This window comes from Limnobacter sp. CACIAM 66H1 (assembly GCF_001601825.1).
GTDB lineage: Bacteria > Pseudomonadota > Gammaproteobacteria > Burkholderiales > Burkholderiaceae_B > Limnobacter.
The window spans coordinates 55,926-108,255 of sequence record NZ_LUJK01000003.1; the positions used below are offsets into that span (position 1 = coordinate 55,926).

Here is a 52,330-nt window from a genome sequence, read left to right on the forward strand (position 1 = left end):
GTAAATGGTGATTCGCTCGTAGCACAAGGTCAGTGTTTGCAAGGCCACAGTGGCATTGGCTTTGGCCAGCAGCAAAGGCACGTGCTCTGGCATTTGCTCCGCCAATTCCTGTAGACACTCACGGGCAAACTCAAAATGTTGTGGGGCACTGTCGGGCTGCTTGATCAGTTTGGGTTCAAGGCAATACAAGGCGGCGACGCAACCCTGATTGTCCCTGGCGGATGCGATCGCCGCATGCCAGGGAGCATGGTCGCTCAGGCGTAGGTCTTTTTTCAGCCAAACAAGGTGCAAGTGCATGCAGCGAAATCCAGATACCACTGTTTAAGTGTACAGTGTATTTGATTTTACCGCCTTTGCCTGAATTGTTCAAACAAACACACTGCGCTGCTGCTGCCTACATTCAGGCTTTCAATGGTCTGGCTTTGTGGAATTCGAATGTGTTCGCTGGCGCGGTCCAGCCAGGCTTGACTAACGCCCTGCCCCTCGCTGCCGAATACCCACACACCCGCAGGCCTTAAATTGGCGTTGAACAGGTCAACGCTTTTGGGATGCAGGCTGGTCACGCGCACCGGTGTTTTTAGTGCGGCTGCTGAAAGTGCCTTCAGCAAGTCATCCTCAGCATACAGCTGCAAGCCGAACTGGGCACCCATGCCTGCTCGCAGCACCTTGTCACTCCATACCCACGCGCTGTGGTTGCTCAAAGCCACTTGGTGAACCCCTGCTGCTGCACAATTTCGCAACAAGGTGCCCACATTGCCTGGATCTTGAATGCCATCCAGTAAGGCGATATCCCGATTTAAGTCAATGGCAGCGCTGGCGTCCACAGGCTTAAAAAAGATCATTGGCCCGGTGGGAGTGCTCAGTTTGCTAAGCTTTGAATAAAGTGCATCGCTAAGCACCAAACAGCGCACCTCTCCGTTGTTCAGCACATCGCTCAGGGCCGACATGGTTAACCATTCAGGCTTGTTCAACAAACTTTGAGGAATCCAGACCGATTCGATGTGCACACCCGGCAGGTGCAGAAGTATTTCAGCGAGGTGTAATCCCTCGGCAGCGGCCAGGCCGCTGTTGCGTAGCGTGTGGTTTGAATTCAGCAATTTGATGGCTGTTTTTAGCCGCTCATTCTGTGCCGATTCAATGAGCATGAAGTTGCGTTCGTAACTCATGATTTTCCTTAGAACGACAAGTTCTGCTGCGTCCGCTCCAAGGCTTCTCTCACAGGACGGAACGATTTTCGGTGAACCTGGGTTGCTCCGTGTTTTGCCAGCAAAGCCATGTGGCGTGCGGTGGGGTAGCCCATGTGCACATCCAGTTCATACTGTGGGTATTGCAACGCATGGGTTTTACACCATTCGTCGCGAGCTACTTTGGCCAGAATTGAAGCGGCTGAAATGGCAGGAACTTTGGTATCCCCTTTTACTACAGCCACCGCTCGGTAGGACCATTTTGGTAATTTGTTGCCGTCCACCGCAATCAAACACTGCTCTGGCCTCAGGGCGGCTTGCTGAACTACCAAATCAACCGCTCGCCACATGGCCAACAAACTGGCTTGAAGTATATTCAACTGATCAATTTCCTCTACAGAGGCCTGAGCCACAGCGCATGCCCTGGCATGCGCGTGAATTGCGCTCGCAAGCGCGTCTCGCTTCTTGGCGGTGAGTGTTTTTGAACAGGCCAACCCTTCGATGGTATTGGGCTGCTCCAGTAATGCTGCACCGGCAACTACTGGTCCACACAATGGGCCGCGACCCGCTTCATCTACACCAATGACCAGCAAACCATGTTGTGAAGCATAGGCCTGTATTTCAAGCCAATCCTGAAATTCAACCATTCATCACCTGCTGAATAACACGGCTGGCAATTTCTCCAGAAGGTTTTAACAAACGTTGGTGTTGTTCTGCAAAGGCCGTCTGAAGCCGATCACGATTGGCGTCATTGTCGAGTTGGAACAATGCTTCATTGGCCAGCGCAGTGGGCGTCGCACGATCCTGCAGTAGTTCAGGCACCGCAAATTCATTCACCAAAATGTTGGGCAATCCGACATAAGGCTGATAACCCTTGCCTTTCATCATTTGGTAGCTTAGCCAGGGCATTTTGTAGGCAATGACCATGGGTTTGCGGTACATCATCGCTTCGAGCGTGGCGGTGCCGCTGGCCAACATCACTGCATCGGCTGCGGCCATGCATTCATGAGACTTGCCTTCGATCAATGTCCAGCGATCCAGTAGCTGTACAGGGATCATGGTTCTGAACATGTCGAGCAATTTACTGGCCGGTGGCATGGGTGTTACAAAACGCAAGTCTGGCTTTTGTTTGAGTAATTCAATGCAGGCTTGAACAAATGCGGGGCCAATGTGTTTGACTTCGGCACCACGGCTACCGGGCAACACAGCCAGTAATTGCCCCTCGCGTTGCAAACCCAGGCCAGCGCGATACGCAATCGGGTCGATTGTTTCGGGTACCAGTGCAGCCATGGGGTGGCCAATATAGGTGGCTGAAATTCCCTCCTTGGCTAAAATTTCAGGCTCAAATGGGAAAATGCACAACACATGGCTGCAGGCAGCTTTTATCTTGTGAATTCGCTCCATGCGCCACGCCCAAATAGATGGGCACACCACATGGACCGTGGGCACACCGGTCTCCCGCAAGGCCAATTCTAGGTTTAAATTGAAATCGGGAGCGTCTACACCCACAAATACCTTAGGGCGATTGGCCGTTGACCAATGCTGAATGAGATTTCTGCGCATTTTCAGTAAACGCGGCAAATGGCGCAACACCTCGACATAGCCCCGCACCGACAACTCCTCGGAACCGTGCAAGGGTTTCACACCCAAATCACGAAGCTTGGGGCCTGCAATACCTTCCATTGACAGCGTTTGGGTTTGGATCAAATGCTCAATGGCCAAGGCGCCTATCCAGTCTCCTGAGGCCTCGCCCACGGCAATCGCCAGGTCCACAGGCTGAGTGCTGTAAGGTGTACGGGTGTACGCCATGGCTTAACGAATGATGCCGCGAGTGGCTTCGTCAAGAAATGCTTTCATTTGAACAAGGTGTGGCTTTGCGTCGTCGGGTGCGGCAGTGGCCAGGGAATCAATGGCTTCTTTTGCCTCCGCGATGCTTAGCCCCTGACGATAAATCGCCTTGTAGGCACGTTTGATATTCAAAATCGCGTCCGGTGAAAAGCCTCTTCGTTTCAACCCTTCCGAATTGATTCCAGCGGGCGCAGCCGGGTAACCAGCGGCCATCACGAAGGGAGGAACGTCTTGCATCAGCTTGGTTTGAAATGCTGTCATGGCATGGTCGCCCACGCGAATGAATTGGTGTACGCCACTCATGCCACCGAGAATAACCCAGTCACCAATAATGACGTGGCCTGCCAGTTGTACGCTGTTGGCGATGATGGTGTTGCTTCCAATGTGGCAGTCGTGCGCAATGTGCACATACGCCATAATCCAGTTGTCGTTGGTCATGGTGGTTTTGCCACCATCCTGCACGGTGCCCGTATTAAAAGTGCAGTATTCCCGAACCGTATTTCGGTCGCCAATAATCAGTTCAGTGGGTTCCCCTTTGTATTTTTTGTCTTGTGGGTCTCCGCCAATGGTGGCCGAGCCATGAAATACATTGTCCTCACCAATGGTGGTGTGGCCACTGATAATCATGTGGGGCCCCACTTTGGTACGCGCACCGATTTTGACATGGGGGCCAATGACCGAAAACGGACCAACCTCCACTGTACTATCGAGCTCAGCCTTCGGATCAACTATTGCAGATGCATGTATGGGCATTTAAACGTGTTCCTTACACTTCGCGGGCCGTGCACATCAAGTCAGCAAGCGCGACCACATTGCCATCCACCAGCGCTTTCGCGGCGTACTTCCAGATACCACGCGAAACACGCTCCACCTGAACATCCAGCATCAACACATCACCAGGCACCACGGGGCGCTTGAAACGACAATTGTCGATACCCACGAAGTAATACACCAGGTTCTTGTCGGGCGCGGCTTCCATGGATTTAAACGACAGCAGCCCAGCGGCCTGCGCCAAGGCTTCCATGATCAACACGCCAGGCATGACCGGATGAATCGGAAAGTGCCCTGGAAAGAATGGCTCGTTGTAGGTCACGTTTTTCTGGGCAAGAATTCGAACATTGGGTTCAAGCTCGAGCACTCGATCCACGAGCACAAAAGGGTAACGGTGCGGCAAATTTTCCAAAATGCCTTTGATGTCCATAACTGGCGTATTCATAGCTTCTGAGTTCACACTTTTAATTTGGGTTTATTGTTATTTCAGCTTATTCTTCAATTCACGCACTTCGCCGCGCAACTTGAGTAATTGTTTGAGAGTTACCGCAGTTTTCTCCCAATCCTTGTGCTCTTGCAAGGGGAATATCCCGGTGAAAGCACCCGGTTCCTTAATACTGCTCATGACCACCGACGCCCCGGACACATGGGTTCCATCCGGAATATTGAGGTGACCGAACACCATGGCGGCACCGCCCACCGTGCAACGCGCGCCAATACTAGTACTGCCTGCAATGCCGACGCAGCCGGCCATGGCGGAGTGCTCTCCCACCGTCACATTGTGAGCGATCTGGATTTGATTATCCAGCTTCACGCCGAAACCGATTAGGGTGTCATCCAGAGCACCACGATCAATGGTGGTGTTGGCACCAATTTCCACATGGTCTGCAATCAGCACCCGACCCACCTGCGGTATTTTGACCCAGGTCCCCTTTTCATTGGCAAAGCCAAAACCGTCTGCACCGATCACCACGCCAGCATGCACGACACAATTCGATCCTATCTTGCATTCGTCGTACACCGTTGCATTGGGATAAATACGGGTGTTTGCACCCACTTCAACATGGCTGCCAAGAACAACACCCGCTTCAATCCGGCTACCCTCACCCACCCTGGTATTAGCGCCAATCACGCAATTGGCCGCAATCGTCGCACTGGATGCAATTGTGGCTGATGGATCTACAACCGCTCTCGGATGAATGCCTGGGGCAGGTTTGAACTCACTATTGGCTACCCACCACTGTTGTACCTTGGCATAGTACAAATACGGGTCATTGACCAGCCATGCCAATGTGGTGGGGACGGAACCGGTGCTGTCTTTGAGATATTGGCAAAGCGACTCAAACTGGGATTCCCGAACAAGAACCACAGCCGCTTTGCTTGAAAGCAATTGATCGCGAAATTTGGGGTTGGCCAGGAAGCCGAGGTGTGTCGCCCCTGCATTCTCCAGAGGCTGGATTCCTGCCAGGCGAATGTCGTCTGGGAGCGCTGGTTCACCACCAAACGAAGCCAGACGACCGCCAAACTGATCAAGTAGCGCACTGAGCTTCGTTTCAATAAAATTCATTGACGCAGTTTACTTCGCGTTATCCAAGCTGCTGAGAACTTGGTCTGTGATGTCGATACGCTTGTTGGCATAAACTGCTTCCTGGAAAATGATGTCGTAATTTTCCTTTTCGGCAATTTGACGAATTACGCGATTGGCGCGTTCGACCAACTCACCCACAACCTGATTCTTGCGTTGTGCCAGGTCCTCTTCAAACTCGCGGCGCTTGCGCTGAAAATCTCGATCCATTTCGGCCAGATCACGCTGACGACGTACCTTCTCTGCTTCCGGCAAAGTAATTGCATCTTTGTCCAGCTTGGTGGCCTCGGCTTTCACCTTGGTGGCCAGGTCTTCCAGTTCTTTCTGACGCTTGGAAAAATCACGTTCCAGTTTCTTTTGTGATTCAACAGCAAACTTGGAATCACGCAGAATGCGCTCTGTATTTACAAATCCAATCTTTGTTGCTGCCTGAGCGTGGGACATAGTCGGCAGTACAACCGCCAACGACAAAGCACTACCAATCAACAATTTTTTCACACTATTCAAAACCATTCTCCAATATTTGTTCGAATTTAGAAGCCAGTACCAATCGTGAACTGAACACGTTGGGTTTCGTCTTGTGGCTCCCGGTTCAGCGGCACGCCCAAACTGAACTTCAAAGGCCCAACTGGCGACAGCCAGGAAATACCCACACCGGTTGAGTAACGCAGTTCACCAAACTTGATTTTTTCATTGGTTTGGAACACGTTACCTGCATCAAAGAAGGTAAACGCCCTGAAGGTACGGTCTTTTGACATACCTGGGATCGGGAAGAAAAACTCTGCATTCGCAATAACGCGCTTGGAGCCACCAATGGGTACATTGTCAGCATCGCGTGGCCCCAGCGTGGACGAGCGATAGCCTCTGACAGTACCAATACCACCTGCATACACATTGCGGAAAATCGGGTAAGGCGAGTCGCCCAAACCAAAACCACCTGTTACCTCACCATTCAAGGCCAGGGTGTACAGCTTGCCAATCGGGAAATAAAACTGTTCCTGGTAAGTGGTGCGAATAAACTCTTGATCGCCAAGGGGGGTTGCGTATTCAGCGGTCAATCGGGTTACACGACCGCGTGTCGGGGCAATGGCCGAGTCGCGTGAGTCAAATGAGTATCCAGCGTTGAGCAAAACGGCATAACTCGAATTGCCAAAGTCGTTCACATAGCGCTGAAAGCGATCTGGGCTGAATGGGCCCACTTCAAGGTCTGTACCTTCGTAACCCGCTCCGAACGAAATACGCTCAAATTCGCTAATTGGATAACCAAAGCGCAGGCCTGCACCTGTGGTTTCAATGATGTAGTCACCCAGATTCAACTCGCTGGGGTCTGTGCGGCGGTTGTATACCTCGAAGCTGCGGGAAACCCCGTCAATCGTGAAGTATGGGTCTGTCTGGGAAAACGATATTGTGCGGTTGACCTTGCTCGTGTTTTAACTCCAGGCCGACTGTTTTACCGGTTCCAAACAGGTTTTGCTGCTGAATGGCTGCCGACAGCACCAAGCTATCGGTACTTGAGATACCTGCACCCAGCAAGAGGTTGCCAGTCGGTTTTTTCTCAACTTGCATGTTTACATCGATTTGATCCGATGTGCCAGGTACCGGTTGGGTTTCGATATCCACGTTGGAGAAATAACCCAAACGATCCACGCGCTCCTTGGACAGCTGAATTTTTCTGGAGTCGTACCAGGACGATTCGAACTGACGGAATTCACGGCGAATCACTTCATCCTTGGTGCGGGTGTTGCCGCCCACATTCATGCGGCGAACATACACCCGTTTGCCGGTGTCCACTGCCATGTTGATGTTCACTACCCGTTTTTCACGATCGATGTCGGGAATCACATTGGCATTGGCAAATGCGTAGCCATAATTACCCAAGCGGTCCTGAATGGCTTTGGAGCTGTCCGTCAACAATTCGCCATTGAAGGTCTCGCCTTTCTTCATCTTGATCAGCGAACGCAACTCATCGTCGCGCCCCAGTAATTGACCAGAGAGCTCAATGTCGCCGAAGGTGAATTTCTCGCCTTCCTTGATGGTGATGGTAATGAAGATGTCTTGCTTGTTGGGCGCAATTTGAACCTGAGTGTTCTCGATGCTGAAATCGGCATAACCGCGGTTCAAGTAAAAGGAGCGTAGCTTTTCAATGTCTCCACTCAACTTTTGCCGGGAATACTGATCATTCTTGCTGTACCACGACATCCAGCCGCCAGTGCTCAGCTCGAACTCCTCCAGCAGTTCCTCTTCCTCGAAGTCTTTTGCCCCCAGAATCTTCAACTGCTTGATTGAGGCTGATTCGCCCTCATCGATGTTAAACGTAATACCAACGCGATTACGGGCCAGTTGGTCAACACGGGTTTGGACCTGCGCGCCATATTTGCTTCGGGACAGGTATTGGCGCTTCAATTCCTGCTCCGCCTTGTCAAGAAGCGATCTGTCAAAAATCAGGGATTCACCAATACCGACGCCCTTCAGCGCCTCTTTGAGGGTTTCTTTGTCGAATTCTTTGGTCCCGTTGATTTCGACGGAGGCAATTGCCGGTCTCTCAACCACGGTAACCACCAATACGTCACCTTTGGCAGAAATTTTGACATCTTCAAAAAATCCGGTTGCAAAAAGTGAACGGATAGCCTGTAAGGCTTTTTCGTCGGTGAAGGTGTCACCCACGCGAATGGGCAGGTAACTGAATACCGTGCCCGCCTCAGTGCGGCGAAGGCCCTCAACCTCGATGTCTTTCACCACAAACTGGGTTGCCTGGGCGTGCACAACGCCCACCGACAAAGCACAGGTGGCCACGACTGGGTAAACCAAGCGCGCTGGAAACAGAGTACTTCTTATTGTCATTCAGATCGTTCCTACCAGCCCCGTAAGGCTGGAACCAATATGTGAAGGCCCTTAGAAAATTAGCCTTTGTATATCATTAAAAAAAGCAACACTGGTTAATATGCCAATCAGCAAAATACCCAGTTTTTGACCTCGAATCTGCCAAACTTCATCAACTGGCTTGCCTCTGACGATTTCGGCCAAATAATACATCAAGTGTCCGCCGTCCAAGAGAGGGATTGGCAAAAGATTCAAAATGCCTAGGCTAACAGAAACCATGGCAAGAAAACCGAAAAAAGGAAGAATCCCGAGGCTAGATGATTCACCTGCAGCCGATGCAATGGACACCGGTCCGCTCAGGTGGTTCCAGGACAAATCACCGGTCACCATTTTACCCAAGGCGGCCAGCGAAAATACGCTGACTTCAATCATTCTACCGGTGCCCTCAATGATCGATTCAATCGGATTCAGGGGATGACTCACAACCACTGACTCGCCACCAATGGACAGACCAAGCCGGCCGATGATCTCGCCGTTGTCAAGTCGAGTTCGCTCAGGCACAGCCATTAAGCTGATGTCCTGTTCATTGCGACGAATTCGCACCGTGGTCTCCAATGCTGCGCGTTCTTTGATCAAGGTGGTAAATTGGGCGGAGGTTTCAACAGGAATACCATCTACGCTTAGTATTTGATCCTTGACTAAAAAACCGGCGCCTGCTGCCGCACTACCCTCGCTCACGGCCCGGACGATTACACTTTTCTCGATTGGGGAAAAACCGAGTTCACGTGTCAACGATGGCCCTAACTCCGCTTCAATTGCCGACGATTGAATGGGTTCGAGAAATAATTCATATCCGCCGCGATTGACTTTAATCGTCACATCATCTCGGAAAAGACGAGCCTTGATCAGTGCCCACGACACCTCATTCCAATTCTTGGTCCGATCACCATTGACCTCGGTGATTTCATCACCACTCATCAAACCCGCACTTGCAGCAACCGTATTGAGGGGCGGCTGAGAGACCTGCGTGGCCAGCCCCATAGGTTGCATGTAAGCCAAAAAGCCGTAGATGAGCGCCGCAAGAATGAGGTTGGCCAAAGGGCCGGCCAGTACAATGGCGATGCGCTGACCAACGGGTTTGCGGTTGAATGATTCAGAGAGATCGATGTCATGACCCTTTAAACTATCCGGGTCACGCTCATCCAGCATTCGCACGTAGCCACCCAAAGGAATCCAGGAAACCGTCCATTCCACCTTGGTTTTCCTGTTAATCCACCGAAATATTGGCTTGCCAAAGCCCACGGAAAACCGAATGACCCTCACCCCATAGAAGCGGGCAACCGAATAGTGGCCATACTCATGGATGAAAACCAGAATACCGAGGGCAATCAGGAATGAAACAATTGAATTCAGCATTTAAATCCTGTGTTTAAAACTTTTCGGCGCGTTCGGTTGCAAATGCGCGCACCTCAACGTCCAGTGCAAAGGCATCATCGAGGTTTGTAATCGAGGTTGACGCGAAACGGGACATACACATTTGGGTCAACTTCACAATGTCCATATAAGCAATCTTTTCGTTCAAAAACAAGTCCACAGCTATTTCATTGGCTGCATTGAACACTGGCGCCATGGTGTCAGGTTTTTCCAATACATCAAACGCAAGTTTCAGCATCGGGAAGCGACTCAAATCGGGTTCTTCGAAGTCGAGTTTTCCCAAGGTGGCCAAATTCAAACGTGGTGAACCGGATTCAATTCGATCCGGCAGACCCAAAACATGGGCAATCGGCGTTCGCATGTCAGGACAACCCAATTGAGCCAGCATGCTGCCGTCGCGGTACTCCACCAATGAGTGAACGATTGATTGTGGATGAACCAACACAGAGAGTTGCCTGGCGGGCAATCCGAATAACCACAAAGCTTCGATCAACTCCAGTCCTTTGTTCGCCATGGTGGCGCTGTCCACTGAAATTTTTCTTCCCATGACCCAATTTGGATGCGCTATCGCTTGGGCAGGACTGACTTGAGAAAGTTCCGCGAGGCTTTTGCTCCTGAAAGGGCCCCCAGATGCGGTTAAGATCAACCTTTCTACACCGTATTCGGATGCCTTGCTCAAATCATAATCCGCGGGCAAACACTGATAAATCGCATTGTGTTCGGAATCGACGGGCAATATTGTCGCGCCGGAGCGCAAACAGGCTTGAATCATGAACTGCCCGGCAAGAACAAGCGACTCTTTGTTGGCCAACAGCACCCGCTTGCCGGCCTGTAGCGCGCTGAGCGTTGGTTTTAGCCCCGCAGAGCCCACGATTGCAGCCACAACAACATCAACTTGCTGGCTTTGACAAAGCGATTCCAGTTCTCCCTGACCACCGATTTCGGGAAGATAGCCGAGTTGTTCGCGAAGCTTCGCGCTGAAACCTGAGGCGTGCCACTGATCCAGTGCCGTGCTGTCGCAAATAATCAATGCTTTGGGGCGATGAGTGCAGGCCTGTGAATACAACAACTCAATGTTTTTCCCCGCAGCCAGGCCATACACTTGAAAGCGATCAGGATGCCTTGCGATCACATCAAGAGTATTGACACCAATGGTGCCTGTGGCGCCCAAAATTAGTAAATTCTGCAAATCCATTGTTCAACTCAAGCCACAATTGCACTAACCAGCAAAATTGCGAGGGGCAACACCGGCAATTGCGCATCAATCCTGTCGAGAACGCCTCCATGACCGGGCAACAGTTGACTGCTGTCCTTCAACCCTGCCCTTCGTTTGAGCATGGATTCAAACAGGTCACCCACCACACTGTACGCACTTAATACAATCAACCAGAAAGTGAACACCATGGGGTGCCACCGATCATAGGCCATGGCCTGCCAGGTGTTTTCCAACTCCGGATAAGTCGCCGACAACGAAACAATCAACCAACTCAGTGCCACAACACTGAGCGCCCCGCCAATTGCCCCCTCCCAGCTTTTTCCTGGAGAAATACGCGGTGCAAGTTTCCGTTTGCCAAAGGTTTTCCCAAAGAAATAGGCAAAGATGTCAGCAGCAAAACAAATGGCAATGGTGCTGAGCAGAAAAACAACGCCGTAGGTCTTTGTGATGACCAGTGCCAGACCGGCCGCAGCAATGAGAACAAACCCGACCAGACCGTACAAACCCTTGTGGGCCAGCAACCCAACTGATACGTTTCGAAGGCACCACGGTGCAAACGCAACCCAAAACACACTGGCCACAGCCAGTAGAGGAAAAGCCTGAGTTTGCAAGTCGAGCAAACGTTCGAGAAGAACACAGAGCAAGCCCCCCGCAACTGCATAGGCCACGGCTTGGGTGGATCCAAAAAGACCGAGGCGTGCCCATTCCCAGAATGCACCCACCAACACCGTCAATATGAACAGGTTCCAGCCGATTTCGCCGCCATACATCAGAACTACTAGCAACACGATCAGCAGGATCACAGCGGTGATCACACGCGTTCTAAGCATGATATGTCTCGATTGAGAACCGAATCACTTGGCAGATTGCCGAACATTGGCCGCAGGTGGCTGAATTTGCTCGGAGGTTCGACCAAAGCGTCGTTCTCTGTTGTTATAGGAATCGATGGCCTCAAGCAGCATCGGCTTGCCGAAATCGGGCCAAAACTTATCTGTGAAATAAAATTCAGTGTACGCCAACTGCCATAACAGGAAATTGGATACTCGTTGTTCACCACCTGTGCGTATAAAAAGGTCTGGCTCAGGGCTACCTTGAAGACACAAATGCCTGGAAAGATCTGTTTCTGAAATTTGATCCGGGTTGTTGATCAACTCGGGATTGCTTTTCAGCATGTTTTTTGTCGCCTGAAGAATATCCCAGCGACCACCATAATTGGCAGCAATATTAAGGTATAGCCGGGTATTGTTCTTGGTCAGATCCTGCGCTGAAGCAATAGCAGCCTGCAATTCGGGCTCGAAGGCGGTAGTGTCGCCAATAATTCGAAGGCAAATGTTCTCACGGTGCATGGCCTCGACATCCTTGCGCAGCACACGTATGAACAGGCGCATCAGCAGGCTGACTTCCTCGGGCGGCCGGCGCCAATTCTCGGAAGAAAAAGCAAACAGCGTGAGGTGCTCCACTCCCAATTCACAACAAGCCTGAACGGTACGTCTTACCGCATCCACCCCTCGCTTATGCCCGGCGAATCGGGGCATCAGTCGGCTTTTGGCCCAACGGCCGTTTCCATCCATCACGATTGCAACGTGCTTTGGAATGTTGGATGTGCTAGGCACATCCAGGGTCGAGCTGGTGTAGACGGTCATGAACGACTTAAACCGTCATGATTTCAGCTTCTTTGGACTGCAAAACCTGATCGACTTCAGACACAAACTTGTCGGTCAATTTTTGAATATCCGCCTGAGCGCGGCGCTCGTCGTCCTCAGAAATCTCCTTGTCGCTAACCAAGCGTTTCAGTGCTTCATTGGCGTCGCGACGGAGGTTGCGAATCGCCACCTTGGTTTGCTCGCCTTCCCCTTTGATGAATTTGGTGAGTTCCCTGCGTCGCTCTTCGGTCAGTGCGGGCATGGGAACGCGAATGGTTTCACCCATCGATGCCGGGTTCAAACCGAGATCCGATTCACGAATTGCCTTTTCGACGGCATTGGCCATATTTTTTTCCCAAGGCTGAACCACGATGGTCCTGGCATCGGCCAGGCTCAGGTTGGCAACCTGTGATATGGGCACCATGGAACCATAGTAATCAACTTGAACATGATCCAGAATACCGGTATGGGCGCGCCCAGTGCGTACTTTCTGCAAATCGGTTTTCAGGGATTCAATGGATTTCACCATTTTTTCTTCAGTCGTTTTACGAATGTTTGCAACGCTCATGATTGAATTCTCACTGCCTTAGTGGATTAATTAGAAGATTAATCAGTCGATTGAGTGGTCAGTTAGTTACATGTGCACCAAGGTGCCCTCGTTTTCACCTGCAACCGCGCGGTGCAACGCACCCGGTTTGTTGATGGAAAATACCCGAATCGGGAGTTTTTGGTCTCGACACAGGGCGAAAGCCGTTGCATCCATGACCTCGAGGTTTTTTGAAATGGCTTCATTGAACGAAATTCTTTCATACCGGGTGGCCGTTGGATCTTTGTTGGGATCCGCGGTATAGATTCCGTCCACTTTGGTGGCCTTTAGCACCACCTCTGCACCAATTTCAGAACCTCTCAATGCCGCTGCCGTGTCGGTTGTAAAAAATGGGTTTCCGGTTCCCGCTGCGAATATGACGACCTTGCCTTCTTCGAGATAGCGAATTGCCTTGGGACGAATGTAGGGTTCAACAACCTGCTCAATGTTGAGCGCTGACTGCACCCTTGCTTCAACTCCAGCACGCCGGAACGCGTCCTGCAATGCCAATGCATTCATCACGGTGGCCATCATGCCCATGTAATCCGCCGTAGCCCTGTCCATGCCCGCGGCGCCAGGGGCAATTCCTCGGAAAATATTGCCACCACCGATAACAACTGCCAATTCCACTCCTGATGCGGAGACTTCTGCAACTTCAGCAACCATTCTTTCAATGGTTTGACGGTTGATGCCGTAGGAGTCTTCGCCCATCAGGGCTTCGCCTGACAATTTGAGTAACACACGTTTGTATGCTGTCATTCAAGCCTCTTATTGGATCACTGTCAGGATTCTATAACGTAAAGTACAAAACTTCGTAGGCGTATAAATAAAAAGGGGTTTCCCGTATCGAGAAACCCCTCTTCACGCAAAGGAATTAACGGCCAGCGGCAGCGGCAGCAGCTTGTGCGGCAACTTCAGCGGCGAAATCGTTGACCTTCTTTTCAATGCCTTCACCGACGATGAACAGATCAAAGCCGTTGACTTCGCTACCCTTGCTCTTCAGCATGGCTTCAACAGTCAGCTTGTCGTCTTTCACAAAAGGCTGAGACAACAGTGCGACTTCCTTCAAGAACTTCTTGATAGAACCCTCAACCATCTTCTCGGCGATATCGGCCGGCTTGCCGGATTCTTCCGCTTTGGCCTTGGCCACAGAGCGCTCACGGTCGATGTCTTCCTGAGGTACGCCACTTTCATGCAAGGCCTTGGGCTTTGTCGCCGCAATGTGCAGGGCGACGTCTTTGCCCACGTTTTCATCGGAGCCGGTGTAATCAACCAGCACGCCAATTTTGCCGCCGTGGATGTATGAACTCAGGCTGCCTTTGGCTTCCACGCGCTTGAATCGGCGCACAGACATGTTTTCGCCGATCTTGCCGATCAAAGCGGATCGAACAGTTTCAACAGTACCGTCACCCAAAGGCAAGGCAGATAGTGCTTCAACATTGGCTGGGTTGTGGTCAGCAATCAACTTGGCTACATTGGCCACGAAGGCCAGGAAGTCATCGTTCTTGGCCACGAAGTCAGTTTCACAGTTAACTTCTACAATTGTTCCCAACTTATTGGAATCATTAATATAAATACCGATCAGGCCTTCAGCTGTTACGCGGGTGGCTGCCTTGCTGGCTTTGCTGCCCAGTTTGACGCGCAAAATTTCTTCGGCCTTGTCCATGTCGCCGGCGGCTTCAGTCAGTGCTTTCTTGCATTCCATCATGGGCGCGTCTGTTTTCTCGCGCAGTACTTTAACCATTGCTGCTGTAATTTCAGCCATTGAATTTCTCCTTAAGTCGAATTCTGAATTAGACAAAAAAAAGGGGCGATTGATCGCCCCATCGGAAGGCAAAGGCCAAATTAGCCTTCGGCTCCCTCTTCAGACACTTCAACGAAGTCGTCGCCGCCTTTAATGGCTTCAACCACATCATTTACAGCCTGGTCGCGGCCTGCCAATACGGCATCAGCTACGGAACGGGCGTACAAACGAATGGCGCGGGCAGAGTCATCGTTGCCGGGAACAATGTAGCTAACGCCTGCTGGTGAGTGGTTGGTGTCCACAACACCCACTACCGGAATGCCAAGCTTTTCGGCTTCGGTAATTGCAATCTTGTGATATCCGACGTCGCACACGAAAATTGCGTCAGGCAAAGTGGGCATGTCTTTGATGCCACCGATTGACTGGTTCAGCTTTTCGAGTTCACGGGCGAACATCAGCGCTTCTTTTTTGGACATGCGCTCTGTGCCACCGTCAGCGATAATCGCTTCCATGTCTTTCAGGCGCTTGATCGATGTTTTTACGGTTTTGAAGTTGGTCAACATACCGCCCAGCCAACGCTGGTCAACATAGGGCATGCCACAACGCTGTGCTTCTTCAGCGATGATTTCTTTGGCTTGACGCTTGGTGCATACAAACAGGATGTTGCCGCGATTGGCTGACAGGCGCTTCACGAATTTCAGCGCATCGTCGAGCATTACGACGGTTTTTTCCAGGTTGATAATGTGGATTTTGTTACGATGGCCGTAAATGTATGGGGCCATTTTTGGGTTCCAGAAGCGAGTTTGGTGGCCAAAGTGGCAACCAGCTTCCAGCATTTCGCGCATTGATGCTGCCATGAATTTCTCCAGTATAGACAGGGTTGAATGGGTTTGTACTGGGCCAGCACTGGGTTTAAAAACCAACAAAAACTAGCACCCTGTCGCACAAACCATTAAATTTACTCTTGAGCGTCAACTAACCAAGCCAGTTAGCCATAGCGCCAGAGCAGCCCGAGATTATACTCGGTTAAAATACGTTAGCTCAAGCAGGAATTAAACAAAACCATGGATATTGTGATTAAAAACGAGCACGACATTGAAAAAATGCGTGTTGCTGGCCGATTGGCCTCAGAAGTGCTGGATTTTATCGGTCCACACGTGGTGGCAGGCATTACCACCGAAGAACTCGATAGGCTTTGCCACGATTACATGGTCAATGTACAGGGGACCATACCCGCCCCGTTGAATTATGCGCCACCGGGCTATACGCCCTACCCCAAATCAATTTGTACATCGGTCAACCATCAAATTTGTCACGGAGTACCCGGCCCTAAAAAGCTGAAGAACGGCGACATTATCAATATCGATATCACAGTCATCAAAGACGGTTATCACGGTGACACCAGTCGCATGTTTATCGTGGGCGAAGGCTCGCTTGCCGCGAGAAGATTGTGTGAAATTACCTTCGAAGCCATGTGGATTGGTATTGAACAAGTGCGACCAGGCGCAACCTTGGGTGACGTTGGCGCTGCGATTCAGAAATTTGCGGAGGGCTTCGGCTACTCGGTAGTTCGGGAATTTTGTGGCCATGGCATTGGCACCAAGTTTCATGAAGAACCACAGGTGCTGCACTATGGCAAGCCTGGCACGGGAGTGAGGTTGCAAGAAGGCATGATTTTCACCATCGAACCCATGCTGAATGCGGGCCGCCGGGAGATCAAGGAAATGCCGGATGGCTGGACCATTGTGACCAAAGACCACAGTTTGTCGGCACAGTGGGAGCACACGGTGCTGGTCACAGCGGATGGCTATGAGATTCTGACTCAGTCGGCAGGCACTCCGGCAAACCCTCGTTTGAAAACACAGGCAGCTTGATTTGAGCAACAAACCAGTGATTGCGGCCAATGATTCAGCCGCGCCCGACCTCAATGCGGTACGGATCCGCATTAAAACCCAATTAAAAAGCCAGGCACATCACTGGCTTACTCCGTTTGACCAAAATACACCCGCCTCTGCTGTTGAATCAGTGCTGAAAAAACGCTGTATTTCTGTGGATGAGGCTTTGGTGTCTTTGTGGCAGTCGCTTGAAATGCCAGAGGAATACAGCTTGGTCGCTGTGGGTGGCTACGGCCGAGGTGAACTGTTTCCCTTCTCAGATGTGGACGTGTTGATCCTGATTGATCAGGAGCCCAACGAGGTGAACACGGAAAAGCTGGAGACTTTTTGTGGCTCTGGTTGGGATATTGGTCTTGAAATTGGACATAGCGTTAGAACACCCGACCAATGTATCGAAGAGGCCAGCAAGGACATTACGGTTCAAACAGCACTGGTTGAATCTCGACTGCTCGTAGGAAACAGGCAGAATTTCAAAACACTATCCGCTAGTCTTAAGAGGTTACTTGAGGTAAAAACCTTCTTCCGCAAGAAAACCCTGGAACTCAGGCAGCGCCATGCCAAATACCAGGAAACCCCCTACAGCCTGGAACCCAACTGCAAAGAAAGCCCGGGAGGCCTTCGAGACCTTCACGTCATATTGTGGGTATGTCGGGCTGCCAATCTGGGCAACAGCTGGGCTGAAATGGCCAAGAAGGGCTTGATCACTCCATTTGAAGCGGCGAAGCTGAGAAACAACGAGAGAACGCTCAAGAAAATCCGATATCAGTTACATGTCACCACTGGTCGCCGGGAAGACAGGCTTGTCTATGATGTGCAAACCCAGTTGGCCGAGTCTTTGGGTTACCGCCCTACTGCTGCGAAACGTTCAAGTGAACAACTAATGCAACAGTATTATTTGGCTGCCAAGGCAGTCATGCAACTCAACACTATATTGCTTCAAAACATCGAGTTGTCGATTTTCGGAGCCAACGCTGAGCCTGTGGTAATCGACGATGAGTTCCAGGAAACAGATTCCTTGCTGGACATCAGAAATGACGACGTGTTTGCCAATAACCCGTCGGCGATGCTTCGCGCCTTCATCGTGATGCAGCAGAACCCCCGGTTAAAGGGTATGAGTGCAAGAATGTTGCGCCAGTTGTGGCACAGCAGAGTCAAAATCAACAGCGATTTCAGAAAAAACCCGGTCAACAAAGCGTTGTTTATCGAGTTTTTCAAGCAACCACAGGGCATCGTTCACGAATTGCGGCGTATGAACGAGACCAGCGTGCTGGGTAGATATCTACCCGTGTTCCGGAAAATTGTGGGGCAAATGCAGCATGACTTGTTTCACGTCTACACGGTAGACCAGCATATTTTGACAGTCGTGCGTAATTTGCGCCGATTTACGATGGCTGAACATGCCCACGAGTACCCGTATTGCAGTCAATTGATGGCCAATTTCGATGATCATTGGCTTTTGTACATTGCTGCTTTGTTTCATGATGTGGCCAAAGGCCGGGGCGGCGATCACAGTGTTTTGGGTGAGGTGGATGCTCGCAAGTTTTGTAAAGACCATGGATTGAATCAGGAGAACACAGACCTGATTGCTTTTCTGGTGAAGCATCATTTGACGATGTCAAACACCGCCCAGAAAAAAGACCTTTCGGATGTGGAAGTACTGAAAGAGTTTGCAGCGCTGGTGAAAACTCCACGCAATTTGACGGCCCTGTACTTGCTGACAGTGGCCGATATCCGCGGCACCAGTCCAAAGGTTTGGAATGCATGGAAGGGTAAACTGCTGGAGGACCTTTACCGTCTGACATTGAAGTATTTGGGAGGTGAGGCACCCAATCATCGACAAATGCTCGCAGAACAACAGGCCGAGGCACGCCGAATCCTTCGGTTGTACGCACTCTCAGATGACGTTCAGGACAAACTGTGGGCGCAGCTCGATGTGTCGTATTTTCTTCGGCAAGGACCCAGCGACATTGCCTGGCACACAAGGCATTTGTATTGGCGAGTGGATGCAGAGCAGCCCATCGTCAAGGCTCGCCTGTCGCCTATTGGGGAAGGCTTGGAGTTGATGGTTTATACCCGGGACGAGATGGACTTGTTTGCACGCATTTGCGGATACTTTGATTCCAAAAATCTCAGTATTCTGGATGCAAAAATTCATACCACTTCTCATGGCTATGCTTTGGATTCTTTTTCGATTCAACACGACAGCCATAATGAGTTTTACCGTGAAACCCTGTCGCTGTTGGAGGCGGAACTTCAAGACAGGCTGATCAAGCGTCAACCACTTGAACCACCGGTCTTCGGAAGAATGTCCAGGCAATCCCGACATTTTCCGGTACGCCCCTCGGTGGACCTAAAGCCGGATGAAAAAGGCAATCAATATTTGTTGACAGTATCAGCCACAGACCGCACTGGCCTGCTTTACTCCATTACGCGCCTGCTGGCCCAATACAAGGTCAATGTACAAACTGCCAAAATCATGACATTGGGTGAACGGGCTGAAGATACTTTCTTGTTGTATGGGCAGTCTCTGAGTTCGGGAAAACTTCAAATTCAATTGGAAGCAGATCTCCTGGAATTACTTTCAATTTGAGACTGATGAAGGGGTAGACAGAACACCCTGCCCCTTTATTCATCGTGCAGTTGTACCATCGATTTGATGATTCCCATGACCCGGCCCATCCCCTCGTGTACCGTCTTGCTGATTTGGGCATGGGAAATCTCTTGTGCACTTTCACCTACGCCTGCAGCCTGGTTAACCACCAAAGCGAGATGTGCATAAGGTATTTCAAGTTCACGGGCCAGACTGGCCTCAGGCATGCCGGTCATGCCCACAATGTCCGCGCCATCGCGCGCCAAACGCCTTACTTCCGCTGCAGTTTCAAGGCGAGGGCCTTGGGTACAGGCGTAACAACCGCCCTGCACCACTTGCTCGCCTACAGAGTCAGCAGCAAGACACAAGGATGTTCGCAGCGCCTGATCGTACGGCCACGTGAAGTCGATGTGTTGAACAGCTTGATTGTCGCCTTCGAAAAAAGTAGAGCTACGCCCGTGCGTATAGTCGAGGATTTGATCAGGGACCACCAACTGCCCAGGTTTTAAATCTGGGCGAATACCACCCACTGAAGCCACTGACAAAATACCGTCAATATTCAACTGGGACAAAGCCCAAATATTGGCTCTGTAGTTGATTTGATGCGGAGCGATGGTGTGCCCATAACCATGGCGTGCGAGAAATACAATTTCATGACCGGCCAGAATACCGATCGTAAGCGCACCGGATGGTTCGCCATAAGGTGTGCGCTGAACCTTTCGCATGGTGATTTCAAAACCAGGCAATTGGCTTAAGCCACTTCCACCCAACACTGCGTACATGTTTTATTTCCTGTCTTTAAGGTATTGAGCGAACTCTGCCGCGACTTCATGATGCTTAAGGCCAAGTTCCACAGTAGCCTTCAGGTAACCCATTTTTGAACCACAATCGAAGCGTGTTCCCGTGAATCGATAGGCCAATACCGGTTGGTCTTCAAGCAGTGAGGCGATACCGTCCGTCAACTGTATTTCTCCGCCAGCACCTTTACCCGTTTTTCGAATGTGATCAAAAATTTGAGAATTCAGCACATAGCGACCTACCACAGCGAGATTGGTTGGTGCATCTTTGGGGTCTGGCTTTTCCACAATTGCATTCACCCGTTCGGAACGATTGTTCCAGGGGGTGCTGGACACAATGCCGTAGGACTTGGTTTCAGCAGGATCCACTTCTTGAACGGCCAATACACTGGCGTGTTCGCGCTCGAAGACTTTCACCATTTGGTGAGTCACCGAGGGGGTGCCTTTGTCCACATCCATCAGGTCGTCAGCCAACAGCACAGCAAAGGGTTCAGTGCCCACTACGGGCTCTGCACAAAGCACCGCGTGACCAAGTCCCAAAGGCTCCATTTGACGAATGTAAATGCAATTTACATGGCTAGGTACGATATTTTTTACAATTTCAAGCAACGCCGTTTTGCCACGAGCTTGCAATTCTGCTTCGAGTTCATAGGCCTTGTCGAAATGATCCTCAATCGAGCGCTTGCTTCGACCTGTGATGAACACAAGCTCGCTCAAACCTGCCTCAAGTGCTTCTTCGACTGCATATTGAATCAGCGGTTTGTCGACCACCGGCATCATTTCTTTGGGGCTTGCTTTGGTGGCAGGCAGAAATCGGGTACCCATACCCGCAACAGGAAACACAGCTTTTCTAACTCGGGTCATGGCCAGTCACTCCATAGTCTTCGAAAGGAAAATAATACAAATAAACGCGATAGTTTCAGTTCAGTTCCACAGCTCAAAGCATACCTTGAAATGTGTTTTCATCAAGTACGGTCACTCCCAGGGCCGCAGCCTTGTCCAATTTGCTGCCAGCAGCTTCCCCGGCCAACAAATAGTCCGTTTTCTTGGATACGGAGCCGGTCACTTTGCCGCCCCGTGCCAAGATTAAGGCACCAGCTTCATCCCGACTGTACTGACTAAGCGTGCCTGTAAGCACAAATGTTTTTCCAAAAAACGGATGTGATTCATCCGTTAACTTGATTTCCTCCGTCGGCCAACTCACTCCGAGTGAGACCAAATCTCGTACAACCTGCTGGTTGGCTGGTTCATCAAAGAACTGACGAATAGACTCAGCCACCACCGGGCCGACATCGTTGACTTCAAGCAGTTCCTCTTCAGTAGCGTTCATCAGTCGGTCAACATCAGCAAAGTGCGCCGCCAAATCGCGGGCAGTGGCCTCGCCCACATGTCTAATTCCCAAACCGAACAGAAATCTGCCAAAGGTGGTTTGTTTGGCTTTTTCAATGCTGTCGAGTAAGTTGCGTGCGGATTTTTCGCCCATGCGCTCAAGCTGAACCAGAGCATCAAATTCCAGCCGGAACAGATCGGCCGGGGTTTTAACCCATTCTTTATCGACCAATACTTCAACCAGCTTGCTGCCCAGCCCTTCAATATCGATTGCTCGGCGATGCGCAAAATGAATAATGGATTGGGTGAGCTGGGCTTTACACACCAGGCCACCAGTGCACCTGAAGGCGGCCTCTCCCTCTTCTTTTCGCACCAGTGAGTTGCAAATCGGGCAGTGTGTTGGCATTACAAAGGCCGAGCTGCCCGGGTTGCGCTGATTGCCCGAAAACGGAAGAACCTCTGGAATAACATCACCCGCACGACGCACCAACACCTGGTCGCCCACACGCAAATCTTTGCGTTGAATTTCATCGAGGTTATGCAGAGTGGCGGATGACACAACCACACCACCCACTTTCACGGGTTCGAGTTTTGCGACAGGAGTAATAGAGCCTGTTCGGCCGACCTGCACCTCGATGTTCAAGAGGCGACTGAGCACCTCATCGGGCGGAAACTTGTGAGCCACCGCAAAGCGCGGTGCTTTGGCAACGTATCCAAGTTGATCCTGAAGATCAAAAGAATCGACCTTGTAAACCACACCGTCAATTTCAAAAGGCAAGGCACCACGACGGTCACCCACTGTTCGATAGAACGTTAACAGTCCCTGTGCACCCAAGGCAGTCTGACTGAGTTCTGAAACAGGCAATCCCATTTCAGAAAGCCATCGCATCATCGATGATTGGGTTTTGAGTTCTCGCAGCTGTTCCCGTTCAAGGGCTGCACCATAGCAATAAAATCGCAAAGGTCGGCTCGCTGCTACTTTGGGATCGAGTTGCCGAATGGTTCCCGCCGCGGCATTGCGCGGGTTCGCAAAGACTTTTAGTCCGAGTTCAGCCTGCCGCTGATTCATGAGCAGAAAATCTTTCTTGGTCATGAAGATTTCGCCACGAATTTCAAGGTGCTCTGGTATCGCGGTTCCCCTTAACTTCAGGGGCAAGCTTCGGATTGTTTTTACGTTGGCAGATACATCTTCGCCAACAGTCCCATCGCCACGCGTGATCGCCTGCTCGAAGACCCCGTTCTTGTAATGGATGGATATCGCCAAACCGTCAAACTTTGGATCAACTGCATAAGCAATCGTGGTGTCGGTCGGCAGGTCTGCCAGCTCTTTGACTCGGCGATCAAACGCGATCACGTCGCTGTCTTCAAAAGCATTGCCCAAAGACAACATCGGTACGCGGTGCCGAACCTGTTCAAACCCATCTGCAGGCTTGCCGCCGACACGCTGGGTGGGAGAATCTATCTGGATTAGATCGGGATGGCGAAGCTCGAGCTGTTGAAGTGCCAAGTAAACTTTGTCGTATTCAGAGTCAGGTACTTCGGGCGCATCCAGCACATAGTAAGCATGTTCCCAGCGGTTCAGCAAATCAATCAGGCGCCGCATGGCCGTGATTGGAGACTCATCCGATGAACCGGAATTGTCATCGGTGCAACCGCTTTCAAACAAGTCCAGATTGCTCATGAAAACAAAATGCGAGCCACAGGAGCGCCAGGCTTGAACCCAGAATCATTCAGATTGCGAACCCGTTCAATCAGCTGGTTGTAGATACCCTCTATGGCCTGTGTGCTCAGGGTTCTACCGGAGTCATCCATCAGCGGCGCACCAAACTTTTCATTCATGCCGTGGCATACGGTGACAATGTCACCCAGTGCTTTGATTGGCTCGGAAGAATTGGGCACATCAATGCTAAAACTCAACAGGCGTTTGCCTGGAGCATTGTGAATCACCATGCTTGCCAATGTGCCCGACTCGTCGTTAAGAAACCATTGATGACCCTTTTGAACCCAGCCAGCAACAGCCAGAATATCCACAGCTGTACTTTCCTGGACAGTCTCTGGCAAAAGACAGTGCAATCCGAGCAAGGTATCCAGAGCTGCGGCGGCTTGATCCAGCGTTTCCGCCTTGGCCACAACTTCTTTCATTTCCGGAAACTCAATGTCGGCATTTTGATCTTCGGCAAACCGCCTGAATTTTCCAAGTACTTCAGAGAACTCGATCGAGGTTAACGGTCCCTTGCGATTGGCAATTTGTACACTGGCTTTCAAAGACCTTGCCGTACCCACGTAGGGCGTTGCTTTAAACCACAAAGTATCCGCGCTGTCTGCTGTGTCGGGACTGGCCGAATAGATAATGCGTTTGCGGTTAATTTGCTCCAGACCATCGACCAGCATTTTCCAAGTGTTCGCGTCCTTGTCTTCGTCGAAACGAATAATGAAATCTGCAAACAAACGTTTATCGATCGCCATTTGCGGTTCATTTTGCAAATGGCTGTCGTCTGCTGATGCATCTAAACCGGCTTCAATGCCTGATTCTTCAAATTCCTTGACCGAATCCTTATCCTGAAATCCAGAAAATCCAGGCTCGGTGCGTTCAAATCCGGATTTCATTGAGGTTGTATTCAGCAGCGGATCCTGGTCGGTTTCACCAAAGCGCTCGCTGGCTTGTTTACGAAGCCGATAATCTTGCCACCAGTTGTAAGCAATCATGGCAGCAATGCCACCGCCCCCAACAATGAGCAGGGTGAGTTGTAAGTCGTTCATACGGTTTCCGTTGCCATTTTTTCTGCAGCCGCTAGATCCACAGCCACAATGCGGGAAACTCCTTTCTCCTGCATTGTGACGCCAATCAACTGCTGCGCCATTTCCATGGCGATTTTATTGTGGGAAATGAACAAAAACTGAGTTTGTTCAGACATTTGTTTGACCAAGCGAGTGAAGCGCTCGGTGTTTGCATCGTCCAGCGGAGCATCGACCTCGTCGAGCAGGCAGAACGGTGCGGGGTTGAGTTCAAAGATCGCGAAAACGAGCGCAGTGGCCGTCAGGGCCTTTTCGCCGCCGGATAACAGGTGAATAGTGCCGTTTTTCTTGCCTGGAGGTTGGGCGAATACTTGCACGCCAGCATCAAGAATTTCATCGCCAGTCATGACCAGTCGAGCCTCACCCCCACCAAATAGTTTGGGGAACAGGCGTGAGAAGTGTCCGTTAACCACACCGAAGGTTTCAGAAAGAAGATCACGTGTTTCCTTGTCAATTTTGCGAATTGCATCCTCAAGGGTTTCCATCGCCTCCATCAGGTCGGCAGCCTGTTGATCAAGGAATGACTTTCTCTCTGTTGCCGCCGCCAATTCGTCCAACGCAGCCAGGTTAACTGCCCCCAACTCTTGCATGCCATTGGTAAGACGGGTGACCTCAGCCTGGAGAACCGATGCTTTGGGAGGCACCTCCATGGCAACGAACTGGTGGGCCAATTCGTTTACATCAGCCTGTACTTCATCCATCAAATTTTTGTACTGTTCAATGGTGAGTTCTGCAGCCTGAATTTTCAATGCAAGATCTTGGACCGCGTCACGCAGAGGATCTGCCAGCTTGTCACTCTCTTTCTCGGCACGCTCAAGCTCGGAAACCTTGGCCATGATCTGTTCGAGCGCGTCGCGGGAGACTGCTACCTTTTCTTCAGCGATTACCCGTTCTTCCAGGGCGGCTTGCAGCGCTTCTTGGCCTTCAGTTTCTGAAAGTCCCTCAAGTTCCGCCAGTGCCAGTTGTTTGCGTTGTTGAATTTGCTGAATTTGACTGCTGGCAAAAGCGATGTCTCGCTCACATTCACGTTGGCGTGATTCCTGGTTGCGAATGTTGAATTCAGCGTCCTGCTTTCTGCGCAGCGCATTTTGCACTTGCGCCTGTTTGTCACGAAGCGCTTGCTCCGCCTCGGTTACTTTGTCTTTTCGGCTTTCCAGCGCATCACTGGCCACCGCAAGCTGCTCATCCAACTCTGCATATTTGTCCTCTGACTCCAGCAAAATGGCCCGTTGTTCCTCAAGTTCACTCTGCAACAACGCCAAGTCCAGCCCAATTTGTTCTCGGCGACTGTCTGCTCTACTTTGCTGTTCCTGCAGGCGAATCAGTTGTACTTGCGCTTCGTGCTGTCTCTTGGTCAAACTTTCAACGAGATTTCTCGCCTGAACCACATTGGCTTTGATCTCCCCGGTCCGTAATTGCAACTGGTCCCGCTTGGCCATCGATTCATTCTTTAGCATATCGAGTGCACGAACTTCAGTACGCAAGGCTTCGATTTGCTGTTGTCGCTCAAGCCGTCCGCTTTGAGCATTGTCGGCGGCGTAGAAAGACACACCTGTTGCACTGACACAATGTCCTTGAGGGGTGAATACCTTTTGTCCTGGCTTCAGGTTTTTCCTTTTTGCCAGCGCAGCTTGTAAATCGGGCGCCAGTAGGTAACCGGCCAATGATTGGATCAAGGACTGCTGGATGGCCGAGTCTGGACTGCGCACCAAACTGGCCAGGTCTTCGGGTCCAACAGAAAGGTGCGAGTTGCCACCCTGACTCATTGATTCCATGAAAGCGACGCGCGCAGGAGGTGGTTGTTTGGCAAAGCCCTCAACCATGTCAAGAGTTCGCACCTGAAAACTGTCCAACGATTCACGTAACGCCGATTCAAGTGCTCTTTCCCAGCCGCGTTCGACCTGAAGCTTTCCCAAAAGACGAGGGGTGTCGCTGAGTCCACTGCTTTCAATCCAAGGCTTTAACTCTGCACTTTCTGCAAGTTGCTCATTCAATTTTTCCAAGGCTTGCAATTGGGCCTGTGCGTTGGCGTGTTTGTCCCGTTCGTTATTGAACGCGGCTTGAACATGGTCAAGTTCAGCACTACCCGCTGCCAATTTATTCTCAAGTTCATTGAGATTTCCCGCAGCATCGCCAAGTTCGCGCTCAAGTGACCGAACTCGGGATTGAACCTCATCCATTTCATGTGCAGAGGGCGCTGCGATTTGTAGTTTTTCACTTTCAAGCCTGTCCAGCTTCACTTGAATGGCGCTTTCAGCACGGCTCGCCGATTCTTGTTGAGAAGACACCTGACTCAGTGCCTGCTGAATCTGCATGACACCAGCGCGCTCTTGGTCCACTGCGGAGCGGGCAGCCTGCAGGGCCTGCTCGACCGGTTCCACTGCGAGCTCAGCCTCTTCGAGGGCTATGATCCGCTCTTCAAGCTCGGCTTGCATTTCCTCAGTGGATCCGCTGAGCTCTTCCAACCGAGCCTTGGCATCTTCCTGTCGTACAGTCCAATTTTGAATTTCAAGTTCAAGCTCGGCCACTCTGGCGCCCAAACGGGCACGCGATTCAGCCATGACACGCAAATCTGCTTCGAGACGGCTAACCTGGCGGTTGGCTTCTATCCATTGTGTTTGGTCGTTCTCCAGCTGTTGCTGGGCATCCACCTGCCTTTCACGCACCGCAAAAAGCTCTGTTTGTGTGCTGATGGACCTGCTTTGAATGGCTTCAAGGTCGGCCTTGGCGCGTTCAAGTTTGGCCTGACCGGTATTTTTCTGCTCCAGTGCCTCCGAATACCGGATGTACCACAGCAGACGCTGCTTGGTGTTTTTAGCCTCTTCAAGTTCTTTGAATTGGCGGGCAACCGTAGCCTGCTGCTCCAATCGCTCAATCTGACTGGTCAATTCGCGAAGAATGTCTTCGATACGGGTGAGGTTGTCGCGCGTATCTGCCAAGCGATTGCCTGTTTCCCTGCGTCGTTCCTTGTACTTGGACACCCCCGCAGCTTCTTCCAGAAAAATTCGCAGTTCTTCCGGGCGCGCTTCAATAATTCGGGCAATCATGCCTTGTCCAATAATCGCGTAAGCACGTGGCCCTAGACCGGTACCCAGGAAAATATCCTGAACATCGCGGCGGCGAACAGCCTGCTGATTAATGTAGTAAGTTGAGGCGCCATCGCGTGTCAACACGCGTTTCACTGATATTTCCGAATATTGGTTCCAGCTGCCACCGGCCCGCCCTTCAGTGTTGTCGAACACCAATTCGACGCTGGCGCGTGAGGCTGCTTTGCGGTTAGTCGAACCATTGAAGATCACGTCTTGCATTGACTCACCACGCAACTCCGATGCCTTGGATTCACCAAGCACCCAGCGCACGGCGTCGATAATGTTGGATTTGCCACAGCCGTTTGGCCCCACCACGCCCACCAGATTACTGGGCACGGCAAAGGACGTTGGTTCAACAAATGACTTAAAGCCAGCTAAACGTATGTGAGTTAATCGCACGATGAAGTGGAAATGAGACCAATAGAACGAATAAAAACTTCAACCCACGGGAACTTGAAAACCCGCTGACCTTATAATAGCAAAGCCTTTGCGCTTTACGCCGGCCCACCGCCCTTAGTTGGCATGATGATTGAGTTGTTTAACGCCACAAGGCCAAAGGCCTTGACGGCCCGAGAGAGAAGCATGAGTAACAAACCCAGCCGTGATTTGCAGACTTTCCCGAATCCAAACCCGGATCGGCCCTACCACGTTCACATCGAAGTACCTGAATTTACTTGTCTTTGTCCATTGACGGGGCAGCCTGACTTTGCCACCTTGGTGATTGACTACTTGCCTAATCAAAAGAATGTAGAGCTGAAAAGCCTGAAAATGTACATGTGGAGTTACCGCGAGGAAGGTGCCTTCCACGAGGCAGTAACCAACAAGATACTGGATGATCTGGTGGCGGCAACAGACCCACGCTACATGAAATTAACTGCAAAATGGTATGTTCGGGGCGGCGTATACACCACGGTTGTGGCTGAACATCGTCACGCTGGCTTTCAGCCTCTGCCAAAAGTTGAACTGGACTCCATTTCGACCATGAATCCGACTCGTGGTTAAACAGCAATTCCGGTGAACCGATTGAAAAATCTCGACAAACTTCAGCCTTATCCTTTTGAACGCCTCAGGGCCCTGTTCATGGACGCCCAGCACACGGGCGGCTTGACACACATCAACCTATCCATCGGTGAACCAAAGCATCCTACACCCGAATTGATCAAACAAGCCTTGATCGACAATCTTGATGGCCTGGCGGTTTACCCGGGCACACAAGGTCTGCCTGTGTTGAGAAAAGCGATATCAGACTGGATACTGCGCCGTTTTGACGCGTTAATCGACCCAGATACTCAGGTTTTGCCAATCCTGGGCTCTCGCGAGGCCTTGTTCTCTTTCGCGCAGGTCGTGTTGGACGGCTGTGAGGTTGGTAGCCACGTTGTTTTTCCCAATCCTTTCTATCAAATATACGAGGGAGCCACTTTTTTAGGTGGTGCAGAACCAGTATTCGTCAATATTGACCCCACCAGCGGACTTTCTGATTTTCATGCGCTCAGCCCCGACGTTTTGGCCAAAACAAAGCTGATGTACGTATGTTCACCCAACAACCCTACAGGTTCGGTGTATTCGCTGGAGGATTGGCAAAAACTCTTCGATTTGGCGGACGAATACAATATCGTGATTGCCTCGGATGAGTGCTATTCAGAAATTTACCTCGATGGAACCGCTGCGCCCATTGGTGGGCTTGAGGCAGCGAGCCGTTTGGGAAGGTCGGATTACAATAATCTGATTGTATTCTCCAGTTTATCCAAGCGATCCAATGCGCCGGGGCTTCGCTCTGGCTATGTGGCTGGCGATGCCGAACTGATCAAATCATTTCTTCGCTACCGCACCTACCACGGCTCAGCCATGTCGACCACCATTCAAATGGCAAGCTTGGCTGCCTGGAACGACGAAGCACATGTGGCAGAAAACAGGCGCTTGTACTCCGAGAAGTTCAAATCCTTTAGCGCTATTCTTGAAGGCAAACTCAAGCTACATATTCCGCCCGCAGGCTTTTATTTTTGGGCTGATGTGAATCAAAGCGACACCGCATTTGCCAAAAGGCTGTTTGAGCAGGCGCATGTTACCCTGTTGCCCGGAAGTTATCTGGGCCGCGAGGTAAATGGTCTCAACCCGGGCAGTAACCATGTGCGAATCGCCCTGGTGGCCAGCCTTGCTGAATGCAACGAAGCAGCAAACCGAATCAAAAATACTCTCTGACACAGGAAATCACCATGACAACAAATCATCAATCCATTATCGAAGCCGCTTGGGAAAACCGTGCAGACATTTCCCCTTCATCTGCCCCCGCTGACGTTCGCGCCGCCGTGGGCGACGTTCTTGAAAAGCTGAACAGCGGTGAATTGCGTGTTTGTTCCAAGGACAGTGGCGAATGGGTCACACACCAATGGATCAAGAAAGCCGTGCTGCTTTCCTTCCGCCTTGAAGACAACAAGCCGATGGCAGCTGGTGGATTTACCCAGTTTTACGACAAGGTGCCTACCAAGTTTGTGGATTACACCGAGGACGACTTCAAGAAAGGTGGCTTCCGTGTAGTACCGCCTGCCGTGGCCCGCCGAGGAAGCTTTATTGCCAAAAACGTGGTGCTAATGCCCAGCTACGTCAACATTGGAGCCTATGTGGACGAAGGCACCATGGTCGACACGTGGGCTACTGTGGGCTCGTGCGCGCAAATCGGAAAAAACGTTCACCTCAGCGGTGGCGTGGGTATTGGTGGTGTGTTGGAACCCCTGCAGGCCAACCCCACTATCATCGAAGACAATTGCTTCATTGGCGCACGTTCCGAGGTTGTTGAAGGGGTGATTGTTGAAGAAAACTCGGTCATTTCTATGGGTGTGTACATCGGCCAGAGCACCAAAATTTACAACCGCGAAACGGGTGAGGTGACGTACGGACGAATTCCCGCCGGGTCAGTGGTGGTGAGTGGTTCATTGCCCAGCGCCTGCGGAAAGTACAGTTTGTACTGCGCAGTCATCGTCAAGCGCGTGGATGCGAAAACACGCGCCAAAACTGGTATCAATGAACTGCTGCGCAATGCAGAGTAAGGGGAAGCCGACAGGATGACAGCCAAAGTATATGGAATTCCAAATTGCGACAGCGTGAAAAAAGCCATCGCTTCGCTGAAGAGCAATGACATTGAAATTGTTTTTCACGACTTCAAGAAGCATGGCGTACCCGCGCAATTGCTCGATGAATGGATAAGTGCCTTTGGACTGGACAAAGTCGTCAACCGAAAGGGCACCACTTGGCGCAGCCTGGATGAAAGCCTGCAAGGCAAAGCCAAGTCGACCGAGGGTGCCAAGGCTCTTCTGTTGGAATACCCCAGCATTATTAAACGCCCGGTCGTCGAGTTAAATGGCGTCCTTAGTATTGGGCAAACCGATTTCAGCAAAGGCAATTCATGAATCAGGAACACACCGCACACATGGCAGTCGACCCCAAAGAACTTCATACGGTTCGCGACTGGGTGCGGTTTTACGTCAGTGAAATGCGCCGTGGACAAGTGTATTTTGGTCACGGGTCAAGCAATGCATTTGACGAAGCGATTTACATGGTGCAGTCCGCGCTTAGTTTACCGATTGGCGACATTGGACCGTTTTGGGATGCACGGGTTACCAGCCACGAAACCAACCGGTTGACCCGTTTCATTACACAACGAGTAGTCGATCGCAAACCCGCCAGTTACATCACAGGCGAAGCATGGCTGCAAGGCCATTCATTCAAGGTTGACGAGCGGGTCATCATCCCACGCTCCTTCATTGCTGAACTGCTGGCAGACCAATTAACACCGTGGGTGAATGCCCCTGAAATGCCCTTCGATATTCTTGATATGTGCACAGGCTCTGGTTGTCTGGCTATTTTGGCAGCGTATATGTTCGAGAATGCGCAGGTCGATGCCGTCGACTTGTCTGCTGAGGCATTGAAGGTTGCACGAGAAAACATTCAACTGCACGACATGAAACAGCGAGTGCACGCCATTGAATCCGATTTATTTTCGAATTTGGATGGCAAACAATACGACTTCATCCTCACGAATCCGCCTTATGTCAACGAGGCTTCCATGAAAAAACTGCCGCCGGAGTACCTGCACGAACCGCGGATGGCTCTGGCTGGTGGCGACAGCGGCATGGACCTGATTCATGACATTCTTGAACAAGCCCCCCAACACCTGAAAGACGGTGGTTTTCTGGTGGTTGAACTTGGCAATGAGAAACTGCACTTCGAGGCTGCCTTCCCGCATTTAAATCCCATTTGGCTTGAAACCTCGGCAGGTGACGAACAAGTGTTTTTGCTCAACAAAGAAGACTTGGTCTAACCCTATTCAATGATTCAAATTAACAATCTCAGTATTGCGCGGGGCAGCAAACCCATTCTAACCAATGCTGAACTCACACTGTTTCCCGGAGAAAAAGTTGGTTTGATTGGTCACAATGGTGCCGGCAAGTCCAGTTTTCTTAGCGCCCTCCTCGGCGAACTTCACATTGACCAGGGCAGTATTGATCTACCCAAGGTTTGGCGTCTCTCCTGGATCGATCAAGAGGTCACAGCCAATCATCTCAGCGTGATCGATTTTGCACTCGAGGGTGACCGTGCTTTGCACGAAGTTCGTCAGAAAATACACGCCGTCGAAGAACATGGCGACATGGAACAACTTGGCCACCTGTACGAAGAACTAGAGAATCTGGACGGTTACACCGCAGAAGCCCGAGTAGCAACTATCCTTCACGGCTTGGGTTTTAAAACCGAAGACTTGCAACGCAAAGTCGGAGAATTTTCTGGTGGTTGGAAGATGCGCCTGAACCTGGCCAAAGTGCTGGGCTCGAGGGCCGATCTTATTTTGCTGGATGAGCCTACCAACCATCTCGACATCGAGGCTGTAGTGTGGTTGGAGCAGTGGATCAAGCAAGTCAACAGCACGGTAATTCTGGTTTCCCATGATCGAGACTTTCTCGATGAGGTATGCACCCACACAGTACACCTTAATAGCGAAAAACTGACCAAGTACACGGGTGGTTATTCTGCGTTTGAGCGAGCTTTTGCCGAGCGTGCAGATCAGGTTAGCCAGGCCAATAAAAAAGCCGCTGGTGAAATGGAAAAGCTGCAAAAATTTGTAGATCGTTTCAAAGCGAAGGCCAGCAAGGCCAAGCAGGCCCAGAGCCGTGTGAAAAGGTTAGAAAAAATCAAGTTGATTGAAACCCTGCAAGTCGAACCACATGTCGCCATTCCGTTTATGGAACCGCACAAGAGCCCAGACCCATTGGTGGTGCTAAATCGAAGTGATTGTGGCTATGAAGGCGCAGCACCCATTCTAAAAAACATCAGTCTTGAACTTCGTCCCGGCGACCGAATCGGTCTGCTGGGTGCAAACGGCAATGGCAAAACCACCTTGGTTAAAACCTTGGTCGGCGAGTTGGAGATGTTGGGTGGAGATCGGGTTGAGGGCAAAGGGCTGGTGTACGGTTACTTTGCTCAAGATCAAATTGAATCATTGGACATGAATGCCACGCCATTGCAGCACATGTCTCGCCTCGAACGACAAATTTCGGAACAGAAGGCGCGGGAGTTCCTCGCACGCTATCACTTTAGAGACGATAAAGTGCGGCAATTGGTGGGCAGTTTTTCAGGTGGTGAAAAGTCTCGTCTGGCTTTGGCCCTTTTGGCTTACAAACGCCCCAACCTGCTCTTGCTGGATGAACCCACCAACCACTTGGACATAGCCACTCGCCAGGCCTTGGCTAGCAGCCTGCTTGAATTTGAGGGTGCTTTGGTCATGGTGTCTCACGACCGCCACTTGCTGGAATCAATCACCGACCGTTTTTGGCGCGTTCACCAAGGTGCAGTGACCGAGTTTGATGGAGACCTCGATGATTATGCCGAGCTGCTTCGCAAAGAGACCAGCACAGAAACCCGCAATGCAAAACTATCCAATCCGAACAACAAATCAGCCACGACGGTTTCAGCACCCATCGACAGGCAGGCTGTGAGCCAGCGAATCAAACAGTTGGGTAATCAGATTAAAAAACTAGAGAAGCAAATTGAAATTGATCAGCCCAAATTGATCAAACTGGATGAGGCTTTGGCCAAATGCGACTACAGCAAACCCGAAGATTCAAAAAAAGCGGCTGAATTCCACAATGAACGCAATTTGCTCGGCACTCGACTTGAAATCGCCGAGACTGAACTGTTGGAACTGATGCTTGAAATCGAACAGTTGGAGGAATCCCTTGGCGTTGCAAAAATAAACTAGTGATTGCTAATCCAGAATTCCCTCTTCGCTGAGAAATTCACGCCAGGCGTTTGAATTGAAGCAAAGTGATACATTAACAACCTGGGTGTTCAAATTCACCAGGTTATCGCGGAGTATCTGGCGCTTTTCAGCGCCCGCTATCTCACACATTTTTGCTCGGACATGACTCTTAACAACATCAGGCACGCACAAAATTGGCTTGAATTCCGTGTCACGCAAGCGATCTCCCAGAACTTGCTCCAGTAATTCCTGTGTGGCTTGTGCCGGGGTCAGCTGACCCTGTTTTGCATCCTGGAAAGCCAATTCAATCAGACCAATTTGACTTCGCAGCAACAAAGCGTCGAGCGTTCGATGCATTTCAAGTGATCTGTTTCTCGACTCCACCAGCCGCAAATAAGAGGCAGGCAGAGTCCAGCTTGGAATGTCTGCCCGGTTAATCAACTCGAGACTGACTTTGAGGGACGGGCGATAAGCAGGGTTGTGATCATCCGTGTGTGCATCGCGAACGGATGCTTGCAACTCTTCATCAAAGTTCTTGTCGTCATTCCCAATCAATGACTCCAAAACCCGATTGCTGCTAATTGACATTGCAGACGGCTCAGTTGAAAACGCCATGACATGCTCGCGGCTGATTGCAGCCACATCCTGAGGCTCCGAAATGACGGCCTGATCAACGTTGTGCACCTGCGCAGTTTGCCATGGTACAGCAGCCGTTTTTTTGCGAGAATGCCTCCAGTAGAAAAGTAAAGTCATCGTCAACAGAGCCAAAGACCCAAGCGCTACAGGTAACAACAAATCCTGTTGTAAATGATGAACCGCACTTTCACTGCTGTATTCCACCATACCTAGCCCGCCGGAAGTATCACCGCTTTCTTTTCGGCTTTCTATTAATCCGGCGCCCAACAAACCAGTATCCAGCGATGCTACTTTCAACGCTTCATCATGGCTGCTCACAGGTTCGGTCTGAGTTATAGGGGCCGAATTGGCGACGTCAAGTCCCTCTTGCTTCATATGACTTGGAAATTCTTCGTCTTGATGCCACCAGGCTGGATTTGACTCGACCTTGGGTTGCGGTGGTTTCCTGGAACTGGCCAGCAACGCTGACATTCTTGGGTCGAAAGCAGACACTGAGCCAACTTCGTTCAAATCGGGTAAAGCGTTGTGATCTTCAGCACCTTGTCTCAGGATTAATGTCCATGTTGTCCTGAACACCAGCAAAGGACACTCCGACACCAACTCCATTTCAACCACAGCATCATTCACCGGTGCCACAGATTTGAACTCCAGAAGCCCTCCCCGACGAATCGTCGGTTCAAAGCTCACCAACACTTCACGAGATGACTGGGTCTCATGATTGCCCCGGATGCCTTCGAATGGACTCGTTCGCGCTTTTAAACAGGTCGATCGCAATTGTGTTTCAACACCTTCAGGCAGATTGCTGACCGTACTTTTCAGGTGAAGGGTTTGGCCGATTTCCTGTATTCCCTTGGGTGTCGATATTTCGAGACTCAAAACTGGCAGAGAGACAAGCGCCAACCAGGCACCGAGAACAGCACGCACCGACCGGTACATTATTTGAGTGGCTTTGGTCCAGATAATCGGCATGTCAAAATCTCGGTTCAATTGTTCCAGTGAGCATTAGCATACGCATGGCAAGATTGAGTGAGGTATCCTTGAAATGACCTAACACGAAGGTGTTAGCCCAATTGCATGACAGGAGAGCGTCGATTGAACACTGCGCAGAATGAACCGATTCAGGTGTATACCTGGACAACTCCCAACGGCTACAAAATTCACATCGCTTGTGAGGAAATGGGCCTTGCGTGGAAACCTATCGCTGTGGATATCGGCAAGGGTGATCAATTCAAGCCCGATTTTCTGAAATTCAGTCCCAACAATAAAATACCTGCAATTATCGATCCCCACGGCCCTGACGGCGCTCCGTTCGAGCTCTTCGAAAGTGGGGCCATTCTGATTTATCTGGCAGAGAAAACCGGTCAGTTTTTCGGCAATAGTTATCGTGAGCGTCTATCGATTATTCAATGGCTGATGTTTCAAATGGGTGGGGTAGGCCCAATGTTGGGGCAAGCACATCACTTTCGGATTTACGCGCCTGAACCAATTGAATATGCTATTAACCGGTATACCAATGAGGCCAAAAGGCTATACCAAGTAATCAACAAGCAGCTCAATAATTGCCCTTACATCGCTGGAGAAAATTATTCAATTGCTGACATGGCGTTGTATCCCTGGGTTTATCGCTGGCAGCGCCAGGGAATTGAGTTAAGTGACTATCCCGCAGTGCACAAATGGTATGAAGAATTAAGTGCCCGGCCAGCTGTTATCAAAGCCTTGAGTGTAAATCTAGAATGAGTGTTCTTATCAATCTGTAAACTGTTCAGTACACTACGGTCAATTTTATAAAAATAGAAATTTGGGAGACCTCTTTATGGCGAATATCGCCACTTTCTTGTTTCAACACGACGACACCCCCAATCGCGTGTTGTACCGTCAGTTTATCGACAACGAGTGGGTTGATTTCAAAGCGCGGGAAATGATTGACCTCGCGCGTTCCTGGCAAGCCTTTTTCCGGTCCATGGGCTTGCAGCCTGGCGACAGAGTCGCCATTTGCTTGAAAAACAGCGTTCACTGGGTCGCATTTGATCAAGCCGCAGTGGCCATGGGACTGGTGTCAGTGCCGCTTTATGTCGATGACAATGCCAGTAACATCGCCTATTGCATTCAGGATTCAGGATCGAGAGCCGTGGTTGTGGAGAACGACCGCATTGCCCGGAACCTGTTGAAAGAGAATCTAAAAGATGTCCGGATTTTATCCATCAAGTCGGACATCGAGAAAGAGGCCGATGGCGTAGAAAACGCAAATCATGTGCTGAAAGGTCTGGACAAGAAACTGGAGCCTTTTGAATTGCTTGACCTCGAGCAAAACACGCTTGCAACAATTTGCTACACCTCCGGTACCTCGGGTCGCCCCAAAGGCGTGATGTTGTCTCATAAAAACGTGATTGCCAACGTAGACAGTTGTTTCCAGCTGGATATTGCGAAACCCGAAGACGTATTCTTGTCTTTTCTGCCAATGTCTCACATGTTCGAGCGCACGGGAGGTTATTACCTGCCCTTGCGTGTAGGCGCAAAGGTTATTTATGCGCGCGGCATCAATCAATTGCCTGAAGACCTGGCGACCCAAGCCCCAACGGTGCTGTTCGCTGTTCCGCGCATTTTCGAAAAGTTTTATGGGCGTATTCAGGCTTCCGTCAAAGATTCTCGATTCAAGAGAAAGGCATTTGAGAAACTGGTCGATGTGGGTTGGCGGATGGAACAAGGCAAAGGAGGCATTGTTGATCATTTCCAGCTTCCCCTTTTGCGCGCCAAAGTGGCGCAACCCATTTTGGAGAGGTTGGGTGGTCGACTGCGTTTGGCCGTAGTGGGCGGTGCCGCACTCGACAGCACAATTGCCAAATCATTTATCGCCATGGGGCTACCCATTCTTCATGGCTACGGCATGACTGAAGCATGCCCGGTCATTTCAGTGAACCGTCCAGAAGGCAACGTACCCGAATCCGTTGGACCGGCCTTGCCCAATGTCGAGGTTATGCTGGGTGAACAGGACGAATTGTTGGCTCGTGGCCCCAACATCATGTTGGGGTATTGGCAAAATGAAGAGGCCACCAAAACTGCCATTGATGCAGACGGTTGGTTGCACACGGGCGATGTAGCCGAGATCAAGGACAAACGAATTTATATTCGTGGCCGAATTAAAGACATTATGGTTCTATCCAACGGGGAAAAGTTTTCTCCTCAAGACGCAGAAATGGCAATCATTGGCGACGATGTCTTTGAGCAAATTGTTCTGATCGGTGAGGGGCGTCCTTTTATTGGGATGATCGCTGTGACCGCAAATTCCAACGAGAAGGAGCTGATCAAACGGGCCAATGAGCGTCTACAGCATTTGCCTCGCTACATTCGTGTTCGTCGAATTATCACAACCAAAGAACCGTGGACGGTCGATAATGGCCTTCTAACCCCTACCCTGAAGGTGAAGCGTTTGAAGGTGATTGAGGCGTTTAAGGATCGAATCAACGATCTTTATGCAGAGGGTATGGGAGATTGATTGAAAGTCCCTGCCCGACTTGATACAAAAAAGCCCACTTCGCAGTGGGCTTTCTTTATTCCGCTGGCAAATCATCGTGATCGTAATTGTCTGATCCGATACGGGCCAAAAAGTCCGCTGCTCGGTCCGGCGGTGGACAAGTAGACCTCAACCCGTCGATGTATGAAAACAGATCCTCAGAGATATTCTGCCACATCGGGTCTAGCACCACGTCGACCCCTTCATGGCGCAGCAGTTCAGCGGCACTTGAGAATGCACCGTCCCCAGTCAGCAAAACCACCTGTTGAACCTGTCTTTTGTAGGCCAAAGTAGCGAGGTCAACACCCATCCTCAATTCAATTCCTTTGGGGTGAGAATCTGGTGTGAAATCCTCATCAGCAAGGTCGTCAACTGTGATTCGCTTGCCCAACAAATCGGCCAATGCGTCCTCATTGAGTTTCCAGGTATCGGCTTCACGTGCCTCACCCAGTTTCACCGCCAACTTCCGTTTTCTTTGCAATTGACGCTGAAATGCAACTCGAAATTGTCCCTCTTTGGATTTAGACAAATCGATTTGCTGCCTGGACACGGGCAAAGTCACGCGTTGTGTAAACACTGGGGTGTCGTAAAAAAAAATTCGGAACAGGTGACGCTTTGGCTGGTTGCGTTCAAACAAATGAGCCGCTGACAAGCGCCACACCAGATCTGCCATGACTTTTGCATCATGGTGGACTGAACTCGGGAAAATTTGGCGAATTCTGCGAATGAAGAAAGGACCATCCACAAGGATAGCTGTAAGCATATAAGCCTTTGATAAATATATAAATAATTAGTTGGCCAAACTTATTTCGGCGTCTAGAAAAAGTTTTCCACAAATATAGTACCACTGAATAACCGTCAAAAATAGCGATGGCAGCACCCATTAAGAGGGAGAATCTTGCACAGCAAAATTGGCAATACACATACAATAAGTAAGCATAGTACTTACAGCAACTTATTGCCCCCTACAGCCCATTGGTGCGGAGGAAGAATTGAGCAAAAACTCGGACAGTAGCTTGAACGACACCGCCAGGAAACAAGGCAAATATTGGCTATACATCCTCTCGAACAGCAAACCCAATGGCCCTCTTTACCTTGGGGACACAAATTGCCTACTTGAGCGAATGGAAGAGCACCTTCAGGGGCTTAGACGGGATTACGCCCACTATCATCGCCTGGATCGTCTCGTTTACTTCGAGGTTTGGAGTGATCATGACAAGTTTGTGGCCCGACTTCGCCGAGTGCGGAACTGGCCTCGGGACATGCGTTTGCTGTTGATTGAATCCCTGAACCCCGACTGGGACGATTTATTGCCCCAATTTATGAGCGAATATTCAGTAAAAAGAGTGGAGGAAACAGAAAAGGACCAAGAAAAAGCTGCGTGAGCAAATTTTTTGAAAATTTGGTATTCCAATTTCCCTGTTCAGCGTTAACAATAATTGAACCTTTTCTTGCAACTCACACACCAATCACTGTGTTGTTCAGTGATGTGTGATGTCAAGGGAATTTGGTTAGAGCCTCGGTGTGAATCTGAAAAACTCCGAGCCCAGTACCAACTGCGTTGCAGCGTGTTTTTCAGGAGTTCATCATGAGTTCGATTGCAGAGCGTTTGACTCGGTCTTATTGCCTGTTTCATTGGTTGCAGGTTAAGCCCATTCCGGATCAAATTCGTTCTAGCGTGGCTTACAGTTCGCTCGAGCAAGAACTGCTGGCACTTAAAGTGAAACCTGAAGATTTGGCTGCAGTCGGTTCTGATGTAACAGATAATTTTGAAGAATCGAGACTGGCATTTATGGTTCGCTACAGCGGGCTCACCTGGTCGACCTGCTCTATCTTCTGCGACGCAATCGAGAACAATAGCTGGCTTCAAAACGGAAGTCCATTGCTGGTTCAGTTCACAGGTGTGGATGCAAGTGGTCAGGTAGGTTTACCTAAAGTAGCTCTGGGCGACTTTATGTTCCTGAAACCCAGCAATGTGTGGATTGACAACAATCGAGTGGTGTCCTTTACGGTTCGCTGGAACAAACACGAAACCCGCCGCATGGAACGTTTTATCCGATTGGCCTCGGCACGGCATGGTCTCGAAGCAACGGTCAGTAACATCGCTCAAAGTGAAAAGTTCATTGCGGCCATCAAGGCCACAGTAGGTGCACAGTAAACTGCTTCCAGTACTGCAGAACATCGGATTGTTCAATTAAAAAGGCACCTTCGGGTGCCTTTTTAATTGATACTTATCAACATGCAAGATACCAAACCGGCTACTACCGCCTTATATGACCTGATTACCGGTGACGAAGATGCGCGAGTTTGCAAGGACATCCCCGATGAGTCTTGCAAACATCAACCTGTCAATTTTTTTCTGCATCTGATCAGCAATTTTTTCACCAAGCTTGCAGACGAAATAGCCAGTGCCCGGCTGATATTTCCATGGGTTCTGGGTCTCTTGGGGGCCCCGCTTCTCCTGGTTTCTCTTGCAGTGCCCATTCGAGAGTCGGGTGTTTTGCTCCCCCAGCTGTTTATTGCAGCCAGGATAAGAGCCAAAGCACTCAGAAAGTATGTCTGGATGTTGGGGGGGATGCTCAGTGGCATCGCGCTTTGGGCTTGTGCATTTGTATTGCTAGTTGATTTATCGGCGAAACATGCCGCCTGGCTGGTTTTTGCCGCGCTGATTCTGTTCAGTGTCGCAAGGGGCGTTTGCTCTGTGGCAGCGAAAGACGTTTTGGGGAAAACCGTATCTAAATCACGGCGAGGCACACTCATGGGACTGGCCACCAGCGTTTCGGGCATTTTCACTTTGCTGTTGGGATTGAATCTGGGGTTTTACAATCAGATTAAAAACAATGAAGGGATATTGGCAAGTCTTTTCGGTATTGCGGGGCTGTGCTGGATAGTGGCCTCAGTGGCCATTTGGGCAATTCGAGAGGAACCTGGTGCCACTGAAGGCGGCGCAAATGCGGGTATCGAGGCTTTAAAGTCACTTCGTTTGCTCAAAGATGACATACCTTTTCGTAATTTCGTGATTGTTCGCACCCTGCTGCTCAGTGTGTCGTTAGGAGCACCCATGTTGATCATTCTTGCTCAGAACAGCCTGGGCAATGCAGCATTGATTGGTTTGTTTTTAATTGTTTCGGGCTTGGCCAATACTGTGTCTGGCTACGTGTGGGGACGCTTGGCTGATTATTCAAGTCGAAGTTTGATGGCGGTCGCCAGCGGCATCAACGCCATGGTGAGCATTGCAGTGTTGATGATTTTGCAATTCGAGATCGAGCTTAGCGCCTTGCTGCTGTTTGTGACCGCTTATTTTCTGACATCAGTTTGCCTGGCAGGCGTGCGTTTGGGCAGGAAAACCCTGCTTGTGGATATGGCCACTGCGGAAACACGCTCAGCTTACGTGGCTGTCAGCAATACTGTGATCGGTCTTCTCATCTTGATTATGGGCGTAGCGGTCAGTTTGCTTGCTGGGCAAAACACGCAAGTGATGCTGTGGATTTTTAGCGGTTTTTCAGCGACTGCTTGCGCACTGTGCCCTCTACTTTTACCAGCACAGCGCGGCTAACACAAATCAAAACCCGATTAATCAAGGCCTGAGTACAGTTTTACCACCCAGATAAGGCTGAAGTACTTCTGGAACCTTCACCGATCCGTCTGCCTGCTGGTAGTTCTCCAGCACAGCAACCAAAGTACGCCCTACCGCAAGCCCTGAACCATTCAGTGTGTGTACAAACTCGGTTTTACCTGCTTCGTTTTTAAAGCGGGCTTTCATTCGTCGCGCCTGAAAGCTTTCGCAGTTCGAGCAAGACGAAATTTCGCGGTAGGTATTCTGAGCAGGCAACCAGACCTCAATATCGTGGGTACGTGTTGATCCAAAACCCATGTCGCCAGTGCAGAGCACAATGACCCGATAGGGCAGACCCAGCTTTTGCAGGATGTTTTCCGCGTGTTGGGTCATTTCATCCAGTGCGGCATATGAGTTTTCCGGATTTTCAATCCGAACCATTTCAACTTTGTCGAATTGGTGCTGACGAATCAGGCCACGGGTGTCACGGCCATAGCTGCCCGCCTCGGATCGGAAACAGGGCGAATGCGCTGTCATTTTGATTGGCAGGTCTGCGGCTTTCAAAATTTGATCAGCCACCAGATTGGTTAATGTGACTTCAGCGGTTGGAATTAAATACAAAGGCTCGGACGTTCCTTCTTCTCCGCCCTTCTTCACTGAAAAGAGATCATCCGCAAACTTCGGAAGCTGACCTGTCCCTTTCAAGGTTTCGCCGCGAACGATGTAGGGCGTGTAGTGCTCAGTGTAGCCATGCTGTTCGGTGTGTGTATCGAGCATGAACTGCGCCAAGGCGCGATGCAATTTGGCAATTTGCCCCTTCAACACAGCGAAACGAGAACCCGACAAATTGGCAGCGGTCTCAAAGTCCAGGCCAAGTTTTTCGCCGAGGTCGACATGGTCTTTGATGTCGAAATCAAACTGGGCAGGTGTACCCCAACGGCGAAGCTCAACATTGTCTTCCTCGGACTTACCTGCAGGCACGGATTCATGTGGCAAATTTGGAATATTCAACAAAAATGAATTCACTTCATCCTGCAAAGCAGCGAGGTCGGTTTCATTTCGTTTTAATTCGTCGCCTAAACCTGCCACTTCGGCCATCACCGCGGACACATCCTCGCCTTTGGCCTTTAACTGACCGATTTGCTTGGACATGCTGTTTCGCTTGGCTTGCAGTTCTTCGGTGCTGGTTTGTAGTTGCTTGCGTTTGCCTTCCAAGACATTAAATTGCTCAATGTCAAGGCTGTAGCCACGTAGGGCTAATCGTTCTGCCACATTGGCCAGGTCTTTGCGAAGCAATTGAATATCAAGCATGAAAAATTTCTCGAAACGCGGTTGGTGTGAATAGCGGAGATGGTACTAAAACTTCTAGCCCCTTGTGGGCCGTTTTGTGGGTGCTTCTTACTTTTTTTGGCGGGCTTCAGCGTTGCGTTGGGCAAGCCACTTGAGCTTTTCTGTAATTTTACCCTCAAGGCCGCGTTCTGTGGGCTGATAAAACTGTGAGGCTTGCATGCCATCAGGCCAATAGCTTTCACCGGCGGCATGTCCCTCTTCCTCGTCGTGGGCATAACGATATCCAGTGCCATGGCCCAGCTCTTTCATCAGCTTGGTGGGGGCATTGCGCAAATGCATGGGTACAGGCATGGAATTGCTCTGTTTCACATGCGCCATGGCCTGTTTGTAGGCGTTGTAACCCGCATTGCTTTTCGCAGCGATTGCGAGATAAAGCACGCACTGGGCCAAAGCCAATTCACCTTCAGGGCTACCCAAGCGTTCATAAGTTTGCGCAGCTTCGTTCGCGATGGTAAAAGCGCGGGGATCGGCCAAGCCAATGTCTTCCCACGCCATGCGCACAATGCGACGGGCCATGTAGCGCGGGTCAGCCCCCCCATCAAGCATGCGGCAAAACCAGTACAAGGCCGCATCGGGGTCAGAGCCACGCACCGATTTGTGCAAGGCCGATATTTGATCATAAAAAGCATCGCCCCCTTTGTCGAAACGACGAATCTGCGAGGGGGCAATTTGCTTTAACGCAGAGAGACTCAGGCTCTTCAGCCCCTGCGCTTTCGTTTGAAGCAGCGTAATCTCCACCAAATTCAGAAAACGGCGTGCATCCCCATCGGCATAAGCACACAACGCCTCAAAAGCCTCTGCCTCTACAACCACTTCAGTGTTCAACTCTGCCTGAGCACGCTTGAGCAAATGCCCAAAGTCGTCTTCACTCAAGCTATTGAGTACATAAACCTGAGAACGTGACAACAACGCAGAGTTCACCTCGAATGAGGGGTTTTCAGTGGTCGCGCCAATAAATGTCACAAGGCCCGACTCTACAAAGGGCAATAAAGCATCTTGCTGAGATTTGTTAAAACGGTGAATTTCATCGATGAACAAAATAGTGGCTTTGCCTGCACGCGCATATTCACTGGCTTGATCAATCGCGGCGCGAATTTCCTTGACCCCGGAAAGCACAGCTGAAAGAGCAATGAACTGTGAGCTGGCAGCGCCTGCCAACAATCGAGCCAATGTGGTTTTACCCACACCGGGAGGGCCCCATAAAATCAGGGAATGGACATGTTGTCGTTCGAACAACAAGGACAACGGTTTGCCTGGGCCCAAGAGGTGGACTTGTCCCACCACTTCAGCCAGATTGCGTGGACGGATGCGCTCGGCCAAAGGAACCGACGCACTCACCGCTTCAGCGCTGACGCTGTTACGTACGCCCTTTGCAAAAGGACTAGTGCGTGAAGGTTCTTCACCAAACAAGTCTGAGGTCATTGCGTTTTAATGAGGTCAACACCCGCAGGGGCCTTGAAATCAAAATAACTTGCGGACCTTTGTTTGGAGAAATCCCAATTGGTCAGCTCCAGCTGGGTAACCTGCCCAAGCGCATCATGAATTTCGAGCTTGACCGGCAAGCCATCCTTCCAGCCGATTCTGGCAAAGTCGAACAGATTGTCTTTGTCTTTGGGGCGTATGACGAGCCATTCTTTGCCATCTTTGACACCCTCGTCTTTGAGATTGAACAATTTGTCGACGTCTTTGCTACCGAACAGAAGGGCTACGGGTGTGGAATCCATCGCGTTGCCAATCGGCTTTTGTGTGGCATGCCCCATGTCTTCGTCGTAAGAAACTACTGTGCTGCCGTTAGAAAGCAGCAGCAAAGGATAGGGTTTCTTGATTTCCCAGCGAAATTTTCCAGGTCGGGAAAACGTAAATTCTCCAGTGCCGCGCTGCTTCACCGCGCCACTTGGAGAAATGACCACCTGCGAAAACTGACCTTCAGCGAAAGCACGGTTCTTTACAAAGTTGTTCAACGCCTCTTGGGCGGAGGCCCAAGCAGATCCGATGGCTCCAGTGCTTAAAGCCGCAGCCAGAACAGATCGAAACAAGAATTGCTGAATTCGCATGAAAATTTTTATTCCTTTGAAACCATTATTTTCTAATAACGCACATCTGGACGATGGGTAAACAGGCTTTACCAAACTTAAAACGGTTCATCATCCTGTTGGCCCGCCTCTGTGCGAGCCAGAATTTCACGGTTGCCATTGGACTGCATGGCAGACACCAAACCAGCCTGCTCCATACTTTCAAGTAAACGCGCCGCGCGGTTATAACCAATCCGTAGGTGGCGCTGTACAAAAGAAATGGATGCTCTTCGGTGCTTGAGCACAATGCTGACAGCCTGATCGTATAGAGCATCCTTTTCGCCGTCAAAGCTGCCCGCGGTGGCGTCCATGCTGCCATTGCCACCCTCTTCGGCAGTTCCTCCTTCCAGAATGCCCTCTATGTAATTGGGCTCACCGCCCTTCTCTTTCAGGTACTCAACCACGCGATGAACTTCGTCATCCGACACAAACGCGCCGTGGACGCGCTGGGGAACGCCGGAGCCTGGAGGCAGGTACAACATGTCACCTTGACCCAAGAGCGCTTCGGCTCCCATTTGATCAAGAATGGTGCGGGAATCAATTTTGGAGGAAACCTGAAATGCGATTCGGGTGGGAATGTTGGCCTTGATCAACCCGGTAATGACATCCACCGAAGGCCTTTGAGTGGCCAAGATCAGATGAATACCAGCTGCACGAGCCTTCTGCGCCAAGCGAGCAATCAATTCTTCAATTTTCTTGCCCACCACCATCATCAGATCAGCCAGTTCGTCGATCACAATGACCAACATTGGCAGGGTGTCCAATGGCTCAGGTGCATCAGGAGTGAGGCTAAATGGGTTTGGAATACTCTGACCCGCCTTTTTCGCATCTGCAATTTTTGAGTTGTAGCCTGCCAAATTGCGTACACCCATTTTGCTCATCAGGCGGTAGCGCTTCTCCATTTCACCCACAGCCCAATTCAGGGCATTGGCAGCTTGGCGCATGTCGGTGACCACTGGGCATAACAGATGCGGGATACCTTCATAAACGCTCATTTCAAGCATTTTTGGGTCAATCAGAATCAAACGCACTTCTTCGGCGCCGCTTTTGTACAGCAGTGACAAAATCATCGCGTTGATACCCACCGATTTACCCGAGCCGGTGGTACCCGCCACCAAAAGGTGTGGCATTTTGGCCAAATCGGCCACCACCGGCTTACCGGCGATATCTTTACCCAAGGCCATCGTCACAGGCGATTTGTTGGTACTGTATACCTGCGAACCCAAAATCTCGGTCAACTTCACCACTTGTCTGCGCGGGTTAGGCAGTTCAAGCCCCATCAGGTTCTTGCCGTATATGGTTTCAACCACGCGTATAGACACCAAGCTTAATGCGCGGGCCAAATCTTTGGCCAAATTCACCACTTGAGAACCCTTCACACCCGCAGCAGGTTCAACTTCAAAACGGGTAATCACTGGGCCTGGCTGGGCCGCCATCACCTGAACCTGTACTCCAAAATCACTGAGCTTCTTCTCGATCAAGCGAGAGGTATATTCAAGTGTGTCAGCTGATACGGTTTCAATGGCGGCGGGCGCATCATCCAGCAAACCCAAAGGTGGTAACTCTGTCTCGGTCAGCTCGGCAAACAAAGGTTGCTGTTTCTCTTTAATCGCCTGTACCGAGGGTTCAACGGGTACAGCGACAGGTTCTATTCGAATCGGTTTGTGCTCTTCGAATTTCTCGCGTTTTTGCTCTACTTTTTCGACCCGGGCCAAGGCGACTTTTTTGCCTTCCTTGCGGTCGAAGTAGGCCGTCACCAATTCTCTGGTTTTGAACACCAATCCTTCCAGAAAGCCACCCACTCGCTCGGCCATTACCGCCCAGCTCAAGCCCAGTAGACCACTAAGGCCTGCTGCCGTGCACAGCAATAGCAACATCACAGCGCCAGAAAGTCCGAGCAACTGCTGAAAAATGCTGGAGATGGTTTGTCCGACAACGCCACCCGCACCTGCGGGAAGGCCTTCGCCTTTGAAGATCGACAAAGACTCAAGCCCCATTAAACCAACCCACAGCACCAAAAAGCCGATTGGTCTTACCCAGGCAATCCACTTTGGCAAGGGTTCGTTAAAACCAGGCAACTCGATGGCATCCACCATTTTGCGGGCACGCCACAACATAAAGAATGACAGGCCCAACAAAGCGTAAGCAGAATAGCCGGCGATGAAAAACAGCAAATCGGATAAGTGAGCCCCCACGGCCCCGCCAAAGTTGCTGACGACACTGCTGCCTGATTCATGGGAAAAACTGTCGTCGCTGCTGCTGTGCGAAACAAGAATCAGAAACAGGTAGATGGAAAAGACAAGAAGACATAACCAACGGATTTCCAGCAACAACTTGCTGATCCGAAGAGTGCCTGTATTTTGTGTGGTCCTGGAATTCACTGTAATAAGAGTAGCCCGCAATGCAGCATATAATTGAAGTCTGTATTCTGACAAAGTTCGAGAGAAATATCTCGAACAGACACCATTTGAAGCACAAAAGAGGTAGCAATGACCAGTTCTAACATGCCACGCCACGCCAAAGTCCTCATTTTGGGGTCTGGACCCGCCGGATACACCGCCGCCGTGTACGCCGCCCGTGCCAACCTGAACCCAGTTTTGATCACCGGCATGGCCCAAGGTGGCCAACTGATGACCACAACTGACGTGGACAACTGGCCCGCCGATGCGCAGGGTGTGCAGGGCCCTGACCTGATGACCCGCTTTTTGGCCCATGCCGAGCGCTTCAATACTGAGATCATTTTTGACCACATTCATACAGTTGAACTACAACAACGTCCATTCACGCTAAAAGGTGACTCTGGCGTTTACACCTGCGATGCATTGATTATTGCAACTGGCGCCAGTGCAATGTACTTGGGGTTGCCCTCTGAGGAAGAATTTGCGGGCAAAGGTGTGTCTGCGTGTGCCACTTGCGATGGCTTCTTCTACCGCAATCAGGAGGTGTGTGTGGTGGGTGGCGGCAACACCGCGGTTGAAGAAGCACTGTACCTGAGCAACATCGCCAAAAAGGTGACCGTGATTCACCGCCGTGACAAATTCAAAGCTGAAGCCATTTTGATCGACAAAATGATGGACAAGGTGAAGGAAGGAAAAATCGAGCTTAAAACGGATTACACGCTGGATGAAGTACTGGGTAACGAAATGGGTGTCAGCGGTGCACGGATTAAATCGACGAAAACTGGCGAAACCCAGGAATTGGCCCTGCAGGGCGTTTTCATCGCTATCGGCCACAAACCCAACACCGATATTTTTGAGGGCCAAATCGAGATGAAAAATGGGTACATCACCACTCGAAGCGGTTTGAATGGCCTGGCCACTATGACCAGCATTGATGGTGTCTTTGCCGCAGGTGACGTGCAGGACCATGTCTACCGTCAGGCAATTACCAGTGCGGGTACAGGTTGTATGGCTGCTCTGGATGCACAGCGCTGGCTGGAAGCTCAAGAAGGCTGACAAGAGCCCCTTTAAATAAGTACCGCATTGAAAAAGCTGACTTCCATGGCAGACCTTGAAGGCGTGAGGCGCTCGCTCAAAGAGCAGCGCCTCGAAGCCGAGCGCCAGGAGAAAATTAAATCTGCCGAACTTCAAAAACGACAAGAGGAAGCCAACCTGTTCAAAAGACAGGTTCGAGATGTCACTCCCCTGCCCGACGCCAATCTCAAGCTTCACGAACTGGAAAAACCGGCACCCATCGCCCGCCAGCGGGAAATGGATGATGAAGCTGTGCTGTGGGAAAGTATCTCCGATGAAATGGATGTCGAGCGCTTTCTGGAAACCGATGACAAGCTGTCCTACCGCCGCAATGGCGTTGGCGTAGAAGCCTTGAAAAAGCTGCGCAAGGGCCAATGGGTTATCCAGGCTCAAATCGATTTGCATGGGCTACGCTCTGATGAAGCCCGCACAGCGGTGGGTGAGTTTTTACGATCCAGCGTAAAACATGACATTCGTTGTGTCAGAATCATTCACGGCAAGGGCTTGGGTTCGATTGGCAAAGAACCCGTGCTGAAAGAAAAAGTAAAACGCTGGCTGGTGCAAAAAGACGAAGTGCTTGCTTTTTGCCAAGCCCCACCCCGAGACGGTGGCGCAGGCGCCCTGCTGGTGATACTCAAAGCCCGACAATAACAAGACACACCACGGAGACAGCACAGATGAAAGCTGCGAGCAACCCCATTGAATGGCAACAAGGTTTTGCCAAATCCAGCATTACTGGGCTGAATATGGCCTGGGAAAGCGCAGGCCCTGAAGATGGTGAAACCATCTTCATGGTGGCTGGACTTGGCTGCCAGCTGACCATGTGGAACGATGAGTTTTGTGCACCTTTGTTGCAGCGGGGTTACCGACTGGTGCGCTTCGACAACCGCGATATCGGCCTGACCGACCAACACCCGACCAGCATGAAAGTGAACGTACCAGCCACATTCATTCGCAACAAGCTGGGCCTGCAAACACCCACCAATTACAAGCTGGATACCATGGCCAACGATGCAATTGGTCTGATTGATGCACTTGAATTAAAGCGCCCTCACCTGCTCGGTATTTCGATGGGCGGCATGATTTCGCAAATCGTGGCGGCAAAGGCTCCCGAGAAAATAGGAAAGCTGGTCACCTTGATGTCGAGTACCAACAACCCAAAGTTGCCGATGCCCACACCGAATGTGTTGCACAACATGTTTCTGAAAAAACCCAAAAGCCAGAAAATTGACGATGTGGTGGCACATGTGGAACGGGTGTTTACTGCCATTGGAAGCCCCGGCTATCCGCCTGACCCACTGAAGTTGAGGGAGCGGGCCCGGAAATCATACAACCGTGCTTACAAGCCTGCTGGTGTGCTGCGGCAAACCCACTGCGTGGTGGCCACAGGTTCGATCGAAGATTACACACGGGAAATCAAAGTGCCCACCTGCGTGATTCATGGGCTGGATGATCCACTCTTGAAGAAGGCCTGCTCGGAACGAATCGCCAAGTTGATACCCAATTCAAGACTTCATTTGATCAAAGGCTTGGGCCATGATTTGCCAGAACCTTTGGCGCCCACATTTGCAGAAATCATTCACAGCCATTTAGGCTAGCAGCCCGCTAAACCACGCCTTGTAAAAAAGAAAGCCCAAGTGAAGAACCTGGGCTTTTCGGTTTAAATGGCGGCTTCGCCTTGTTCGCCCGTGCGAATTCGGATCACACGTTCAACATCAGTCACGAAAATTTTACCGTCACCGATTTTGTTGGTTCTGGCTGCGTTTTGAATAGCATCAATGGCCTGATCGACGAGCTTGTCTTCAATGACGAGTTCAATTTTCACCTTGGGCAGAAAATCAACCACATACTCGGCACCACGGTACAACTCAGTGTGACCGCGCTGACGACCAAAGCCTTTTACTTCGGTCACTGTCAAACCGGTCACACCCACTTCCGACAATGCTTCACGTACTTCGTCCAGTTTGAAAGGCTTGATGATTGCGCTGACCAGTTTCATTCTTGGAATCCTTCTAGATCGTTGAACTTGGATGTAATTGGATAGCGCCAGTCACGGCCGAATGCTCGGTGCGTGACCCGAATACCCACGGGCGCCTGTCTTCTCTTGTATTCGTTGATACGGAGCAGTTTAACAGCCTTAAACACGTCTTCCTTCTGAAAGCCGCTGGCAATGATGTTTTCAACTGATTCATCTTTCTCCATGTAGCGGGCCAGAATGGCATCGAGTACATCATAAGGAGGCAAGCTGTCCTGATCGACTTGATCCGGTCGCAATTCAGCTGACGGTGGGCGCGTAATAATTCGGGTCGGAATGATTTCAGACAGGCTGTTGCGATATTCACAAAGCTGATACACCAGGGTTTTGAATATGTCTTTGATCACCGCGAAGCCACCCGCCATGTCGCCATACAAAGTGCAATAACCGGTGGCCATTTCACTTTTGTTGCCAGTGGTCAACACAATTCGGCCGGTTTTGTTGGAAATGGCCATGAGCATGGTTCCGCGGATACGCGCTTGCAGGTTTTCCTCCGTGGTGTCTGCTGCCAAGCCCTTGAACAGGGAGGCCAAGCTTGAGTCAAAGGCCTTCATGCAGTCCTGGATGGAAATCTCGTCGTACTGAATGCCGAGGCGCTTGACCATGTCGCGGGAATCATCCAGCGAGATATCGGCAGTGTATGGCGAAGGCATCATCACCGCACGCACTTTGTCAGCGCCCAAGGCATCCACTGCAATCGCCAAAGTAATTGCAGAATCAACACCACCTGACAATCCAATAATCGCGCCAGGAAAGCGGTTCTTTGTGACGTAATCATGTACGCCCATTTTCAACGCCTCGTAAACCTGTGCAGTCAAGTCGAGTTCGGGCACACATGGCTGGTGGGCCTCCAACACAATAGGCTCGCCGGGACGCGCCACTGCATCAAGCATGGCCAAGGCCTCTTGAAACTGCGGCAGACGCATGGCCACATGCTGCTTACCATCCATTGCAAAAGATGCGCCATCAAAAACCAGTTCGTCCTGCCCGCCCAGCATGTTGGCGTATACGATCGCCATGCCGGTTTCTTGAACGCGCTTGGCCACCATTGATTGCCGAATGGTTTGTTTGCCCATGTGATAGGGAGATGCATTGGGCACCAGCAATACTTCGGCACCCGCAGAAGCCGCCGCCTCTGGCGCGTAGCGATTCCAGGTGTCTTCGCAAATATTCAAACCAAACCGAATACCATCTACCTCGAACACCAAGGGGCGATTATCAGGCGTGAAATAGCGTTGCTCATCGAAAACCTCGCGGTTCGGCAAGTCGTGCTTGTGGTACATGCCCACAACTTGCCCGCGATACAGCACAGAGGCTGCATTGAACAACTCGCCTTCTCTGCTTACGGGGTGTCCCACCACCACATACAAATCGAGTGAAGCCAAGTCTTGTCGCAGACGATCAAAGGCAGTGTCGGTTTGACGCTGAAACGAAGGGCGCAACAAAAGGTCTTCGGGCGGATAACCAGTGATGGACAGCTCGGGGGTGAGAAGAATTCGCACGCCTTGTGTAGCGGCCTTGTGCGCATAATCAAGAATTTTTGCACAATTGCCTTTTAAATCGCCCACAGTCAGGTTTAACTGCGCAATGGCCAATCGGACTCGGGATAAACTCACTGGGTACCTGCATAGTAGTTGTCGCCTTTATGAATTATCGCATGCAGATTTGCCAATCGATTGGCGAGATCGCACAAGCTGAATGGAATTCACTTGTGCGCAAATGCAATGCTGGTGTGCTACACCCAGCCCTACGCCATGAATACCTGCTGGCCCTAGAGGCCAGCGGAAGTGCTACAGCGGAAACCGGTTGGGGTCCGCTGCATTTGGCCATCCATGGGGACGCCGGCGGGCTTCAAGCAGCGTTGCCCCTCTACTTGAAATCACATTCCTATGGCGAGTATGTTTTTGACTGGGCCTGGGCCCAGGCCTATGAACGCAATGGGCAACGTTATTACCCCAAGCTGCTTTCTGCAATACCATTTACCCCGGTTTTGGCACCCAAAGTGCTTCATGCCAGCCCAGAGGCAGGCAGAGCGATTGCCCAAGGTTTGGCACAATTGACCTGGCAGGCTGCCGAGAACACTGAACTATTGGGTGTGCAAATCTCAACCCTGCATGCCTTGT

47 protein-coding genes and 1 pseudogene (1 of these 48 running past the window's edge) are annotated in these 52,330 nt (G+C 50.8%); 17 read left to right on the forward strand and 31 right to left on the reverse strand.

The window, feature by feature from the left end; all coding sequences use genetic code 11:
- From A0129_RS01520 to rpsB, 18 genes are all read right to left on the reverse strand, one after another.
- Nucleotides 1-297: the 5' portion of a cryptochrome/deoxyribodipyrimidine photo-lyase family protein gene (locus tag A0129_RS01520; RefSeq protein WP_291711754.1), read on the reverse strand. The gene continues 1,383 nt to the left of window position 1, outside the view; the window shows 297 of its 1,680 coding nt (coding positions 1-297); it begins with the start codon at nucleotides 295-297; its stop codon lies beyond the left edge, outside the window.
- Between the two features lie 47 nt (nucleotides 298-344).
- Complete coding sequence (locus A0129_RS01525; RefSeq protein ID WP_291711756.1) at nucleotides 345-1,166, reverse strand: RNA methyltransferase; 822 nt, start codon at nucleotides 1,164-1,166, stop codon at nucleotides 345-347.
- A gap of 8 nt (nucleotides 1,167-1,174) precedes the next feature.
- Nucleotides 1,175-1,831, reverse strand: a complete 657-nt coding sequence (locus A0129_RS01530) for a ribonuclease HII (protein ID WP_291711759.1) — start codon at nucleotides 1,829-1,831, stop codon at nucleotides 1,175-1,177.
- The gene (gene lpxB, locus A0129_RS01535; RefSeq protein ID WP_291711761.1) at nucleotides 1,824-2,993 is read right to left on the reverse strand and encodes a lipid-A-disaccharide synthase; all 1,170 of its coding nucleotides are present in this window, start codon (nucleotides 2,991-2,993) and stop codon (nucleotides 1,824-1,826) included. The genes A0129_RS01530 and lpxB overlap by 8 nt, the downstream gene beginning before the upstream one ends.
- Nucleotides 2,994-2,996: 3 nt before the next feature.
- Nucleotides 2,997-3,785, reverse strand: a complete 789-nt coding sequence (gene lpxA / locus A0129_RS01540) for an acyl-ACP--UDP-N-acetylglucosamine O-acyltransferase (protein ID WP_291711764.1) — start codon at nucleotides 3,783-3,785, stop codon at nucleotides 2,997-2,999.
- Between the two features lie 13 nt (nucleotides 3,786-3,798).
- The gene (gene fabZ / locus A0129_RS01545; RefSeq protein WP_291711766.1) at nucleotides 3,799-4,248 is read right to left on the reverse strand and encodes a 3-hydroxyacyl-ACP dehydratase FabZ; all 450 of its coding nucleotides are present in this window, start codon (nucleotides 4,246-4,248) and stop codon (nucleotides 3,799-3,801) included.
- Between the two features lie 36 nt (nucleotides 4,249-4,284).
- Nucleotides 4,285-5,370, reverse strand: a complete 1,086-nt coding sequence (lpxD, locus tag A0129_RS01550) for a UDP-3-O-(3-hydroxymyristoyl)glucosamine N-acyltransferase (protein WP_291711768.1) — start codon at nucleotides 5,368-5,370, stop codon at nucleotides 4,285-4,287.
- A 9-nt stretch (nucleotides 5,371-5,379) separates the two neighbouring features.
- Nucleotides 5,380-5,901, reverse strand: coding sequence for an OmpH family outer membrane protein (locus tag A0129_RS01555; protein ID WP_105029115.1), 522 nt, complete (start codon nucleotides 5,899-5,901; stop codon nucleotides 5,380-5,382).
- Nucleotides 5,902-5,921: 20 nt separating this feature from the next.
- On the reverse strand, nucleotides 5,922-6,794 hold the full coding sequence (locus A0129_RS01560; protein ID WP_367189691.1) for a BamA/TamA family outer membrane protein: 873 nt from the start codon (nucleotides 6,792-6,794) through the stop codon (nucleotides 5,922-5,924).
- On the reverse strand, nucleotides 6,757-8,229 hold the full coding sequence (gene bamA / locus A0129_RS01565; RefSeq protein ID WP_291711771.1) for an outer membrane protein assembly factor BamA: 1,473 nt from the start codon (nucleotides 8,227-8,229) through the stop codon (nucleotides 6,757-6,759). The genes A0129_RS01560 and bamA overlap by 38 nt, the downstream gene beginning before the upstream one ends.
- A 51-nt stretch (nucleotides 8,230-8,280) precedes the next feature.
- A complete protein-coding gene (gene rseP, locus A0129_RS01570; RefSeq protein WP_291711773.1) occupies nucleotides 8,281-9,624 on the reverse strand; it encodes an RIP metalloprotease RseP in 1,344 nt (447 codons plus the stop codon).
- Between the two features lie 13 nt (nucleotides 9,625-9,637).
- Complete coding sequence (gene dxr, locus A0129_RS01575; protein ID WP_291711776.1) at nucleotides 9,638-10,837, reverse strand: 1-deoxy-D-xylulose-5-phosphate reductoisomerase; 1,200 nt, start codon at nucleotides 10,835-10,837, stop codon at nucleotides 9,638-9,640.
- Between the two features lie 8 nt (nucleotides 10,838-10,845).
- The gene (locus tag A0129_RS01580) at nucleotides 10,846-11,688 is read right to left on the reverse strand and encodes a phosphatidate cytidylyltransferase (RefSeq protein WP_291711779.1); all 843 of its coding nucleotides are present in this window, start codon (nucleotides 11,686-11,688) and stop codon (nucleotides 10,846-10,848) included.
- A 24-nt stretch (nucleotides 11,689-11,712) separates the two neighbouring features.
- Nucleotides 11,713-12,501: an isoprenyl transferase gene (locus tag A0129_RS01585; protein ID WP_291711782.1), complete on the reverse strand. Its 789-nt coding sequence runs from the start codon at nucleotides 12,499-12,501 to the stop codon at nucleotides 11,713-11,715.
- 7 nt (nucleotides 12,502-12,508) lie between these two features.
- Complete coding sequence (gene frr / locus A0129_RS01590; protein ID WP_291711785.1) at nucleotides 12,509-13,069, reverse strand: ribosome recycling factor; 561 nt, start codon at nucleotides 13,067-13,069, stop codon at nucleotides 12,509-12,511.
- Between the two features lie 66 nt (nucleotides 13,070-13,135).
- Nucleotides 13,136-13,846 (reverse strand): UMP kinase, encoded by a 711-nt coding sequence (pyrH, locus tag A0129_RS01595; protein ID WP_105029121.1) that lies wholly within the window; start codon nucleotides 13,844-13,846, stop codon nucleotides 13,136-13,138.
- Between the two features lie 115 nt (nucleotides 13,847-13,961).
- On the reverse strand, nucleotides 13,962-14,852 hold the full coding sequence (gene tsf / locus A0129_RS01600) for a translation elongation factor Ts (RefSeq protein WP_291711788.1): 891 nt from the start codon (nucleotides 14,850-14,852) through the stop codon (nucleotides 13,962-13,964).
- A gap of 80 nt (nucleotides 14,853-14,932) precedes the next feature.
- Nucleotides 14,933-15,688, reverse strand: coding sequence for a 30S ribosomal protein S2 (rpsB, locus tag A0129_RS01605; protein ID WP_105029123.1), 756 nt, complete (start codon nucleotides 15,686-15,688; stop codon nucleotides 14,933-14,935).
- Nucleotides 15,689-15,883: 195 nt separating this feature from the next.
- Between rpsB and map the strand changes: the two are divergent.
- Nucleotides 15,884-16,705, forward strand: a pseudogene (gene map, locus A0129_RS01610) (type I methionyl aminopeptidase); the annotation flags it as partial.
- A gap of 1 nt (nucleotide 16,706) precedes the next feature.
- On the forward strand, nucleotides 16,707-19,316 hold the full coding sequence (locus A0129_RS01615; RefSeq protein ID WP_291711791.1) for a [protein-PII] uridylyltransferase: 2,610 nt from the start codon (nucleotides 16,707-16,709) through the stop codon (nucleotides 19,314-19,316).
- A 35-nt stretch (nucleotides 19,317-19,351) separates the two neighbouring features.
- Here A0129_RS01615 and A0129_RS01620 read toward each other — a convergent pair whose 3' ends face one another.
- The 5 genes from A0129_RS01620 to smc form a co-directional block, all read right to left on the reverse strand.
- Nucleotides 19,352-20,098 (reverse strand): S-methyl-5'-thioinosine phosphorylase, encoded by a 747-nt coding sequence (locus tag A0129_RS01620; protein ID WP_291711794.1) that lies wholly within the window; start codon nucleotides 20,096-20,098, stop codon nucleotides 19,352-19,354.
- A 3-nt stretch (nucleotides 20,099-20,101) separates the two neighbouring features.
- Complete coding sequence (gene galU / locus A0129_RS01625) at nucleotides 20,102-20,977, reverse strand: UTP--glucose-1-phosphate uridylyltransferase GalU (RefSeq protein WP_291711796.1); 876 nt, start codon at nucleotides 20,975-20,977, stop codon at nucleotides 20,102-20,104.
- Nucleotides 20,978-21,050: 73 nt separating this feature from the next.
- Nucleotides 21,051-23,123 carry an NAD-dependent DNA ligase LigA gene (gene ligA / locus A0129_RS01630; RefSeq protein ID WP_291711799.1) on the reverse strand — a complete coding sequence of 691 codons (2,073 nt, stop codon included), beginning with the start codon at nucleotides 23,121-23,123 and terminating at the stop codon, nucleotides 21,051-21,053.
- Nucleotides 23,120-24,202 (reverse strand): hypothetical protein, encoded by a 1,083-nt coding sequence (locus tag A0129_RS01635; RefSeq protein WP_291711802.1) that lies wholly within the window; start codon nucleotides 24,200-24,202, stop codon nucleotides 23,120-23,122. The genes ligA and A0129_RS01635 overlap by 4 nt, the downstream gene beginning before the upstream one ends.
- Nucleotides 24,199-27,726, reverse strand: a complete 3,528-nt coding sequence (smc, locus tag A0129_RS01640; protein ID WP_291711803.1) for a chromosome segregation protein SMC — start codon at nucleotides 27,724-27,726, stop codon at nucleotides 24,199-24,201. The genes A0129_RS01635 and smc overlap by 4 nt, the downstream gene beginning before the upstream one ends.
- 183 nt (nucleotides 27,727-27,909) lie before the next feature.
- Here smc and queF point away from each other — a divergent pair, with 183 nt between their 5' ends.
- From queF to A0129_RS01670, 6 genes are read left to right on the forward strand one after another with little or no spacing between them, the layout of a single operon-like run.
- Complete coding sequence (queF, locus tag A0129_RS01645) at nucleotides 27,910-28,329, forward strand: preQ(1) synthase (protein WP_291711806.1); 420 nt, start codon at nucleotides 27,910-27,912, stop codon at nucleotides 28,327-28,329.
- Between the two features lie 12 nt (nucleotides 28,330-28,341).
- A complete protein-coding gene (dapC, locus tag A0129_RS01650) occupies nucleotides 28,342-29,526 on the forward strand; it encodes a succinyldiaminopimelate transaminase (protein WP_291711808.1) in 1,185 nt (394 codons plus the stop codon).
- 14 nt (nucleotides 29,527-29,540) lie between these two features.
- Nucleotides 29,541-30,371 carry a 2,3,4,5-tetrahydropyridine-2,6-dicarboxylate N-succinyltransferase gene (gene dapD, locus A0129_RS01655; protein ID WP_291711811.1) on the forward strand — a complete coding sequence of 277 codons (831 nt, stop codon included), beginning with the start codon at nucleotides 29,541-29,543 and terminating at the stop codon, nucleotides 30,369-30,371.
- A 15-nt stretch (nucleotides 30,372-30,386) separates the two neighbouring features.
- Nucleotides 30,387-30,731, forward strand: a complete 345-nt coding sequence (locus A0129_RS01660; protein ID WP_291711814.1) for a Spx/MgsR family RNA polymerase-binding regulatory protein — start codon at nucleotides 30,387-30,389, stop codon at nucleotides 30,729-30,731.
- A complete protein-coding gene (gene prmB, locus A0129_RS01665) occupies nucleotides 30,728-31,642 on the forward strand; it encodes a 50S ribosomal protein L3 N(5)-glutamine methyltransferase (protein WP_291711816.1) in 915 nt (304 codons plus the stop codon). The genes A0129_RS01660 and prmB overlap by 4 nt, the downstream gene beginning before the upstream one ends.
- A gap of 9 nt (nucleotides 31,643-31,651) precedes the next feature.
- Nucleotides 31,652-33,574, forward strand: coding sequence for an ABC-F family ATP-binding cassette domain-containing protein (locus A0129_RS01670; RefSeq protein ID WP_291711818.1), 1,923 nt, complete (start codon nucleotides 31,652-31,654; stop codon nucleotides 33,572-33,574).
- A 6-nt stretch (nucleotides 33,575-33,580) separates the two neighbouring features.
- On the opposite strand, the gene A0129_RS01675 is transcribed toward A0129_RS01670, so the two are convergent.
- The gene (locus tag A0129_RS01675) at nucleotides 33,581-35,179 is read right to left on the reverse strand and encodes a hypothetical protein (RefSeq protein WP_291711821.1); all 1,599 of its coding nucleotides are present in this window, start codon (nucleotides 35,177-35,179) and stop codon (nucleotides 33,581-33,583) included.
- Nucleotides 35,180-35,284: 105 nt separating this feature from the next.
- On the opposite strand from A0129_RS01675, the gene A0129_RS01680 reads away from it, so the two are divergent.
- Both A0129_RS01680 and A0129_RS01685 read left to right on the forward strand, forming a co-directional pair.
- On the forward strand, nucleotides 35,285-35,947 hold the full coding sequence (locus A0129_RS01680; RefSeq protein ID WP_291711823.1) for a glutathione binding-like protein: 663 nt from the start codon (nucleotides 35,285-35,287) through the stop codon (nucleotides 35,945-35,947).
- A gap of 76 nt (nucleotides 35,948-36,023) precedes the next feature.
- A complete protein-coding gene (locus A0129_RS01685; RefSeq protein WP_291711825.1) occupies nucleotides 36,024-37,703 on the forward strand; it encodes a long-chain fatty acid--CoA ligase in 1,680 nt (559 codons plus the stop codon).
- Nucleotides 37,704-37,758: 55 nt separating this feature from the next.
- Here the strand turns inward: A0129_RS01685 and A0129_RS01690 are convergent, their stop codons facing one another.
- Nucleotides 37,759-38,484, reverse strand: a complete 726-nt coding sequence (locus tag A0129_RS01690; protein WP_083797220.1) for an NYN domain-containing protein — start codon at nucleotides 38,482-38,484, stop codon at nucleotides 37,759-37,761.
- 253 nt (nucleotides 38,485-38,737) lie between these two features.
- Here A0129_RS01690 and A0129_RS01695 point away from each other — a divergent pair, with 253 nt between their 5' ends.
- From A0129_RS01695 to A0129_RS01705, 3 genes are all read left to right on the forward strand, one after another.
- The gene (locus A0129_RS01695; RefSeq protein ID WP_291711827.1) at nucleotides 38,738-39,106 is read left to right on the forward strand and encodes a GIY-YIG nuclease family protein; all 369 of its coding nucleotides are present in this window, start codon (nucleotides 38,738-38,740) and stop codon (nucleotides 39,104-39,106) included.
- A gap of 203 nt (nucleotides 39,107-39,309) precedes the next feature.
- Nucleotides 39,310-39,879, forward strand: a complete 570-nt coding sequence (locus A0129_RS01700; RefSeq protein WP_291711829.1) for a hypothetical protein — start codon at nucleotides 39,310-39,312, stop codon at nucleotides 39,877-39,879.
- A gap of 81 nt (nucleotides 39,880-39,960) precedes the next feature.
- Nucleotides 39,961-41,277: a hypothetical protein gene (locus A0129_RS01705; RefSeq protein ID WP_291711833.1), complete on the forward strand. Its 1,317-nt coding sequence runs from the start codon at nucleotides 39,961-39,963 to the stop codon at nucleotides 41,275-41,277.
- Between the two features lie 21 nt (nucleotides 41,278-41,298).
- On the opposite strand, the gene serS is transcribed toward A0129_RS01705, so the two are convergent.
- From serS to A0129_RS01725, 4 genes are all read right to left on the reverse strand, one after another.
- On the reverse strand, nucleotides 41,299-42,588 hold the full coding sequence (serS, locus tag A0129_RS01710) for a serine--tRNA ligase (RefSeq protein ID WP_291711836.1): 1,290 nt from the start codon (nucleotides 42,586-42,588) through the stop codon (nucleotides 41,299-41,301).
- 87 nt (nucleotides 42,589-42,675) lie between these two features.
- Nucleotides 42,676-44,049: a replication-associated recombination protein A gene (locus A0129_RS01715; RefSeq protein ID WP_291711840.1), complete on the reverse strand. Its 1,374-nt coding sequence runs from the start codon at nucleotides 44,047-44,049 to the stop codon at nucleotides 42,676-42,678.
- Nucleotides 44,046-44,681 carry an outer membrane lipoprotein chaperone LolA gene (gene lolA / locus A0129_RS01720; RefSeq protein WP_291711843.1) on the reverse strand — a complete coding sequence of 212 codons (636 nt, stop codon included), beginning with the start codon at nucleotides 44,679-44,681 and terminating at the stop codon, nucleotides 44,046-44,048. The genes A0129_RS01715 and lolA overlap by 4 nt, the downstream gene beginning before the upstream one ends.
- 77 nt (nucleotides 44,682-44,758) lie before the next feature.
- The gene (locus A0129_RS01725; RefSeq protein WP_294885608.1) at nucleotides 44,759-47,080 is read right to left on the reverse strand and encodes a DNA translocase FtsK; all 2,322 of its coding nucleotides are present in this window, start codon (nucleotides 47,078-47,080) and stop codon (nucleotides 44,759-44,761) included.
- Between the two features lie 108 nt (nucleotides 47,081-47,188).
- On the opposite strand from A0129_RS01725, the gene trxB reads away from it, so the two are divergent.
- From trxB to A0129_RS01740, 3 genes are read left to right on the forward strand one after another with little or no spacing between them, the layout of a single operon-like run.
- On the forward strand, nucleotides 47,189-48,154 hold the full coding sequence (trxB, locus tag A0129_RS01730; protein WP_291711848.1) for a thioredoxin-disulfide reductase: 966 nt from the start codon (nucleotides 47,189-47,191) through the stop codon (nucleotides 48,152-48,154).
- 45 nt (nucleotides 48,155-48,199) lie between these two features.
- Complete coding sequence (locus A0129_RS01735; protein ID WP_291711850.1) at nucleotides 48,200-48,823, forward strand: Smr/MutS family protein; 624 nt, start codon at nucleotides 48,200-48,202, stop codon at nucleotides 48,821-48,823.
- 26 nt (nucleotides 48,824-48,849) lie between these two features.
- A complete protein-coding gene (locus tag A0129_RS01740) occupies nucleotides 48,850-49,770 on the forward strand; it encodes an alpha/beta hydrolase (protein WP_291711852.1) in 921 nt (306 codons plus the stop codon).
- A gap of 62 nt (nucleotides 49,771-49,832) precedes the next feature.
- Here the strand turns inward: A0129_RS01740 and A0129_RS01745 are convergent, their stop codons facing one another.
- Together A0129_RS01745 and A0129_RS01750 are read right to left on the reverse strand one after the other, a co-directional pair.
- A complete protein-coding gene (locus A0129_RS01745; protein WP_008252857.1) occupies nucleotides 49,833-50,171 on the reverse strand; it encodes a P-II family nitrogen regulator in 339 nt (112 codons plus the stop codon).
- On the reverse strand, nucleotides 50,168-51,823 hold the full coding sequence (locus A0129_RS01750; RefSeq protein ID WP_291711854.1) for an NAD+ synthase: 1,656 nt from the start codon (nucleotides 51,821-51,823) through the stop codon (nucleotides 50,168-50,170). The genes A0129_RS01745 and A0129_RS01750 overlap by 4 nt, the downstream gene beginning before the upstream one ends.
- Before the next feature lie 29 nt (nucleotides 51,824-51,852).
- Here A0129_RS01750 and A0129_RS01755 point away from each other — a divergent pair.
- The coding region (locus A0129_RS01755; protein WP_291711857.1) for a peptidogalycan biosysnthesis protein at nucleotides 51,853-52,330 on the forward strand (478 nt) is incomplete at its 3' end.

Bases quoted from the DNA above. Each gene is read 5' to 3' on its own strand.
- A0129_RS01525 (WP_291711756.1), bottom strand. From the start codon at position 1,166: ATGAGTTACGAACGCAACTTCATGCTCATTGAATCGGCACAGAATGAG.
- A0129_RS01530 (WP_291711759.1), bottom strand. From the start codon at position 1,831: ATGGTTGAATTTCAGGATTGGCTTGAAATACAGGCCTATGCTTCACAA.
- lpxB (WP_291711761.1), bottom strand. From the start codon at position 2,993: ATGGCGTACACCCGTACACCTTACAGCACTCAGCCTGTGGACCTGGCG.
- lpxA (WP_291711764.1), bottom strand. From the start codon at position 3,785: ATGCCCATACATGCATCTGCAATAGTTGATCCGAAGGCTGAGCTCGAT.
- fabZ (WP_291711766.1), bottom strand. From the start codon at position 4,248: ATGAATACGCCAGTTATGGACATCAAAGGCATTTTGGAAAATTTGCCG.
- lpxD (WP_291711768.1), bottom strand. From the start codon at position 5,370: ATGAATTTTATTGAAACGAAGCTCAGTGCGCTACTTGATCAGTTTGGC.
- A0129_RS01555 (WP_105029115.1), bottom strand. From the start codon at position 5,901: ATGGTTTTGAATAGTGTGAAAAAATTGTTGATTGGTAGTGCTTTGTCG.
- bamA (WP_291711771.1), bottom strand. From the start codon at position 8,229: ATGACAATAAGAAGTACTCTGTTTCCAGCGCGCTTGGTTTACCCAGTC.
- rseP (WP_291711773.1), bottom strand. From the start codon at position 9,624: ATGCTGAATTCAATTGTTTCATTCCTGATTGCCCTCGGTATTCTGGTT.
- dxr (WP_291711776.1), bottom strand. From the start codon at position 10,837: ATGGATTTGCAGAATTTACTAATTTTGGGCGCCACAGGCACCATTGGT.
- A0129_RS01580 (WP_291711779.1), bottom strand. From the start codon at position 11,688: ATGCTTAGAACGCGTGTGATCACCGCTGTGATCCTGCTGATCGTGTTG.
- A0129_RS01585 (WP_291711782.1), bottom strand. From the start codon at position 12,501: ATGACCGTCTACACCAGCTCGACCCTGGATGTGCCTAGCACATCCAAC.
- frr (WP_291711785.1), bottom strand. From the start codon at position 13,069: ATGAGCGTTGCAAACATTCGTAAAACGACTGAAGAAAAAATGGTGAAA.
- pyrH (WP_105029121.1), bottom strand. From the start codon at position 13,846: ATGACAGCATACAAACGTGTGTTACTCAAATTGTCAGGCGAAGCCCTG.
- tsf (WP_291711788.1), bottom strand. From the start codon at position 14,852: ATGGCTGAAATTACAGCAGCAATGGTTAAAGTACTGCGCGAGAAAACA.
- rpsB (WP_105029123.1), bottom strand. From the start codon at position 15,688: ATGGCAGCATCAATGCGCGAAATGCTGGAAGCTGGTTGCCACTTTGGC.
- A0129_RS01620 (WP_291711794.1), bottom strand. From the start codon at position 20,098: ATGTACGCAGTGTTGGGTGGAAGTGGCTTAAGCCAATTGCCTGGTTTT.
- galU (WP_291711796.1), bottom strand. From the start codon at position 20,977: ATGACCCGAGTTAGAAAAGCTGTGTTTCCTGTTGCGGGTATGGGTACC.
- ligA (WP_291711799.1), bottom strand. From the start codon at position 23,123: ATGAGCAATCTGGACTTGTTTGAAAGCGGTTGCACCGATGACAATTCC.
- A0129_RS01635 (WP_291711802.1), bottom strand. From the start codon at position 24,202: ATGAACGACTTACAACTCACCCTGCTCATTGTTGGGGGCGGTGGCATT.
- queF (WP_291711806.1), top strand. From the start codon at position 27,910: ATGAGTAACAAACCCAGCCGTGATTTGCAGACTTTCCCGAATCCAAAC.
- dapD (WP_291711811.1), top strand. From the start codon at position 29,541: ATGACAACAAATCATCAATCCATTATCGAAGCCGCTTGGGAAAACCGT.
- A0129_RS01660 (WP_291711814.1), top strand. From the start codon at position 30,387: ATGACAGCCAAAGTATATGGAATTCCAAATTGCGACAGCGTGAAAAAA.
- prmB (WP_291711816.1), top strand. From the start codon at position 30,728: ATGAATCAGGAACACACCGCACACATGGCAGTCGACCCCAAAGAACTT.
- A0129_RS01670 (WP_291711818.1), top strand. From the start codon at position 31,652: ATGATTCAAATTAACAATCTCAGTATTGCGCGGGGCAGCAAACCCATT.
- A0129_RS01675 (WP_291711821.1), bottom strand. From the start codon at position 35,179: ATGCCGATTATCTGGACCAAAGCCACTCAAATAATGTACCGGTCGGTG.
- A0129_RS01680 (WP_291711823.1), top strand. From the start codon at position 35,285: ATGACAGGAGAGCGTCGATTGAACACTGCGCAGAATGAACCGATTCAG.
- A0129_RS01685 (WP_291711825.1), top strand. From the start codon at position 36,024: ATGGCGAATATCGCCACTTTCTTGTTTCAACACGACGACACCCCCAAT.
- A0129_RS01690 (WP_083797220.1), bottom strand. From the start codon at position 38,484: ATGCTTACAGCTATCCTTGTGGATGGTCCTTTCTTCATTCGCAGAATT.
- A0129_RS01700 (WP_291711829.1), top strand. From the start codon at position 39,310: ATGAGTTCGATTGCAGAGCGTTTGACTCGGTCTTATTGCCTGTTTCAT.
- A0129_RS01705 (WP_291711833.1), top strand. From the start codon at position 39,961: ATGCAAGATACCAAACCGGCTACTACCGCCTTATATGACCTGATTACC.
- serS (WP_291711836.1), bottom strand. From the start codon at position 42,588: ATGCTTGATATTCAATTGCTTCGCAAAGACCTGGCCAATGTGGCAGAA.
- A0129_RS01715 (WP_291711840.1), bottom strand. From the start codon at position 44,049: ATGACCTCAGACTTGTTTGGTGAAGAACCTTCACGCACTAGTCCTTTT.
- lolA (WP_291711843.1), bottom strand. From the start codon at position 44,681: ATGCGAATTCAGCAATTCTTGTTTCGATCTGTTCTGGCTGCGGCTTTA.
- trxB (WP_291711848.1), top strand. From the start codon at position 47,189: ATGACCAGTTCTAACATGCCACGCCACGCCAAAGTCCTCATTTTGGGG.
- A0129_RS01735 (WP_291711850.1), top strand. From the start codon at position 48,200: ATGGCAGACCTTGAAGGCGTGAGGCGCTCGCTCAAAGAGCAGCGCCTC.
- A0129_RS01740 (WP_291711852.1), top strand. From the start codon at position 48,850: ATGAAAGCTGCGAGCAACCCCATTGAATGGCAACAAGGTTTTGCCAAA.
- A0129_RS01745 (WP_008252857.1), bottom strand. From the start codon at position 50,171: ATGAAACTGGTCAGCGCAATCATCAAGCCTTTCAAACTGGACGAAGTA.